This is a genomic window from Ruegeria sp. BJ5 (assembly GCF_056537865.1).
This window is the reverse complement of the sequence record NZ_JBQFSH010000007.1, coordinates 1-55,508: the sequence shown is the minus strand read 5'-3', so window position 1 is coordinate 55,508 and position 55,508 is coordinate 1. Positions and strand designations below refer to the sequence as shown.

The 55,508-nt window shown below is 60.0% G+C and carries 56 protein-coding genes and 2 tRNA genes (1 of these 58 running past the window's edge); 16 read left to right on the top strand and 42 right to left on the bottom strand.

The window, feature by feature from the left end; translation table 11 throughout:
• The 8 genes from ACR0NY_RS18575 to rpmH all read right to left on the bottom strand — a co-directional run.
• Positions 1-190 carry the 5' end (the start) of an MOSC domain-containing protein gene (locus ACR0NY_RS18575; protein ID WP_170342932.1) on the bottom strand. It extends 548 nt beyond the left edge of the window, so the window shows 190 of its 738 coding nt (coding positions 1-190); it begins with the start codon at positions 188-190; the stop codon falls past the left edge of the window.
• Entirely contained in the window at positions 187-2,013 is a 1,827-nt protein-coding gene (gene yidC, locus ACR0NY_RS18570; protein WP_170342930.1) for a membrane protein insertase YidC, read from the bottom strand. Before yidC ends, ACR0NY_RS18575 begins: the two co-directional genes overlap by 4 nt.
• Positions 2,014-2,129: 116 nt before the next feature.
• The gene (locus ACR0NY_RS18565) at positions 2,130-3,680 is read right to left on the bottom strand and encodes a putative bifunctional diguanylate cyclase/phosphodiesterase (protein WP_254433004.1); all 1,551 of its coding nucleotides are present in this window, start codon (positions 3,678-3,680) and stop codon (positions 2,130-2,132) included.
• 68 nt (positions 3,681-3,748) lie between these two features.
• Entirely contained in the window at positions 3,749-4,642 is an 894-nt protein-coding gene (ttcA, locus tag ACR0NY_RS18560; RefSeq protein ID WP_170370210.1) for a tRNA 2-thiocytidine(32) synthetase TtcA, read from the bottom strand.
• A gap of 42 nt (positions 4,643-4,684) precedes the next feature.
• The gene (locus tag ACR0NY_RS18555; protein ID WP_170370208.1) at positions 4,685-6,307 is read right to left on the bottom strand and encodes an acyl-CoA dehydrogenase family protein; all 1,623 of its coding nucleotides are present in this window, start codon (positions 6,305-6,307) and stop codon (positions 4,685-4,687) included.
• 78 nt (positions 6,308-6,385) lie between these two features.
• Positions 6,386-6,616: a membrane protein insertion efficiency factor YidD gene (gene yidD, locus ACR0NY_RS18550; protein ID WP_170370206.1), complete on the bottom strand. Its 231-nt coding sequence runs from the start codon at positions 6,614-6,616 to the stop codon at positions 6,386-6,388.
• On the bottom strand, positions 6,613-7,035 hold the full coding sequence (gene rnpA / locus ACR0NY_RS18545; protein ID WP_170370204.1) for a ribonuclease P protein component: 423 nt from the start codon (positions 7,033-7,035) through the stop codon (positions 6,613-6,615). The genes yidD and rnpA overlap by 4 nt, the downstream gene beginning before the upstream one ends.
• A gap of 26 nt (positions 7,036-7,061) precedes the next feature.
• A complete protein-coding gene (rpmH, locus tag ACR0NY_RS18540) occupies positions 7,062-7,196 on the bottom strand; it encodes a 50S ribosomal protein L34 (RefSeq protein ID WP_005980833.1) in 135 nt (44 codons plus the stop codon).
• A gap of 295 nt (positions 7,197-7,491) precedes the next feature.
• On the opposite strand from rpmH, the gene ACR0NY_RS18535 reads away from it, so the two are divergent.
• The 4 genes from ACR0NY_RS18535 to ACR0NY_RS18520 all read left to right on the top strand — a co-directional run bounded on the left by ACR0NY_RS18535 (position 7,492) and on the right by ACR0NY_RS18520 (position 11,187).
• On the top strand, positions 7,492-8,223 hold the full coding sequence (locus ACR0NY_RS18535; protein WP_170370202.1) for a TVP38/TMEM64 family protein: 732 nt from the start codon (positions 7,492-7,494) through the stop codon (positions 8,221-8,223).
• Between the two features lie 3 nt (positions 8,224-8,226).
• Positions 8,227-9,645, top strand: coding sequence for a dihydrolipoyl dehydrogenase family protein (locus ACR0NY_RS18530; RefSeq protein WP_170370200.1), 1,419 nt, complete (start codon positions 8,227-8,229; stop codon positions 9,643-9,645).
• An 18-nt stretch (positions 9,646-9,663) separates the two neighbouring features.
• On the top strand, positions 9,664-11,046 hold the full coding sequence (locus ACR0NY_RS18525; RefSeq protein ID WP_254433003.1) for a sensor histidine kinase: 1,383 nt from the start codon (positions 9,664-9,666) through the stop codon (positions 11,044-11,046).
• A 64-nt stretch (positions 11,047-11,110) separates the two neighbouring features.
• Positions 11,111-11,187, top strand: a tRNA-Arg gene (locus ACR0NY_RS18520).
• Between the two features lie 111 nt (positions 11,188-11,298).
• Here the strand turns inward: ACR0NY_RS18520 and ACR0NY_RS18515 are convergent.
• The 11 genes from ACR0NY_RS18515 to ACR0NY_RS18465 form a co-directional block, all read right to left on the bottom strand.
• Positions 11,299-11,676 carry a hypothetical protein gene (locus ACR0NY_RS18515; RefSeq protein ID WP_170342917.1) on the bottom strand — a complete coding sequence of 126 codons (378 nt, stop codon included), beginning with the start codon at positions 11,674-11,676 and terminating at the stop codon, positions 11,299-11,301.
• 495 nt (positions 11,677-12,171) lie between these two features.
• Entirely contained in the window at positions 12,172-13,326 is a 1,155-nt protein-coding gene (locus tag ACR0NY_RS18510; protein ID WP_170370197.1) for a Gfo/Idh/MocA family protein, read from the bottom strand.
• The gene (locus tag ACR0NY_RS18505; RefSeq protein ID WP_170370195.1) at positions 13,326-14,381 is read right to left on the bottom strand and encodes a sugar phosphate isomerase/epimerase family protein; all 1,056 of its coding nucleotides are present in this window, start codon (positions 14,379-14,381) and stop codon (positions 13,326-13,328) included. Before ACR0NY_RS18505 ends, ACR0NY_RS18510 begins: the two co-directional genes overlap by 1 nt.
• Positions 14,382-14,407: 26 nt before the next feature.
• On the bottom strand, positions 14,408-15,466 hold the full coding sequence (locus tag ACR0NY_RS18500) for a LacI family DNA-binding transcriptional regulator (protein WP_170343496.1): 1,059 nt from the start codon (positions 15,464-15,466) through the stop codon (positions 14,408-14,410).
• A gap of 7 nt (positions 15,467-15,473) precedes the next feature.
• A complete protein-coding gene (locus ACR0NY_RS18495; RefSeq protein WP_170370193.1) occupies positions 15,474-17,096 on the bottom strand; it encodes a dihydroxyacetone kinase subunit DhaK in 1,623 nt (540 codons plus the stop codon).
• A gap of 10 nt (positions 17,097-17,106) precedes the next feature.
• Positions 17,107-18,099 (bottom strand): ABC transporter ATP-binding protein, encoded by a 993-nt coding sequence (locus ACR0NY_RS18490; RefSeq protein ID WP_170342910.1) that lies wholly within the window; start codon positions 18,097-18,099, stop codon positions 17,107-17,109.
• Positions 18,092-19,189: an ABC transporter ATP-binding protein gene (locus ACR0NY_RS18485; protein ID WP_170370192.1), complete on the bottom strand. Its 1,098-nt coding sequence runs from the start codon at positions 19,187-19,189 to the stop codon at positions 18,092-18,094. The genes ACR0NY_RS18490 and ACR0NY_RS18485 overlap by 8 nt, the downstream gene beginning before the upstream one ends.
• A gap of 2 nt (positions 19,190-19,191) precedes the next feature.
• Positions 19,192-19,380 (bottom strand): hypothetical protein, encoded by a 189-nt coding sequence (locus tag ACR0NY_RS18480; RefSeq protein ID WP_093965435.1) that lies wholly within the window; start codon positions 19,378-19,380, stop codon positions 19,192-19,194.
• Positions 19,377-20,315 carry a carbohydrate ABC transporter permease gene (locus ACR0NY_RS18475; protein WP_010442361.1) on the bottom strand — a complete coding sequence of 313 codons (939 nt, stop codon included), beginning with the start codon at positions 20,313-20,315 and terminating at the stop codon, positions 19,377-19,379. Before ACR0NY_RS18475 ends, ACR0NY_RS18480 begins: the two co-directional genes overlap by 4 nt.
• Positions 20,312-21,259, bottom strand: coding sequence for a carbohydrate ABC transporter permease (locus ACR0NY_RS18470; protein ID WP_170342909.1), 948 nt, complete (start codon positions 21,257-21,259; stop codon positions 20,312-20,314). The genes ACR0NY_RS18475 and ACR0NY_RS18470 overlap by 4 nt, the downstream gene beginning before the upstream one ends.
• Positions 21,260-21,338: 79 nt before the next feature.
• Complete coding sequence (locus ACR0NY_RS18465) at positions 21,339-22,658, bottom strand: ABC transporter substrate-binding protein (RefSeq protein ID WP_093965439.1); 1,320 nt, start codon at positions 22,656-22,658, stop codon at positions 21,339-21,341.
• Between the two features lie 398 nt (positions 22,659-23,056).
• Here ACR0NY_RS18465 and ACR0NY_RS18460 point away from each other — a divergent pair, with 398 nt between their 5' ends.
• The gene (locus ACR0NY_RS18460; protein WP_170342908.1) at positions 23,057-23,836 is read left to right on the top strand and encodes an MOSC domain-containing protein; all 780 of its coding nucleotides are present in this window, start codon (positions 23,057-23,059) and stop codon (positions 23,834-23,836) included.
• A gap of 107 nt (positions 23,837-23,943) precedes the next feature.
• Here the strand turns inward: ACR0NY_RS18460 and ACR0NY_RS18455 are convergent, their stop codons facing one another.
• The 7 genes from ACR0NY_RS18455 to ACR0NY_RS18425 form a co-directional block, all read right to left on the bottom strand.
• On the bottom strand, positions 23,944-24,831 hold the full coding sequence (locus ACR0NY_RS18455; protein ID WP_170370190.1) for a sulfotransferase domain-containing protein: 888 nt from the start codon (positions 24,829-24,831) through the stop codon (positions 23,944-23,946).
• 345 nt (positions 24,832-25,176) lie between these two features.
• Positions 25,177-26,724 carry an arylsulfatase gene (locus ACR0NY_RS18450; protein WP_170370188.1) on the bottom strand — a complete coding sequence of 516 codons (1,548 nt, stop codon included), beginning with the start codon at positions 26,722-26,724 and terminating at the stop codon, positions 25,177-25,179.
• 571 nt (positions 26,725-27,295) lie between these two features.
• Positions 27,296-28,144 carry an enoyl-CoA hydratase/isomerase family protein gene (locus ACR0NY_RS18445; protein WP_170342903.1) on the bottom strand — a complete coding sequence of 283 codons (849 nt, stop codon included), beginning with the start codon at positions 28,142-28,144 and terminating at the stop codon, positions 27,296-27,298.
• A 78-nt stretch (positions 28,145-28,222) separates the two neighbouring features.
• Positions 28,223-29,011: an SDR family NAD(P)-dependent oxidoreductase gene (locus ACR0NY_RS18440; protein WP_170370186.1), complete on the bottom strand. Its 789-nt coding sequence runs from the start codon at positions 29,009-29,011 to the stop codon at positions 28,223-28,225.
• A 12-nt stretch (positions 29,012-29,023) separates the two neighbouring features.
• Positions 29,024-29,989 (bottom strand): LLM class oxidoreductase, encoded by a 966-nt coding sequence (locus ACR0NY_RS18435; RefSeq protein WP_170370184.1) that lies wholly within the window; start codon positions 29,987-29,989, stop codon positions 29,024-29,026.
• Positions 29,990-30,002: 13 nt separating this feature from the next.
• Positions 30,003-30,779 carry a CmcJ/NvfI family oxidoreductase gene (locus tag ACR0NY_RS18430; protein WP_170370182.1) on the bottom strand — a complete coding sequence of 259 codons (777 nt, stop codon included), beginning with the start codon at positions 30,777-30,779 and terminating at the stop codon, positions 30,003-30,005.
• Between the two features lie 54 nt (positions 30,780-30,833).
• Positions 30,834-31,529, bottom strand: coding sequence for an NAD(P)H-dependent oxidoreductase (locus ACR0NY_RS18425; RefSeq protein WP_170370180.1), 696 nt, complete (start codon positions 31,527-31,529; stop codon positions 30,834-30,836).
• Between the two features lie 110 nt (positions 31,530-31,639).
• Here ACR0NY_RS18425 and ACR0NY_RS18420 point away from each other — a divergent pair, with 110 nt between their 5' ends.
• Positions 31,640-32,554 (top strand): LysR family transcriptional regulator, encoded by a 915-nt coding sequence (locus ACR0NY_RS18420; protein WP_170370178.1) that lies wholly within the window; start codon positions 31,640-31,642, stop codon positions 32,552-32,554.
• Positions 32,555-32,598: 44 nt separating this feature from the next.
• Here the strand turns inward: ACR0NY_RS18420 and ACR0NY_RS18415 are convergent, their stop codons facing one another.
• The 6 genes from ACR0NY_RS18415 to ACR0NY_RS18390 all read right to left on the bottom strand — a co-directional run bounded on the left by ACR0NY_RS18415 (position 32,599) and on the right by ACR0NY_RS18390 (position 36,805).
• Positions 32,599-33,681, bottom strand: a complete 1,083-nt coding sequence (locus tag ACR0NY_RS18415; RefSeq protein WP_170343510.1) for an energy transducer TonB family protein — start codon at positions 33,679-33,681, stop codon at positions 32,599-32,601.
• Positions 33,678-34,055 carry an ExbD/TolR family protein gene (locus ACR0NY_RS18410; protein WP_170343511.1) on the bottom strand — a complete coding sequence of 126 codons (378 nt, stop codon included), beginning with the start codon at positions 34,053-34,055 and terminating at the stop codon, positions 33,678-33,680. Before ACR0NY_RS18410 ends, ACR0NY_RS18415 begins: the two co-directional genes overlap by 4 nt.
• Before the next feature lie 4 nt (positions 34,056-34,059).
• Entirely contained in the window at positions 34,060-34,386 is a 327-nt protein-coding gene (locus ACR0NY_RS18405) for an ExbD/TolR family protein (protein WP_170343537.1), read from the bottom strand.
• 31 nt (positions 34,387-34,417) lie between these two features.
• On the bottom strand, positions 34,418-35,083 hold the full coding sequence (locus ACR0NY_RS18400) for a MotA/TolQ/ExbB proton channel family protein (RefSeq protein WP_170370176.1): 666 nt from the start codon (positions 35,081-35,083) through the stop codon (positions 34,418-34,420).
• A complete protein-coding gene (locus ACR0NY_RS18395) occupies positions 35,080-35,421 on the bottom strand; it encodes a hypothetical protein (RefSeq protein WP_254430028.1) in 342 nt (113 codons plus the stop codon). The genes ACR0NY_RS18400 and ACR0NY_RS18395 overlap by 4 nt, the downstream gene beginning before the upstream one ends.
• Positions 35,422-35,680: 259 nt before the next feature.
• Positions 35,681-36,805, bottom strand: coding sequence for an ROK family transcriptional regulator (locus ACR0NY_RS18390; RefSeq protein WP_170370231.1), 1,125 nt, complete (start codon positions 36,803-36,805; stop codon positions 35,681-35,683).
• A 306-nt stretch (positions 36,806-37,111) separates the two neighbouring features.
• Between ACR0NY_RS18390 and ACR0NY_RS18385 the strand changes: the two genes are divergently transcribed.
• From ACR0NY_RS18385 to ACR0NY_RS18370, 4 genes are all read left to right on the top strand, one after another.
• A complete protein-coding gene (locus ACR0NY_RS18385; RefSeq protein WP_093965461.1) occupies positions 37,112-38,080 on the top strand; it encodes a sugar ABC transporter substrate-binding protein in 969 nt (322 codons plus the stop codon).
• A gap of 114 nt (positions 38,081-38,194) precedes the next feature.
• Positions 38,195-39,268, top strand: coding sequence for an ABC transporter permease (locus tag ACR0NY_RS18380; RefSeq protein ID WP_093965462.1), 1,074 nt, complete (start codon positions 38,195-38,197; stop codon positions 39,266-39,268).
• A complete protein-coding gene (locus tag ACR0NY_RS18375) occupies positions 39,268-40,044 on the top strand; it encodes an ATP-binding cassette domain-containing protein (protein WP_170370172.1) in 777 nt (258 codons plus the stop codon). Before ACR0NY_RS18380 ends, ACR0NY_RS18375 begins: the two co-directional genes overlap by 1 nt.
• Positions 40,041-40,679: an AAA family ATPase gene (locus ACR0NY_RS18370; RefSeq protein ID WP_170370170.1), complete on the top strand. Its 639-nt coding sequence runs from the start codon at positions 40,041-40,043 to the stop codon at positions 40,677-40,679. Before ACR0NY_RS18375 ends, ACR0NY_RS18370 begins: the two co-directional genes overlap by 4 nt.
• Here the strand turns inward: ACR0NY_RS18370 and ACR0NY_RS18365 are convergent.
• From ACR0NY_RS18365 to ACR0NY_RS18340, 6 genes are all read right to left on the bottom strand, one after another.
• A complete protein-coding gene (locus tag ACR0NY_RS18365; RefSeq protein ID WP_170342882.1) occupies positions 40,676-41,194 on the bottom strand; it encodes a GNAT family N-acetyltransferase in 519 nt (172 codons plus the stop codon). The genes ACR0NY_RS18370 and ACR0NY_RS18365 overlap by 4 nt on opposite strands.
• Entirely contained in the window at positions 41,191-41,745 is a 555-nt protein-coding gene (locus ACR0NY_RS18360) for a helix-turn-helix domain-containing protein (protein ID WP_170342880.1), read from the bottom strand. Before ACR0NY_RS18360 ends, ACR0NY_RS18365 begins: the two co-directional genes overlap by 4 nt.
• 108 nt (positions 41,746-41,853) lie before the next feature.
• Positions 41,854-42,867 carry a Fe(3+) ABC transporter substrate-binding protein gene (locus tag ACR0NY_RS18355; protein ID WP_170342878.1) on the bottom strand — a complete coding sequence of 338 codons (1,014 nt, stop codon included), beginning with the start codon at positions 42,865-42,867 and terminating at the stop codon, positions 41,854-41,856.
• A gap of 151 nt (positions 42,868-43,018) precedes the next feature.
• A complete protein-coding gene (locus tag ACR0NY_RS18350) occupies positions 43,019-44,182 on the bottom strand; it encodes a WD40/YVTN/BNR-like repeat-containing protein (protein WP_170370169.1) in 1,164 nt (387 codons plus the stop codon).
• 115 nt (positions 44,183-44,297) lie between these two features.
• Complete coding sequence (gene ykgO, locus ACR0NY_RS18345) at positions 44,298-44,423, bottom strand: type B 50S ribosomal protein L36 (RefSeq protein WP_005648635.1); 126 nt, start codon at positions 44,421-44,423, stop codon at positions 44,298-44,300.
• 93 nt (positions 44,424-44,516) lie between these two features.
• Positions 44,517-44,591 (bottom strand) — tRNA-Val (locus ACR0NY_RS18340).
• Positions 44,592-44,739: 148 nt separating this feature from the next.
• Here ACR0NY_RS18340 and ACR0NY_RS18335 point away from each other — a divergent pair.
• The gene (locus ACR0NY_RS18335) at positions 44,740-45,600 is read left to right on the top strand and encodes an N-formylglutamate amidohydrolase (protein WP_170370167.1); all 861 of its coding nucleotides are present in this window, start codon (positions 44,740-44,742) and stop codon (positions 45,598-45,600) included.
• 6 nt (positions 45,601-45,606) lie between these two features.
• Here the strand turns inward: ACR0NY_RS18335 and ACR0NY_RS18330 are convergent, their stop codons facing one another.
• A complete protein-coding gene (locus tag ACR0NY_RS18330; RefSeq protein ID WP_170370165.1) occupies positions 45,607-46,860 on the bottom strand; it encodes a DNA polymerase IV in 1,254 nt (417 codons plus the stop codon).
• A 373-nt stretch (positions 46,861-47,233) separates the two neighbouring features.
• Positions 47,234-47,950, bottom strand: coding sequence for an orotidine-5'-phosphate decarboxylase (gene pyrF / locus ACR0NY_RS18325; protein ID WP_170370163.1), 717 nt, complete (start codon positions 47,948-47,950; stop codon positions 47,234-47,236).
• A gap of 87 nt (positions 47,951-48,037) precedes the next feature.
• Here pyrF and ACR0NY_RS18320 point away from each other — a divergent pair, with 87 nt between their 5' ends.
• The 3 genes from ACR0NY_RS18320 to clpB all read left to right on the top strand — a co-directional run bounded on the left by ACR0NY_RS18320 (position 48,038) and on the right by clpB (position 52,453).
• On the top strand, positions 48,038-49,294 hold the full coding sequence (locus ACR0NY_RS18320) for a tetratricopeptide repeat protein (protein ID WP_170370161.1): 1,257 nt from the start codon (positions 48,038-48,040) through the stop codon (positions 49,292-49,294).
• A 100-nt stretch (positions 49,295-49,394) separates the two neighbouring features.
• Complete coding sequence (locus tag ACR0NY_RS18315; protein WP_093965477.1) at positions 49,395-49,709, top strand: hypothetical protein; 315 nt, start codon at positions 49,395-49,397, stop codon at positions 49,707-49,709.
• A gap of 125 nt (positions 49,710-49,834) precedes the next feature.
• Positions 49,835-52,453: an ATP-dependent chaperone ClpB gene (clpB, locus tag ACR0NY_RS18310; protein ID WP_170370159.1), complete on the top strand. Its 2,619-nt coding sequence runs from the start codon at positions 49,835-49,837 to the stop codon at positions 52,451-52,453.
• A 63-nt stretch (positions 52,454-52,516) separates the two neighbouring features.
• Here the strand turns inward: clpB and ACR0NY_RS18305 are convergent, their stop codons facing one another.
• Positions 52,517-53,500 carry a hypothetical protein gene (locus ACR0NY_RS18305; RefSeq protein ID WP_170370157.1) on the bottom strand — a complete coding sequence of 328 codons (984 nt, stop codon included), beginning with the start codon at positions 53,498-53,500 and terminating at the stop codon, positions 52,517-52,519.
• 224 nt (positions 53,501-53,724) lie between these two features.
• Here ACR0NY_RS18305 and msrP point away from each other — a divergent pair, with 224 nt between their 5' ends.
• A complete protein-coding gene (gene msrP / locus ACR0NY_RS18300; protein WP_170342862.1) occupies positions 53,725-54,627 on the top strand; it encodes a protein-methionine-sulfoxide reductase catalytic subunit MsrP in 903 nt (300 codons plus the stop codon).
• Positions 54,628-54,631: 4 nt separating this feature from the next.
• Entirely contained in the window at positions 54,632-55,246 is a 615-nt protein-coding gene (gene msrQ / locus ACR0NY_RS18295) for a protein-methionine-sulfoxide reductase heme-binding subunit MsrQ (protein WP_170370155.1), read from the top strand.
• A 55-nt stretch (positions 55,247-55,301) separates the two neighbouring features.
• Here the strand turns inward: msrQ and ACR0NY_RS18290 are convergent.
• A partial coding sequence (locus ACR0NY_RS18290) for a hypothetical protein (RefSeq protein WP_480656828.1) occupies positions 55,302-55,508 on the bottom strand: 207 nt, incomplete at its 5' end.

Below are 55,508 nucleotides of genomic sequence, written 5' to 3'. Positions count from 1 at the left end.
CCTTCGAGCCGCGGCTGAAATTGGCGCAAGGCGCCCACTCGGACCCGTCGGCCTTGGACATTTCATGCGCCACCGCCCAGACGCGATCCCCGGGCATGGTCTGCCCGGGGATAACGGTGACTTCCTGCAGGGGTTCCCTGCCATGGCTTTTGATCGGATGGCGCCAGATCTGCGTGACTTGTCCGGTCATTTCTTGTCCGTCTTGGGGGTTTTCTTGAACCCCGACTTGATGTTGCCAAACACATCCGGCGTATAGCCCTGGCTGCGCATGATCAGGTATTGCTGGGTGAACGTGATGGTGTTGTTCGCGATCCAGTAAACGACCAGCCCGCTGGCAAAGCTGCCTAGCATGAACATGAATACCCATGGCATCCAGGCAAAGATCATGGCCTGGGTCGCGTCGGTGGGCGCCGGGTTCAGCTTTTGCTGCAGCCACATCGAGATCCCCAGCAGGAGCGGCAGGATGCCGATGAAAATCGTTGCCATCAGCGTGCCGGGCTCAGGTCCGGCCCATGGCAGCCAGCCGAAGAAGTTTATGATCGAGGTCGGATCCGGCGCACTCAGGTCCCGGAAAGGACCGAACCAGGGGGCTTGCCGAAGTTCGATGGTGACGAAGATCACCTTGTAGAGAGAAAAGAAGATCGGGATCTGCATCAGGATCGGCAGACAGCCGGCGGCCGGGTTGACCTTTTCCTTTTTGTACAACTCCATCATGCCCTGCTGCATCTTCTGACGGTCGTCGCCAGCAGCTTCTTTCAGGGCTTCCATCTGTGGCTGCAGTTCCTTCATCTTCGCCATCGAGACGTAGGATTTGAACGCCAGCGGGAACAGGATTGCCTTGATGATCAGGGTCAGCCCGATGATCGACCAACCCATGTTGCCGATCAGGGCGTTGATGTTGTGCAGCAGCCAGAAAATCGGCTTGGTCAGGAAGAAGAACCAACCCCAGTCAATGCTGTCGATAAACTTCTGAACGCCCTGGGCCTGATATTCGCGGATGGTCTCCCATTCCTTGGCGCCGGCAAACAGTCGGGTGGTAACCTCGGCGGATTCGCCGGGGGCAACCGTCATCGTCGGCAATACCGTTTCGGCCTGGTAGATCTTCCGACGCGCGTCATATTTTGCGGCAGCCTTGAAAGCCGACCCCGGATCGGGGATCAGCGTGGTCATCCAATAGTGGTCGGTAAAGCCGATCCAGCCGTTTTCCTTGACCTGATAGACCTCGGCCTGCGCCCGTTCGTTGGGGTCGATGTCGAAATCGCGGACATCGCCATAGTCCACCTCGGACAGGGTCCCGTCGGACATGCCGATCACACCTTCATGCAGGATGAAGAAGTTCTTCAAACCCGGCAGATCGCCATCCTCGCCGATGCCGTGGCGGGCCAGAATGCCGTATGGGGCCATTCCGACCTCGGCTCCGGTGCCGTTTTCGACGGATTGGGTCACGGTGAACATGTAATCCGCATCCACACCGATCGTGCGGCGGAATGTCAGGCCCGCGCCATTCTCCCATTTCAGGGTTACTGGGCTGTCTACCGACAGGGTCTCACCCTGTTCCAGCGTCCAGATGGTATTTGGGCCCGGCACGTCCGAGCCAGCCAAACCGGCACCGGGTGCCCACCCGTAGAGGGCGTAATAGGCCGAATTGGACCCAACGGGCGACAGCAGTTCGACGATCGGCGCGCCCTCGTCGATCGAGACCTTGTAGTCTTTCAGATACAGTTCGTCGATCCGTCCACCCGAAAGCGACAGGCTGCCCGACAGACGCGGCGTGTCGATTTGGATCCGCGGCGCGGTGGCTTCCGGCAGGGTTTCCTCAGCGGTGGCGGTTGCCTCGCCGACAGACGTGCTTCCGGCGCTGGGCGTCTGAACCTCGTTCCCCTCCGACGCGCTGATCTCGGCCTGCTCAGGCGTTGTGGTCGGTTCCGGCGGAGGGAACAGCACAAACCAGACCAGGATCACAAGGAAACTAAGCGCGGTTGCAAGGATGAGATTCTTGTTCTGATCGTCCATCTGGGACAGCCACCTTGAGCAGTGAAAGACACCGCAGGGTTCAACAGAGTGCAGCCCAAAAGGTCAAGCGGAATCGCCCCGGAAATCGTGAGTGTAGGGCAATCCAGTCCCCGAAATCAGGATTTCCGGCCCATTTCGCGGCCAATCCGCGGTGCGCCTCCCAGTTTCGCGCGGCGGTCCTTGATCCAGTCTAGCGTATGCTCGACCGGCATCGGCTTGCCGATCCCAAACCCTTGGACATGGTGACACCCCAATTGCGCCATCAGCGCGTGCTCGCCGGGGGTTTCCACCCCCTCGGCCAGGGTTTCAAGGTTCAATCTCTCGGCCATCATCAGAATGGCGCTGACCATTTGCTGCTGGGACGGATCCCGATCCGCATTGGACACGAAAGACCGGTCGATTTTGATGCGGGAGACATCAAAGCGCTTGATCGACGAAAATGATGCGTGACCAGTGCCGAAATCGTCCAGATCGATGCAACAGCCGAGCTTGGACAACTGGGTCACGTTGCGGGTGATGACATCATCGGGTCGGCGCGAAAAAACGGTTTCGAGGATTTCCACGGCCAGCCGGTCCGGCGAAAGGTCGAACTGGTCCAACTCCCATCGCACCCGGTCAACAAGTGAGGGGTCCCGCAATTCGTCCGATGAAAAGTTGATGCCGATCCGAGGAATGACGGCGCCGGCGCAGTCCCAGTCGCGCATCGCGCGAAAGGCGTGGTGGCGGATCGTCTGGCCCAGCTTGTCCATCAGCTTGGCCTGTTCGGCAAAAGGCAGAAACACCTGCGGCCCTACAACTCCCTTGGAAGGGTGTTCCCATCGAGCAAGGGCCTCAAACCCGGTGATGTCGCCGGTGTCCGTTGAAACCTGTGGCTGAAACCAAGGGCGGATCTGACCGGTTTCCAGAGCAGTCTCCAACTCCTTGCGGAAATTGATATGGACGACTGATCTGCGCCGCGTGGCCTCGGAGTAGGCGCGGATCGTGGAAGGCCCGTTCCGCTGTGCTTCGGCAAGCGCGGCCCGAGCGGCCTCGATCCAGCCGTCCGGCTCTTCATCGGCAACGGCAGAGTGCAGGCAGAATCCGGCAGAGCAGGACAGATAGAGGCTGGCATTGTCCAGCGGGATCGGTTCCTCCACCGTGCTTTGTATGCGTCCCGAGGTTTGGATGCAGCTTTCCAAGTCCAGATGCCGTGAGGGGCGCAACCCGATCAGAAACGTGTTTCTCGACAGGCGTGTTGCAATATCCTCGCTCCGGATCACCGCCAAGATGCGGTCGCAGAAGCGCCCTGCCACATAGTCGGCTGCCGCGGTGCCGTGCAGCTCTTCGACATCGTCGAAATCATCTAGAGACACAACGATGCAGGCTGAATCCTCTCCGGTTGCCCGCGATGTGCTGTGCAGATACTCCATCTCGGCGCAGAAAACATCACGTGGTAACAGTCCCTTGGGCCGCATGTGCGTCGCCAAAGCAGGACCGGCGCCCGGTTGCAGCCGTTGGGCGGCCGAAAACAACAAGGGCAACCCCAGGGCGACAACGACCAACGCCGTGTCGCCGCCCAGCCAGAAAGCAGCCAGGCACAATGCAGGTACGAACGCCAAAACCTGCGGCATTGCCAGAACGGTCAGCAGAGCATTCCGAAAACTCTGGAGTGAGAACCTTTTCAGCATCGATTCCGGCCTTCCAATTGGGCGAACTGAGTCCAATCGGAGGCTAGGAAATCAATCTGAGTCAGACGTTAACGCTGAAGCGGAATTTCTTCCGGATTTTCGCCGTTTTTGTCGGGGTTCAGCGTCAGTCCGGCAAAATCGAACAGCTTCGAATCCAGAAGGTGCGAGGGCCGGGCATTGGTCAGTGCGCGGAACATCACCTGCCGCCGGCCAGGGCTGTTCTTTTCCCATTGGTCCAGAATCTGTTTGACCTGCTGGCGTTGCAGGCCGTCCTGACTGCCGCACAGATCACAGGGGATGATCGGATAGTTCATCGCTTTTGCGAATTTCTCGCAATCAGCCTCGGCCACATGGGCCAGCGGGCGATAGACGAACAGGTCGCTTTCTTCGTTCACCAGTTTCGGAGGCATGGTCGCCAGACGGCCGCCGTGGAACAGGTTCATGAAGAAGGTTTCCAGGATGTCATCGCGGTGATGCCCCAGAACCACGGCCGAGCACCCTTCCTCGCGCGCGATCCGGTACAGGTTACCGCGGCGCAGGCGCGAGCACAGCGCGCAATAGGTGCGGCCCTGCGGCACCTTGTCGACCACGATGGAATAGGTGTCCTGATACTCGATCCGGTGCGGCACGCCCATGCGTTCCAGAAACTCGGGCAGCACGGTGGCTGGAAAGCCCGGCTGCCCCTGATCCAGATTGCAGGCCAGCAGGTCCACGGGCAGCAGGCCGCGCCACTTCAGCTCGTACAGAACGGCCAGCAGGGTATAGCTGTCCTTGCCGCCCGACAGGCAGACCAGCCAGCGCGGCGGCTTGCCGTCCTTGTCGTGGGCCGACGGGTCAACCATGCCGTATTGCTCGATCGCTTCGCGCGTCTGGCGCACGATGCGTTTGCGCAGCTTCTTGAACTCGGTGGTCGAGGGCGCACCGGCAAACAGCGGATGGATATCGTCAGCTTCGTCGAACATGCGCAGCCCCTACCGCAGATGCGCCGACCGGGCAAGGCCCGCCTAGCCGGACAGCCGGCCCAGCAGGACGTCGGTGTCCAGCCCCGAGACCGATCCGGGTATGCGCCCGCTTTCGCCCAGAACCCGCGTGGCAATATATCCATCGGCCACCGCACCGGGCGCGTGGCGCAGCAGCAGCGCGGCGGTCAGCAGATGCGCGGTGGCCTCGGCGAACCAGCGGGCCTCGGCCTCGGGGGGCAGGGTGGGCCAGCGGTCGCGATGCGCCTTCAGGGCGGCGTCATAACGGCGGTCGGCTCCGGTTGCCGCGTCCAGTTCGGCCTGCAAGGTCTGGGCGGCCAGCGGGTCGCGCGCAAGGCTGCGCAGAATGTCCAGGCAGATCACGTTGCCCGACCCCTCCCAAATGCCGTTCAGGGGCGCTTCGCGATAGATCATCGGCATCGGCGTGTCTTCGACATAGCCCATGCCGCCCAGCACCTCCATCGCCTCGACCGCCACGACTGGGCAGCGTTTGTTCGACACGAACTTGGCCAGCGCCACCCCGATCCGGGCAAAGGCGCAGTCTTCGGCGGTGTCCCCGTCAAAGGCGCGGGCCACGCGCAGGCCCAAGGTCAGCGCGCCTTCCCAGTCCAGCACCAGATCGGCCAGAACGGCGCGCATCAGCGGCTGGTCAATCAGGCGGCGCTGAAAGGCGCTGCGGTGGCTGACCCAGTGATGCGCTTCGGACAGGGCTGCGCGCATCAGGCCGGCGGGGGCCATCGCGGTGTCGAGCCGGGTGTGATGAACCATCTCGATGATCGTGCGCACGCCGGCCCCCTCGTCGCCCAGCTGATAGGCCAGCGCGTCATGGAACTCGACTTCGGACGAGGCATTGGCGTGGTTGCCCAGCTTGTCCTTGAGGCGCATCAGGTGGATGGCGTTGCGCTCGCCTTCCAGCCAGCGGGGCAGCAGAAAGCAGGTCAGCCCGCCCGGAGCCTGCGCCAGCGTCAGGAACCCGTCGGACATCGGGGCCGAGCAGAACCATTTGTGGCCGCGCAGCCGCCAGGCATCGCCGTCACGGTTGGCGGTGGTGGTATTGGCACGCACGTCCGAGCCGCCCTGTTTCTCGGTCATCGCCATGCCCAAGGTCGCCGAGCGTTTTTCTCCGATCGGGCGGGGGGCCGGGTCATAAGTGTCGGCGGTCAGTTTCGGGCGCCAGATTTCGGCCAGTTCGGGGTTGGCGGCCAGCGCCGGCACGGCGGCATAGGTCATGGTCAGCGGGCAGCAATGGCCCGGCTCGACCTGGCTGGCCAGATAGACCATCGTGGCATGGGTGGCGTGACCGCCCGGCGCTCCGTCCCAGGCGAGCGCGGCATAGCCTGCCGATTGGCTCAGATCCATCATGTGATGATTGGCCGGGTGGAACCGCACCTCGTCCAGGCGGCGGCCACCCCGGTCGAAGAGGCAGAGTTCGGGCGGGTGCAGGTTGGCGTCGCGCCCGGCCTCGCGCGTTTCGGCCCGGCCCAAAGCGGCCCCGTAGGCGGCCAGCGGGGCCGCCCGTGCCCCGGCGCGCGTGGCGCAATCGCGCAGAACCAGATCAGAGGCCCACAGGTCAACGTCCCCTTGGTCGGGCGGTTGGTTCGTCACCTCATGCGTGGGCAGGGTCTTGCGGGCGTGGGATTTGGACATGGGCGCCTCGGATGGTTGTTGCTGAAACCGATGTTCAGCGGCGCAGCCCCCTTGGGTCAAGCGTGACGGGGTGTCAGATCAGGGCGTGTCGTCGGGCACCGGGTCATAGCCGTCGCCGCCCCAAGGGTGGCAGCGCCCGATACGGCGCGCGGCCAGCCAAGCGCCCTTGATCGGACCGTGCTTTTCTAGCGCTTCCAGCGCATAGGCCGAGCAGGTCGGCTGATAGCGGCAATTGAACCCCACCCACGGGCTGAAGATCAGCCGGTAGGCCCGGATTGGCAGCGCGAGGATATGGGCAAGAGGGGTCATTTGCGCGGGCTGTGGATCTTGCGCAGGGCCTGGCGCAGATCATCCAGCAGAGCGTCAAAGGTGCGGGCAGCGGTCACCTCGGCCCGTCCGATCAGGACGTAATCCCATCCGTCCCGGCCATGGTTCGGCAGAACGGCGCGCGCCGCCTCGCGCAGCCGGCGCTTGGCCCGGTTGCGGGCCACGGCATTGCCGACCTTCTTCGAGCAGGTGAATCCGACACGAATGCCCTCGGCCTCATCCGGGGCGCGCTTGCGGGCCTGCACCATCATGGAAGGCGTGCCCTGTCTGCGCGCCCGTGCGGCCCTGAGGAAATCGCTGCGCTTGCGCAGCACCGACAGGGCAGGCGCGCAAACGGACGCCGCCGGGGGCATATCCCCGGGGTGGTCAGTGCCATCCACAGGGGCCTCCGGCGGCGTCATGTTCAAAACCTGAAAGGTCGCGCGGTTTATGCGCTCAGCGACTTGCGGCCGCGGGCACGGCGTGCGTTCAGGATCTTGCGGCCGGCCTTGGTGGCCATGCGCGCGCGGAAACCGTGGCGGCGTTTGCGAACCAGGTTCGAAGGCTGATAGGTGCGTTTCATCGCTCCGTCTCCAATCTTTGGCGGTCGGGTGCGGCGCGGATTCGCCTGCCCGTGGTGTTCGAAGCCCGTCCTCTACTGGGAACCGGCGGGCAAGTCAAACCCCATCGCAACGGTTTTCGTGCCTTTTGCAACAATTCTGTCGGGCGACCGGGCAAAAGTTTCAGAATCAGCCCGAGGATGGCGGATTTCTCACATTGAACCGGTGCGTGTTCAACCCGGCGTGAGGACCCTGTTGCACAGAAGGCCAAGCGCGCATCTTGTGGGGCAGATGAAGCATTCGAACCCGGACGACAAGATGACCGAAACCACCCAGGTGCCGCGCAGCGGGCTGGCGCGACATATTCCTCTGATCGTGATCCTGACAGTTGCCGTCATTGGCTTCTTTGCGCTGGGCGACTACCTGACCTTTGAAACCCTGCGCGACAATCGCGAGGCGCTGTTGGCCTGGCGCGACGCCAACTACTGGTCGTTGGCGGGCGTTTTCATCCTGGTTTACGTCCTGATCGTCACCTTTTCTCTGCCCGGTGCGGCCGTGGCCTCGATGACGGGCGGGTTCCTGTTCGGACTGTTCGCGGGCACCGTGTTCAACGTCTTCTCTGCAACCGTGGGGGCCTCGGCGATCTTTCTGGCGGCCCGCTGGGGGTTGGGTGAGACGTTGACGGCGCGGCTGGAGGCCTCGGAAGGCACCGTCAAGCGAATCAAGGACGGGTTGCGCGAGAACGAGATCCCGGTGCTGTTCCTGATGCGGCTGGTGCCGGTGGTGCCGTTCTTCGTCGCCAACCTGGTGCCAGCGCTGGTGGGGGTGAAGTTCCGGAACTTTCTGCTGACCACGGCGCTGGGCATCATTCCGGGCGGCATCGTCTATACTTGGATCGGCGTCGGCCTGGGCGGCGTGTTCGACCGGGGCGAGACGCCGGACTTGTCGCTGCTGACCGAGCCCTTCGTGATCGGCCCGATCCTGGGGCTGTGCGCGCTGGCGGCTCTGCCGATTATCCTCAAATTCATGCGCGGCCGAAGGGGCCTTTGATCCATGCAAGAACTCAAGACCGACATCCTGGTGATCGGGGCTGGGTCGGGTGGCCTGTCGGTGGCCGCGGGGGCCAGCCAGATGGGCGCCGACGTGATCCTGCTGGAAGGGCACAAGATGGGTGGCGACTGCCTGAACTATGGCTGCGTGCCGTCCAAGGCTCTGCTGGCCAGCGCCAAGCTGGCCCATGCGCAGAGCCATGCCGCGCCGTTCGGCGTTGCCGACCACGCGCCGCAGGTGGACTATGCCGCCGCCAAGGATCATCTGCGGGACGTCATCGCTCAGATCGAGCCCATGGACAGCCAGGAACGGTTCGAGGGATTCGGCGTGCGCGTCATTCGCGACTGGGGGACTTTTCTGTCGCCCACGCAGGTGCAGGCCGGCGATTTCGTCATCACCCCCCGCCGCGTGGTGATCGCCACGGGCTCGTCGCCGCTGGTGCCGCCGATCCCGGGGCTGGACCAGGTGCCGTTTGAGACCAACGAGACCATCTTCGAGTTGCGCGACAAGCCCGACCACCTGCTGATCATTGGCGGGGGACCCATCGGCATGGAGATGGCGCAGGCGCATGTCCGGCTGGACTGCAAGGTGACGGTGATCGAAGGCGCGCGGGCGCTGGGCAAGGATGACCCCGAGGCAGCCGCAGTGGTATTGGAGGCCCTGCGCGCCGAAGGGGTCGAAGTACTGGAACATGCGATGGTGGCCCGGGTGCGCGGGAAGGCCGGCGCGGTCGAGGTCGTCACCGAGGATGGCGCGGTCCATGCAGGCTCGCACCTGCTGCTGGCGGTGGGACGCAAGGCCAACACCGACCGCCTGAACCTGCAGGCTGCGGGGATCGACCGGACGCACACGGGCATCAATGTGGATGACAGCCTGCGCACCACCAACCGGCGGGTCTATGCGATTGGCGACGTCGCGGGCGGGATGCAGTTCACCCATGTGGCTGGATATCATGCCGGGGTCATCATCCGTTCGGCCCTGTTCGGGCTGCGGTCCAAGGCCAAGACGGCGCATATCCCCTGGGCAACCTATACCGACCCCGAACTGGCCCAGGTCGGCCTGACCGAGGCGCAGGCGCGCGACCGCCACGGCGACAAGGTCGAGATCGCCCGGTTCGACTATGCCCACAACGATCGCGCCGTGGCTGAACGCAAAACGACCGGGTTCATCAAGGTCATGGTCGTCAAGGGGCGACCGGTGGGGGCCACAATCGTGGGGCATCAGGCCGGCGAACTGATCAACTTGTGGTCTCTGGCGCTGGCCAATAACCTGAAGATGAGCCAGATCGCGGCGATGGTGTCGCCCTATCCCACGATCGGAGAGCTTAACAAACGGGTGGCGGGCGCCTATTTCTCGCCAAGACTGTTTGAGAATCAGATGGTTGAACGAGTGGTCAGGCTGGTCCAGCGCTGGATCCCCTGATCGGGAAAGGAGCGCCACTTGAACTCGCTGTCGGGTCGTTTCCTGATCTTGACGACGGTCTTCGTGATGTTGGCCGAGGTGCTGATCTTCGTGCCGTCGATCGCGCGCTTCCGCGAGGATTTCCTTCTGAACCGGCTGGAACGCGCCCAGATCGCCTCGCTGGCGCTGCTGGCAGACGACATGCTGGCAGACGAACTTGAGGCCGAGCTTCTGGCCAATGCAGGGGTCTACAACGTGGTGCTGCGCCGGGACGAGGTGCGCCAGCTGATGCTGTCTTCCCCTATCCCAGACCAGGTCGCCAAGACCTATGATCTGCGAGGCGCCGGGCCTTGGGTTCTCATTCGGGACGCGATGATCCGTTTCTTCACGCCCGAGAACCAGGTCATTCGCGTCATCGGGCAGCCTGTGCGGGATGCGGGCCTGCTTATCGAAGTCACCATGGACAGCGCGCCCTTGCGTATGGCGATGATCGATTATGGCCTGCGCATCCTCGGTCTGTCCTTTGTCATCTCCATCATCACCGCGTTTTTTCTGTTTCTCGCGGTGCGGGTGGTTCTGGTGCGCCCGATCAAAAGCGTGGTGGGCTACATGCAGCGTTACGCCCGTGCACCCGAGGATGCGCGCGGCATCATCTCGCCCCAATCCAAGGTGACCGAACTGCGCGAGGCTGAAGAAGCCCTGCAGATGCTGCAGACCGACCTGACCCAGGCCCTGAAACAGCGCGAGAGGCTGGCACAATTGGGTGGCGCGGTGGCCAAGGTCAGCCACGATCTGCGCAACATCCTGACCTCGGCCCAGCTGTTCACTGACCGGATCGAAGCCAGCGACGACCCGCTGGTCCGACGGATGGCGCCCAAGCTGGTCAACTCGATCACCCGGGCGGTGTCCCTGTGCGAAAGTACGCTGGCCTTCGGGCGGGCCGAAGAGCCCGCGCCCACCCTGACCAAGGTGCGGTTGCGCGATATCGCTGCCGACGTAGCGTCCAGCGAGGCTCTGGCCGTAGACGGCGGCTGTATCGAAATCGCCAACGACGTTCCCGAAGACTTGGTCGTTCGGGCCGATCCGGAACAGATGTTCCGGGTCATCATGAACCTTGTGCGCAACGCACGCCAAGCACTGATGACATCCGGCCAACCAGGAAAAATCACGATTTCGGCCTGCGAAGATCAGGACGCATGGGTCATCGAGGTTCGAGATACCGGCCCCGGTTTGCCGCCACGAGCGCAGGAGAATCTGTTCACGCCGTTTCAGGGTGGTGTGCGCAAAGGTGGCTCGGGCTTGGGTCTGGCGATTTCGCAGGAACTGGTGCGCGGCCACGGGGGAGAATTGGTGCTGACCAGCACCGGCCCCGAGGGCACGGTCTTTGAAATAAGGCTCCCACGGGGAGAGATGGGTTTTTGAAATATTTTTGAAGAATCGGGTTGCACGTCCCGAACGCCGGGTCTAAATACCGCCTCACCAACGCGGACCGATAGCTCAGCTGGATAGAGTACTTGACTACGAATCAAGGGGTCGGGGGTTCGAATCCTCCTCGGTCCGCCACTGGTAACTCCCGAAAAACAGTGTTTTTGGCAGTTTGGCCCATGTGGTGAAACCGAGGTGTTTTGTCTCAAGACAACTTCGAGGCAACCGCGCTGGGTTTAATGGGGTGTTTCACCCCATTCCATATGGTCCGCCTTCCTGTAGTTCGCCGAATGCCGCCCAAACCTCGTGACAGGCGCGTTCAAACGCCACATCATCTTTTGGGATGCTGGCCTTGAAATTGGGGTAAGACATGTGGTTGCCCAAGTTCATCAGCACGGTCACGAGGTGGTTGCGCGGTATGAATGCCCGGTAACGGTAGTCGCCGCCCGGTGTCTCGATCACCTGACCGTCCATGCCATAGTCGCGCAGCAATTCGGCGTCCTGTGCGCGGCGAAACCGCAGGCAGACGCGGGATCCCATGTGCGGCCCGCTGGTGTTGCCGTCCTCATCCTTGGCAACGGCTGAGAAAAAGCCCGAACCCTCGGGCGTCGAGAATGCTACCCACATCTGCAGGTCCTCCTATTTTTGGGAAAGGGCGCGCTGTCTATCAGAAAAAATACAGGGTCGTCAAATCGAGGGGCTTGCGCGCTCGGTTGCTTGGCCTGGAGGCGCAAACCGAGACCTCAAAATCCGGCAGCGGATACGTGATGGTTGGAGGCTATTCGTACCCATCCAGTTTTGCCGTGATCGCCTTCCGTTGCGGCGATCTTTCTGAAAAGCGGTCGCTGATATCTTTGAGCTGCTGTGCTGGATTGACGCTCTTGCCGATGGTTCCTTTGTGGGCCGGTTCGGGCCATTTGTACTTGCTGGCCGCGTTGGCGGCTTCGTCCGCAGAGCGGCCATCGGTGGACGATGCGGCGAAGGATTGCTTCGCCGGCGGGCTGTGGTTTTGGCGGCCACATAGTTCCTATACTGCGGCGAACTGGTGGTCGGACGAGCCGAGTGGCAGGGAAGGGTTGTCTGGCTCAGTATCCGGTGCCTAGCCAATGCCCACAGCCAGACTTACTCCAACTTGACCCAAGCCGCGTTTCTGGACGAGCTTTGCACACAAGCGGCTACAAATTTAACACCGTCTAGCCCGTCATGCACGGTTGGGTAAACAACGCTCGCCTCAGGTGAAATCCCATTTCGGAAAGCCTGGATTGCCTTAGCAGCCTCTCCATATATATTGGCGAACCCTTCAAGATACCCCTCGGGATGGCCCGGAGGAACTCTGCTCAAGCGATTGGCAGCGTCACCAGCTCCAGCGCCATTGCGGGTGATCAGACGCTTTGGCTCGTTGTAGGGCGTAAACCAGAGATAGTTCGGGTCTTCCTGAGCCCACTCCAGCCCACCTTTTTCGCCGTAGACCCGCAACCGAAGTGCGTTTTCATTACCAGGAGCCACCTGAGAGGACCACAGCATACCCCGCGCGCCGCCCTCGAAGCGAAGCAAGACATGTGCGTTGTCATCGACTTTGCGCCCCGGCACAAAGGCCTGCAGATCCGCCGCAAGGCTTTCCGCCCTCAGCCCGGTCACAAAACAAGCGAGGTTGTAGGCATGGGTTCCGATGTCACCGGTTGACCCACCTGCGCCCGAGCGTTCGGGGTCAGTTCGCCACTCCGCCTGTTTGAAATCCTGCTGCTCGGTCAGCCAGTCCTGCGGGTACTCAACCTGGACGACGCGGATCTTGCCAATATCGCCGTTGGCAACCATTTCACGCGCCTGCCGAACCATCGGGTAGCCCGTGTAGTTGTGGGTCAAAATGAACAGGGCATTCGCGCTTTCCGCCGCGTTGACCAGCTTTTTTGCATCGGCAAGGGTCGAGGTGAGTGGCTTGTCACAAATGACGTGAATCCCGCGTTTCAGGAATTCACGCGCGGCGGCATAGTGGACGTGATTTGGCGTGACGATTGAGACCGCTTCAATCCCGGATTTGAGCCGGGCTTCCCGGATCGCCATTTGTTTGAAGTCTGCATAGACCCGTTCGAGACCCAATGCCCGGCCGCTTTCAATGGATTTTTCGGGCGTCGAAGACAAAGCGCCGGCAACCAGCTCGAACCTTTCGTCCAATCGCGCTGCTATGCGATGAACGCCGCCTATGAAGGCGTCATTTCCGCCGCCGACCATGCCAAGCCGAATGCGTCCCGAGGCTTCTTCACTGCGTCCTGTAACCATTATTCGATCCCCAGCATTTTGCGATTGGCGGCTTCGTCAGCACCACCGTCCGCGAAATCATCAAAGGCTTTCTCGGTCACACGGATGATGTGATCCGACACAAACTGAGCGCCCTCACGCGCTCCATCCTCGGGGTGTTTGAGGCAGCATTCCCATTCGACCACAGCCCAGCCATCAAAGTCGTTCGCCGCCATTTTTGAGAAGACCGCCCCGAAATCCACCTGGCCATCACCAAGCGACCGGAACCGGCCGGCACGATCGACCCAGCTTTGGTATCCTGAATAAACCCCTTGCCGCCCGGTCGGGTTGAACTCGGCATCTTTGACATGGAACATCCGGATTCGATCCTTGTAGATGTCGATATTGTCCAGATAGTCGAGGCATTGCAGCACGTAGTGCGATGGGTCGTACAACATGCATGCCCTTGGGTGATTGCCTGTCCGTTCGAGGAACATCTCGTAGGTCACGCCGTCGTGGAGGTCCTCTCCGGGGTGAATTTCGTAGCAGACATCGACGCCGCATTCTTCGGCGTGGTCAAGGATTGGCACCCAACGGCGGGCGAGTTCATCAAATGCCGTTTCGATCAAGCCGGCAGGGCGCTGCGGCCAGGGATAGACGTAGGGCCACGCCAACGCGCCCGAGAATGTCGCATGCGCCGAAATGCCCAGGTTCTTCGAAGCGGACAATGCTTTTTTGACCTGGTCTACGGCCCATTCTTGCCGGGCTTTCGGGTTTCCTCTGACGCTCTCGGCGGCAAAGCCATCAAAGGCGCTGTCATAGGCCGGGTGAACGGCCACAAGCTGACCCTGAAGGTGCGTTGACAGTTCAGTGACTTCGACGCCATTTTCCCTGGCTTTGCCTTTGAAGTCATCGCAATATCCGGTGCTGGACGCGGCCTGTTCTAGGTCGAACAACCGGCCATCCCAACTGGGAACCTGGGCGCCCTTGTATCCACAGTCAGCCGCCCATTTGGTAATTGCGTCCCACGAATTGAACGGTGCTTCGTCCCCTGCGAATTGTGCAAGAAATAATGCTGGACCTTTGATCGTTTTCATAAGTTTCCTCCCCAAAACCTCAGCCGCTATGGCGGTAAATTTTCCCTCAGATAGATGTCGATACGGATACGTTCCTGCGCTTTGTTGAATGGGACTTTGTCTGAAGTCGCGCGCAGAAGACGGACGGCTGAACGAACAATGTGCCCGGTGTCTTGCGAGATCAGGGCGTCAAACGTGCCAAGCCTCAGAGCCTCTCGACTAAGCGGAGTCAGTTCATGCGCTATGATCACCAGATCCTTGCTGAGCTTGTTTTCCGAAAGGAATTGAATAAGGCCGGCATTGCCCGCTGCTGACGAGTATATTCCGACCAGATCCGGGTAGGTTTCGAAGATTTCGGGCATCATCTTGTAAATCAGATCCGGGTCATCCCGGCCCTCAACAGACGCCACGACCTCGAGATGCGGAAACTCCTCGGCCACAACAAGATCAAAGCCCTGGCGACGCTCTAGGTGGTCACGCGCCAAACGAGAGCCAGTCAGAACCAGGACCTTGCCTTCCCGATGCACGAAACGCCCCATCAATTGACCGGCGGTTCGTCCTGCGGAAACGTTGTCAATTCCTACAAAGTGGTCTCGCTCGGAACTCGGCAGGTCAGACACCAAAGCAACCACCGGAACCCCTTTGTCCTTGAGCCGTCTCACGGCATCGCGAACAGAAGGCGTTTCGGGTCCGAAAACGGCAACTCCATCAACATCCAAACTATCGACAGCATCCAGAATGTTGACGATATCCTGCGGTTCAAACGGAGCGACCCTTTTGATCGTAATGCGTGTCCGCTCGATAAACTGGTCACGGGATTGCTCTGCGATCTGGTTGCTGATCGCTTCCACAAATTCATTGTCGGTGTCCGGCAAAACAAAAAGGAAATTGTAAACCCGGTTTCGTGCGAGGTTGGCCGCGGCGGTGTCGCGCACATACCCCAGTTCATCAATTGCCTTTTGTACTTTCTGAACGGTTACTGCGCGCACGCCGGGGCGCCTGTTCAAGACCCGGTCCACAGTCGCAAGACTGACACCCGCAACCCGCGCGATGTCATTGACGGTTGGCTTCTTCACCAATTCTAGTTTTTGTTTTTGGTCTGCCACGTGTTCCTCAGCCCTCAAGCTCCCGCGCCAAGCCCTCGAACAACAAGGCAACGGCCTCAGCGCCGGGATCGTTATGTCCAACTAGGTTTTCTTCGGGAACATAGGCTGCTCGGCCCGCCTTCGCACGGCGAATTTTGGCCGTTTTGTTCGCTCCTTCGCGGGCGGCACTTGCTGCATGGGCCAACCCCGACGGGAGAGCGGCAAGCGCCGGTGCCAAGGCGTCAATCATTGTTCTGTCGCCGACCTTGGCGCCTCCAACTTGGCTGACGCGTTTCAGGCCTTCTTCCAGGGATTTGGCTACGGTTGCCCCATTGGCACATGCGTCACCAGCTGCATTGAAGAAAATTGCTAGTATCACACCGGAGGAGCCACCCATGGTTTGGCTCAATTCATTGCCCAACGCCGGGAACAGCTGAGTCAAATCAGCGAGCGGCATGCGGTCAAGGCTGCCTTGCAGCGCTCTTGCGGCCGTCGCCAATGTGCTTCCTGTATCGCCATCACCGGATTTCGCGTCCAGTTCGTTCAGGTTCTTCTCAGCGTTGATGAGGAGTTCAGACAAGCGCGAGATCGTTTCCCTTGTGGTGGGATTGTTCGAAGGAATTGGATCGATCGGGGTCAGGCCGTCAGGCAATGGTGCCACTTTGACCGGGTCGATGGAATTGACTCCGGGCCACGCGGCCAGATCAACGGGTGCTTCAAGAGCTGACAAATCGTCCTGATCCACGGGCAGAATGGAAACAGAAAACCCGTGCATATCCAGCGATGTCATCATGGGGGCCGGGCCGATGATATGGTGGGCAATACCGGTTTCGGACAAGGCGTGCGTGAGGACAGCCATTTCCAGCGGAGTTGTGGAACCGAGGTTGTTCACCAAAGCTACACATTCCCCAGCCCCAAGTCGTTGCCTCAGTTTCTCCACCATTGTGGACATGGCCGATACGGCACTTGAGAACTCGACTTGCTGCACACCCGGCTCGCCATGGATGCCCAAACCAAGTTCCGCTTTGCCAGGTGCGATCCTGTCTTCTTTCGGAGATCCCGGAACAGTACAGGTGTCCAGGCTCATACCGATGCTGACAACCTTCTCGATGGTGCTTCTGGCTGCTTTGGCAACGGTGTCCAGATCAGCACCACTTTCAGCAAGTGCTCCGGCGATTTTGTGCACGAACAACGTGCCTGCCACGCCACGTGGCTGCGGCAGGTCGGGCAGGGCGATGTCGTCGTCGACGACCACCATTTCAACCTTGCGACCCAATGCACGGGCGCGTTCGGCGGCCAGCCCAAAGTTCAACCGGTCACCGGTATAATTCTTGACGATCAGCAAGCACCCTGCCTCACCCGTGACTGCAAGAATGCCCGCCAGAACCGCCTCGACCGACGGGGACGCAAACACTTCGCCGCAGACTGCGGCCGTCAGCATTCCGGCGCCAACAAAGCCTGCATGGGCGGGTTCGTGACCTGACCCTCCACCGGACACCAACGCCACCTTCGACTTGTCCCAATCCGACCTGTAGACAACTTTGATATGCGGGTAGCCGTCCAGCCGGGTAAGCCTCCCTCCAGAGGAGGCCAGAAGACCGTCTATGGCATCTGTTACCAGAGTTTCTTTTGTGTTGAGGAACTGGGCCATGCTTTGCTCCTTAATTCACCCGCGCGCCGGACGCGTCAAAATACAATGGGTTGTGGGGGCGGATTTTTATTATTTTTCCAGTTGGATAGTCCTGGTGGACATCTATCAACGTCACGACCGGGTGACCGTTTAGGTCCAGGTGCAGCCGTGTTTGATCGCCCAGGTGCTCGGCGCGTATCACGCGCGCCTCACGGCCTTCACCTTCAACGATGTTTTCCGGGCGAAGACCAATCTGCGGGCCTTTGTGGTCGCCTCCGAACAACTCGGACGGCAGGATGTTTATCCGTGGCAGACCCAACCTGCTGGCCACGTAAACGCTGCCGGGATTTTCGTAGATATCGCGGGGGGTACCGTATTGAACCAGCCTGCCGTTTTCCAACACGCCGATATGCGTGGCCATTGTCATGGCTTCCACCTGATCATGGGTCACATAAAGCAAGGTTGATCCCAGGTCGGCCTGAATTCTTTTCAGTTCGACCCGCAAATCCGCCCGAAGCTTGGCATCCAAAGAGCTGAGCGGTTCGTCCATCAGGAATATCTGGGGGTCGCGCACCAGCGCCCGTCCGATCGACACTCGCTGCATTTCGCCGCCGGACAATTCGGTGGCTTTGTTGTCCAGCTTGTGCGGGATCTGCAGGATCTCCGAGACTTCGTTGACCTTCCTGGCGATCTCATCCTCTGGTGTCTTCAGGATCGGCGACCGCAGAGGGAAAGACAGGTTTTCACGCACTGTCATATGCGGGTACAGCGAGTATTGCTGGAAGACCATCGCCACGTCGCGCTGGGCGGGTGTATCCATCCCGACGTCGCGCCCGGCAATGCGAACTGTGCCTGAATCCAGCTTCTCAAGCCCGGATATCAATCTCAGCGTTGTTGTTTTTCCCGCACCCGTCGGACCCAACAACACCACGAAGGCACCGTTGGGGATCGTCATTGAGATATCATCCACCGCTTTGATGTCGTCGAATGACTTCGAAATGTTTTCCAAAACGACTTCAGCCATTGCTCAGTACCTCGTCGTTCAGTGCGGACCTCAACGCGCGTCCGGTAGATTTTTCGAAAAGGGTCACTGCGGATGATCGGAATTCCAATCCGACCGTCTCGCCGGGATTGACGGTTTCGCGAGCATCAATCCGGGCTTTCAGCTCTCCGTTCGGGCTTTGCAGCGTCACGATCTGGGTGGTGCCAAGATATTCTGCGGCCAGGACTTTGGCTCGGTAGGCACTCGCATCCGACAGAAAAACATGTTCGGGGCGGACACCAAACACCAGATCACCTTCCGCCCCTTCCATCAGCTTGGGCACGGCTTCGTCATGACCATTCAGTCGTACCATTTCCGAGCCAGGCTCGACCTTTCCTTGAAACGGCAGGAAGTTCATCGAAGGTGAACCGATAAAATCTGCAACGAACATCGTGGCAGGTTTGTCGTAGATTTCCTGCGGCGTGCCGAATTGTTCGATCACGGCGTTGTTCATCACCACGATCTTGTCGCCCATTTGCATGGCTTCCAACTGATCGTGTGTGACGTAAACAGTGGTTGCGCCCATGCGATCATGAAGCGCACGCAATTCTTCGGCCATGTGCTCACGAAACTCGGCATCCAAAGCGCCAAGAGGTTCGTCCATCATGAACGCCTTGGGTTCGCGAACAATTGCGCGCCCCAGCGCCACGCGTTGCCTGTCGCCACCTGAAAGACCGCCTACCGGGCTATCGAGGATGTCCTTGATCCCTAGTATTCCCGCGACTTCCTCTACTTTGGCTTTGACAGCAGCGCGCGGCATGCCCTGCGATATCAGGGGGTAGCTGATGTTCTTGCGCACGTTCATGTGCGGATACAGCGCGAACATCTGGAACACGAAGGCAATGTCCCGCTCTGATGGCGGCCGCTGGCTGATCTCTTCGCCGTCCAGATAGATTTCGCCCGACGTTGGAAGCTCCAATCCCGCGATCATCCGCAGCGTCGTCGTTTTCCCGCAACCGGATGGCCCCAGCAGCATGAAAAACTCGCCGTCTTCAATCGTGAACGAACTTTCGCGGACAGCCGTGAAATCGCCGAACATCTTCTTTACGTTTTTGACTACGATCTGGGCCATTTCTACTCCGGGAAATGGCTGACGATGATGAACATGACGGTTCCGATCAGCGTGACGATGAAGGAATAAGTGAAGGCCCAAAGGACAAACGGCTGCATCAGCATGAAGACACCCAGTGCAATCAGGATGGTTGCCACCATCTCCCATGGGCCGCGGCGGAGCCGCATCAATCCGGAAAGAAACTCGCTCATTTGCGTACGGCTCCGAATGTAATCCCGCGCAGCAAGTGTTTGCGCATCAGGATGGTGAAAATCATGACCGGGATCAGGAAGATCGTCGCGCCGGCCGCCACCGCGGGCCAGTCCAGGCCGCCAATACCGATGATGGTCGGGATGAACGGCGGTGCGGTCTGTGCATTCGCAGATGTCAGCAGCACGGCAAACGCGTACTCATTCCAGGCGAAGATCAGGCAGAAGATCGCAGTTGACGCGATGCCCGTGGCGGCTTGCGGCAGCACCACTTTGTAGAAAGCCTGAAACCTCGTGTAGCCATCGATAAGGGCGGCTTCCTCGTACTCTCTTGGGATTTCGTCGATGAACCCTTTCAGCAACCAAACCGCCAGAGAGATATTTACCCCTGTATAGAGCAGGATCATTCCCAGATGCGTGTCGCTCAGCCCAAGGTTTCTGAACATCAGGAAGATCGGGATGGCGACAGCGACCGGGGGCATCATCCTTGTACTCAGGATGAAGAACAGAAGGTCGTCCTTGAGCGGGACCTTAAATCGGCTGAACGCATAGGCGGCCAGCGTGCCGAGGAAGATACTCAAGAACGTCGAGCCAAATCCGATGATGACCGAATTCATGAAACGCTCGCCGAACTTGGAGGGCCCAACGATCACCATGTCGTATTGGCGGACGATCTCATCGGCCCAGTTCTGCGGCGGGTTGGCTTCCAGAAACTCCTGCGTTTGCCTGGTGCGCGTGGTGAAAAGATTGACGTAACCTTCGAGCGTTGGGTCAAAGACCACTTTAGGCGGGTAGCTGATCGCGTCGGCGGGGGATTTGAACCCGGTCAGCAATATCCAAACCAGCGGGATCATCGTGATCAGCGCATAAGTGATGACCAGGAAGCCTGCGATCCATTTGGACCGGTTCGAAGGTTCAGTGACGGAAAAACTGCTCATCTCTGTTTCACCTTGTTCAGGGCTTTGACGTAGATCGACGCAAGGCCGAACACGGTGACGAACAAGATGATCGCATAGGCCGAGGCGTAGCCCGTCCGCCACTTCTCAAACGCCTCTCGCTTGAGATTGATTGAGGTGAGTTCCGTTACGGATCCCGGTCCACCTCCGGTCAGCTGAACAACCAGGTCGAACATTTTGAAGTTCTCGATCCCTCGAAACAGCACCGCGAGCATCAGGAACGGCAGCACCATCGGAATGGTGATTGTAAAGAACTGCCGCAGCTTGCTGGCCCTGTCGATCTCAGCCGCCTCGTAGATGTAGTCGGGGATGCTGCGCAGCCCGGCCAGACAGATCAGCATCACGAAGGGGGTCCACATCCAGGTGTCAACAATCACGATCGCCCAAGGGGCCAAAGTAACCGAACCCAGCATTTCAAAGCTTGAGGGTTCCTTGCCCGTGAACCATGACACGATGTAGTTGAACAGGCCGATTTGAGGCTGATACAGGAATTTCCAGAAGTTCCCGACAACGGCCGGGGACAGCATCATCGGCAAGACGATGATCGTGGTCCATAGATCGTTACCCTTGAATTTCTTGTTGATCAGCCAAGCCAGCGTGAACCCGATCAGGACTTGGAAAAAGATCGTCCAGAACAGGAAATGCGCCGTCGCCTGCATGTTCAGCCAGGTATCCGAGTCTGTCAGGATACGCTCGTAATTCCTGAGACCGACATCTTTGACTTCACGCCCGATCCGGTTGGCCTTGTAGTTGGTAAAGCTCAGTTGGATGGTCCAGATCAACGGAAAGATGTTGATCGCCAGCAATAGAAAAATCGTTGGGGAGATGAATATCCAGGCGATCGCGCGGTCGGATAATCCTCGGATTTTTCGCGCAACTCGCTCGGGCGTTGCCTCCGCAACGCGATCTACGGTCCTGTCAGACATCTCTTTGCCAGCTCTTGTTGGTTTAGGACTCACGGGTGAAGGTGGAGCGGGATTTCACCCGCTCCTGCCTGTGTCCGGACTACAGCTTGCCTTCGTCTTCGAAGACTTCGGTCCAGTCTTGGATCAGAAGATCAAGCGCTTCTTGAGCGGTGCCCTGGTCCGCAACCACGTAGTCGTGGATGCGTTTCTGCATCGCCAGCAGCAGTTCCGCATAAGCAGGCTCCTGCCAGAAATCCTGCACCCCGGCCATTGCTTCCAGGAAGTCACCGGCAAACGGCTGGCTGTCAACGAAACCCGGATCTTCCAGTACGGAGTTATGGGCCGAGTAGCCGCCAAGCTCCCACCATTTGGCCTGGACGTCCGGCTGTGCGAACCACTTGATGTACTCAAGTGCGGCGTCCTGTTTGTCAGAGTAGCTGACAACCGAGATACCTTGTCCGCCCAGTGTCGAACCTGCCTGATTTTGTGGTGGGTTCACGAAGAAGTCGATCTTGTCACCGCCGGTATTGGGATCGGCGTAAAGACCCGGGAAGAACGCAAACCAGTTCATCGCCATGGCGACCTGACCGGACTTAAATGCGTCCAGACTCTCACCCATGTAAGAGTTGGTGTATCCCGGAGGCGTCGCCGTTTCGTAGAATTCCTTGTAGAATTCCAGAGCTTCGACCGCTTCGGGCGAGTTCACGGCGCCTTCCATGTCATAGGAACCCGGCGTGTTTTCGTATTTGAAACCCCAAGGATACAGCGCTCCTGTCACGCCCATGGTGATCCCTTCCGAGCCGCGCTCGGTAAAGATGGCTGCGCCATAGACAGTCTTGCCGTCGATCTCACGACCTTGGAAGAACTGCGCGATCTGCAGGAGTTCTTTTTGCGATTGAGGCTCGCGAAGATCCTGACCCGTCGCCTCTTTGTAAGCGGCTTGGATGTCGGGGTTTTCGAACCAGTCCTTGCGGTAGAACCAGCCATTCGCATCGCCCATCGCTGGCAACGCATAGTAGTTTGGCGTGCCCTTGGGCCAGGTCGAGTAGGCATAGACGGTGGCCGGCGCGAAATCGTCCATGCTGATGCCTTCAGCATCGAAGAAGTCGTTCAGTTTGACATAGTGGCCATTCTCGGCGCCCCCGCCGATCCACTGGCTGTCGCCGATCAACAAGTCGCAGAGCTTGCCCCCGGAGTTCAGCTCGTTCAACATCCGATCCGCGAAATTCGGCCAGGGAACAAACTCGAAGTTCATCGTGTGACCGGATTCGGCTTCGAATTCCTTTGAAAGCTCAACAAGCGCGTTGGCCGGGTCCCATGCAGCCCAACAAAGCGTCAGATCTTCAGCATTCGCCTTGGTGGAAAGAGTAGTAGCGGCAAGGACTATTGCGCTGGCCGAGGCCAGTTTTGTGTAAGTCATCCATTCCTCCCTTTTTGCGCCGTCAATCGAGGATGTGCGAATCGCGGCATACCTCCAAGGCTATTTGAGGTACGCACATCAAGTCTAGATATTTTTGAGGTTCGTACCTCAAGGCGGCGGCAATTGACGGGGAATAATCCTTTTAGTAATTGATTTTAATTAATTTTATTACTTTTCGTCGTTGCGCAAGTATTTTCAGCAGTGAGGCATTTAATGGCCGTACCCGCCAAGATCGGCGCAGCTCACAATCACGGCCCTCGTGCGGCCAACCGGTTTTTGGCACCCGCTTGTGAAGCTCTAGCGGATTATTCGGTCGATACCTTTGAGGATTGGAGATAGCGTCAAACGGCACGGGTCACTCTGGATCGTGCATAACTCGGTTGGACAGGTGCAGACGTATGAACACGCTCTCTATCGTCAGATTGAACCGGTACCCAATCAAAGGCTTGAGTGCCGAGCCGATGCAAACCGTGACGCTGCGGGCAGGGGAGGGGATCCCGGGTGATCGCCTGTTCGGATTTGCGCGCTACAACTCCGGGTTCGACGCGCAGAACCCTCAGCCACTGCCGAAAGATCGCTTTGTTGTTCTGTTGAATGAGGCTGCGTTGGCAGGCGTAGAGACGAGTTTTGATATTGAGACTCAAGATCTTGAGATCAAAGCGAACGGCAAAACACAAAGCTTCAATATGCGAACACCAGAAGACCGGATGAATGCGGCGAGTTTCTTGTCTTCGGAGATCGACTTGAAAGATCCCGAATTGCCGGAATTCGTCTCGTCTGCTCCTCATCGGTTTACGGATGTGTCCGTCGTCTCACCAAAAATGATGAACGCGATATCCGTTCTTAATCGCGCGTCGGTGCGAGAGTTGGGTGAAAAACTGAACTCAGAGATCCAGCCAGCGCGCTTCCGCGCGAATATCGAGATAGACGGCTTGCCTTCGTTTTCCGAGTTGGACGCAGTTGGATCGGTTCTGAGATTTGGCGATGTTGAGTTGAAGATACTATCGCGAACGAAAAGGTGTGCGGCCACTGAAGTGAACCCGGATACGGCCGAGCGTGACTTGAAAATACCCTATCTTATCAGGCAGTTGATGGGGCACATGGATATAGGGGTTTATGTCGAGGTAGCCAAAGGCGGAACCCTAAGTGTTGGCCAAGCTGGGGAAATGCTTGCCTGAATGCCGCCCCTTCAGATTAGCAACCCCGGGAAACCTCTGTTCTATATTCCATTGCGAACCGGGTTTACTATTTTCGGTATTCGCTGGTTCGATCGGTATAGCAATATCTAGGCAGCGTCGTTTCCCCGAGAGCCATATTCCAACCATTCTCGGTCTTTGGGATCCAGGTGTGCGTCCATCATTGCGTCGTAGCCTGCCAGTTCTTCCGCCGTCAGTTTCCCGTGCCATTTGCCACTCGTTCCGCTGTGGAAAAACTCGGCATCCGACCTGAAGAACCCCTTGCCACCTGAGGGGGCATAGCGTTCTGCTTTGTCCTTCATGTTGTCGAAGGTCGCAGCTTGAACCAATTGATCCATGACCACCTCTGAATGGGTCGTGCCCAAGATGTCAGCCAGTCGGAAGAACGTCCCTCTCAAGTCCCGGGTCATGTCGGCGTAGTGAAAAAGCGATACGTTCGGCCGGTCGGAAAGTGCCGCAGCTGCTTTGTAATGCCGAATGATATGTGCCAGTGGCATCGCATCGGTATCGAACCCTTCCGCCCCACCGTCCAGAAAACGACGGAATGTGATGCCTTCTTCATCGTTCTCGGGATACCAGGTGTCAAACCAGGTCATTGGAATGTTTCTGATGTGTTTGCGAAACGAGAAATGCGCATCGAGGGGATGACGAAAAACACAGATGTACTGTGCTTGATCATCCAGCGGTAACCCATCCATCGGTGTGTGGCTTTTCATGCTGCGCCGATGCTGCATGGCTTCGAGCCGTTCTGCGACTTCAGGCATCTCTCGGATTCGGATGTCTACCCAAGGCATCTTCACTGACAACTCCGTTTCAACTTCGGGATCACCAGAAAACAACAGCGATACGATGGTTTGCATCCAGGTCGTGCCGCATTTCGGAGGTGTCACTACGAACACATCATCGGGGCGGATGCGAACCATATCCCACCGTCTATTGTCGGTCAGGGGGCCAAGGTAGAGCTTTCGGTTTTTCACGTCTGACAACTCCTCCGTGCGAATTGGTTCAGGAAAAGTGGAATGAATGTGAAAGGCGACTGATTCTCATGGCAGAAAGCCCAAAAAGCCTGTTGCTGCCTTGTTGAGTTAGGCCGGCAACAGAATGACAGCGGAGCAGCATCTATACGTTATTCCAACGACCGCTCAGGGGTCTGTCCAGAAAGCAGCGCTCAATGCCCGCAAAACGGAACCAAGTCGCCGTTCATCCTTTCCCTTGGACTGCGCCGGTCTTCAGTCCAAGGGGATGACTTACCAGTCTGAATTCGACAAACAGTTGTCCGTGAATTCAGACTGGCGAACACAGCTCACGGCGTCCGGTTGGTGCTATTGGTTCCCGGCACGGCTCGTGAGTTCCTCCATAACGTTGTCGAGGTTGAAACTGCCAGGTTTTTGCCTTGGCGGAAATTCCTCGAAGCTTTGCAGCCATTGCCCAACGTAGGCGGCGGCTGGCGCTATCGCGAACATATGCTCGAGGAACCAGCGTTGGTATCCCATAGCGTTCTCTTCCTCGGCTCGCTCGAACGGATCGCTGCGGAGGTTTGCCAGCATCGGTGCGCGCAAGACTTCAAACGGTGAGAGCCATACATCAAGCCCATGAGCATTCTGCTTCAGGAATGTTACCTTGTACTGTTCGTATCGCAAGGCGGCGACGCTGCCATCATCCGTCCAATAGATGAACTCACTGCGCGGCCACTCATCAGTTTCACCCGAGAGCGACGGCAGAAGATTGTAGCCGTCCAGATGGGCCTTGTATTGGCGGCCGATGGCTTCAACGCCACCATCGAGCAACCGTTCTTTGATGTCTGGCTCACCGACCGCAGCCAGAATGGTAGGCAACATATCCGTATGCGATACTACGCCATTGACCTTCGAACCCGGTTCGATGACGCCCGGCCACTTGATGACCGTCGGGACGCGATAGCCACCTTCCCACTGCGTGTTTTTCTCACCGCGGAAGGGTGTCGTGCCGCCATCCGGCCACGTGAACGTCTCCGCTCCGTTGTCGGTTGAATACATTACGACGGTGTTGTCGGCGATTCCGAGCTCATCAAGTTTATCAAGCAGTACGCCGACATGCCCATCATGCTCGACCATGCCGTCGGGATAAACTCCAAGTCCCGTCACTCCATCGGACTCTTCCTTCAGATGCGTGAAAATGTGCATGCGGGTGGAGTTCCACCAAAGGAAGAAAGGTTTGTCCTGTTCAACGGCTCTATCCATGAAATCCAACGCGCTGGCCGTGACTTCTTCGTCAACGGTTTCCATGCGCTTTTTCGTGAGCGGCCCGGTATCCTCGATCGAGCCATCAGCGGTCGACTTGATCACCCCGCGCGGGCCGAAGTTTTCCCTGAAGGCTTCATCCTTGGGATAGTCAGGGTTTTCCGGCTCTTCTTCTGCGTTGAGATGGTAGAGATTTCCGAAAAACTCATCGAAACCATGGTTTGTGGGTAGGTGCTCGTCACGGTCACCCAGATGGTTTTTGCCGAACTGGCCAGTCATGTAACCATGGTTTTTGAGCAGCCCTGCGATGGTTGGGTCTTCGACGGGCATGCCCTCGGGTGCGCCGGGCAGGCCTACCTTGGTCAAACCCGTGCGGATGGGAGATTGTCCTGTGATAAAGGCCGCTCGTCCCGCGGTGCAGGACTGCTCTCCGTACCAATCAGTAAATAGCGCGCCTTCTTTGGCTATGCGGTCGATGTTGGGTGTCTGATACCCCATCATGCCATGGTTGTAGGCACTGATATTCCAAAATCCAATGTCATCTCCCCAAATAATCAGGAAGTTCAAGGGGGGATCATCTTGTGCGGAAACGGCTGTGGCAGCTGCAGCAAATAAGGCCGCCATTATGGTTGATCTTGTTTTGTTTTTCATTTTTGTCCTCCCAAAATTTTTTGTTAATACCGAGTAACCTACCACAAAATCGGCGGTTTTGTCGGGGTACTTGCGGTTTTCAATATTTCTGGCGGAAACGCGCAAGTGATCCAAGACACCCAATCGACTTTGTTGGCTTTGCTTTATGAGCCGGCCGAAACTTTTCCCCGCGCTTCAAGGCGTGGTTGATAAAGACGAGTTGCGTCGAAACTCGGATTCACGCCAATACGGTTTCTGGAGCACGTCTTCTGCTTTGGGCGCAAAGAAGGCACCTGCTAAACGTTGTTTGGGTGTGTGTTTAGTAAGTCTGCCGGTCGTTCCGGCACATTCGATCCCGTGCGTTGGCGACCGAAAAGCGCCGCGCACCGTTGATCAGCCCGGCCGCCTCGGACGTCGGTGCTGCTGCCGTCTATCCTTTGGCTTACCGCCGGCTTCGGAACATGGGCGTTTGGGTTCCTTGACAGACGCAGTATGGCGACCTGCGTGCCTCGGCCCCCTTGCCGTCGGAACGCCCATGCCTGCTGCGGGATATGATCCGCTGAAACCGATTTCAGCGGATCAAGCGCAGTCGTCAGTTGGCGATCTCTTGCACCTTCATGACCAGTTCGTTCCAGTTTCGCTGGTTCTCTATATCATGCTCGAGCCCTTGTTCATCGGCAATTCGAAAGCGCTTGACCGCCGGCGTCTTGCTTGTCGCCTGGTACAGCCAATAGGCCTCGGCCCTCAACGCTTCGGAAATAGGTTTGTCGATGGATTCGTAGACCATCTGCTTGCACGCGTTGATGGATTCGGCGGGGAATTGGGCAATGCGCCTGGCCAGAGCATCGACATAGGGACCGATCTCGTCGGGATCCAGCGCCTTGTTGATGGTGCCCATGCGCTCGGCATCGTCGGCATCGTAATCCTGCGCACTCAGGATGATTTCCAATGCCCGGCCAAGCCCGGTTTGGCGCGCCATGCGAGAAGCGCCGCCGCCGCAGGGCAGGATGCCCATGCCAACTTCCATCTGCATGAACTTGAACTTCCCGCGTGCCGCAAAACGCATGTCCAGCGCGAGTGCGAGTTCGTGTCCGCCGCCACGGGCGAAGCCTTCGAGCTTCGCGATTGTTGCCTGCGGGACCTTGCTCAGCCGTTCGCAAACGGACTGCAGGTCCAGCAGCTGGGCGTCTTCACGCGAGACGGCTTCGGTCGAAAGATCCTTGAGCAACTCGGTATCGTAGTGACAGACCCAGATTTCGGGGTTCGCCGACTGGAAGATCACCACTTTGGTTTCCCGGTCCCGCTCCAGCCGCATCGCAAGGCTGTTGAGGTCGGCCAGCATCTCTTGGCCCTGAACATTGACCGCTCCGAAGTTGAACGTCACGGTGGCGATTGCATTCTCGACCGCGACGTCAAAGGTCTGGAAGTTTTCGTATTTCATTGGACAGTCCTCTCCTGTCCTCGTCATCAAAGATGCGAGGGTTCGCGTGAATTGGCAGGGCGCGGGAATGCGCCCGGCTTAGCCGTATTGACGGATAGTGTCTTGAATGGCCTCCATGACGTCGGCTGCGTGTTCGGATTTCAGCGCCGCGGGGTGCGGGTCTGCAAATGTACCGCCGTCATTGTCGAAATAGGCGCCCGACGCCTGCGCGAACCGATCGCTAAGCGCGGCGTCGATCAGGATGTCGGCGCCGATGTTGAGGTCGTTGCCGGCGACTCCGAAACCGTCCTTGACCATTTTGGACGCCAGCAATGAACCCGGATTAACCGCAATCAACACGGGTCCAGCGGGCAGGGCTCGGGCCTGTTCGCGCGTCCATATCGTGATTGCCAACTTGCTTTGCGCATATGCGCCCATATCGGCCAACCGCGTTTTTCCGGTCAACGCATCCAGATCCACAGGGGCCTGTGCGGCCGAGGACAGGTTCACGACGCGGCCAGTCTTGGGAATGATCGGAAGCAGAAGTTCGGTCAGCAGATAAGGCGCGAGCGTGTTGACGACGAAGCGGATATCGAGACCGTTTTCGAGAGTGGTCTGCGGAGCCTTCAGGACGCCGGCGTTGTTGATCAGCACATCCAGTCGGTCGTGATTGGACCGGATGGCCTCCGCCAACGACCTCACGGCTGATAGGTCGGACAGATCGGCGCTGTAGGTTTCCGGCTGCCCTCCAACCTTCTGGGCGGCTGCTTCCAGCTTTGCAGTGTTCCGTCCGTGCAACAGAATACGGTGACCGTCAGCCGCCAGTTTCTTGGCGGTGAGGAGTCCGATACCATCGGTTGCTCCAGTGATCAGAATGGTTTTGGTCATGCGATCCGTTCCTTATGAAAATTCCGGCAAGATCGTATCCGCCAGGCGTTTGAGTGTCGGTTCGATGGCGGCCTGGTTGAAACGCAGATTCAGGGCGACGTGATTCATCCCGATCTCACGTATTTCAGCCAAGTAGCGGCGCAGGAAATTCGAACCCGACTGGAACCCCAGATGTATGGGACGTGCGGGGGCATTTGGGTCTTCCAGCAAGTCGACATAGAGCGACTGCATCACCGGTTTGTCCGGTTGCCCCAGTGCTTTCAGACGGTTCCGGTAATCGGCCACCGCGCGCCCCTGTGATGCCGCGTCGCGCGGATAGGTCATCCATCCATCGCCGTTTTCAGCCACCCAATCCGGGGATTGTCGACTGCCGCCCGTGATCAACAGCGGCAGGCGCGATCCCGAGGGTTTTGGCAGAAGGTCAATGTCGCCGGGCAGATGTCCCTGCAGGCTTTCATGCTTTGGGTAGGGTGTTGCCGTCGCACGGATATAGTTGACGCTGTCGCGGAACCGTTCACCGCGATCGGGGAAGGATTGACGCATTGCCGGATACTCTTCCGGTCGATCACCGGACGCCACACCCAAAAGCAGACGGCCATCGGACAATACATCCGCCGATGCGGCTGCCTTTGCCACATGGGCCGGATGGCGCAACGGCAAAACGATGCTGGCGGTCCCCAGGGCAATGCGATCCGTCGCGGTCGCCAGTGCACCCAGATAGACGAACGGGTCAAAGATCTGGCCGGGGTCCCCGAAACTTGGAACATTGAACGGCACGTCGCGCAGCCAAAGCGCGGCAAAGCCCAGAGACTCGGCCAATTGCGCGGCCTTCATGTGGCCCTTCATCGTGGGCTCGGATCCCACCGGGTAGGCCTCGAGCGGCAATACCAGCCCTAGCGTCAGCTGATCTGGCCGAAAAACCTGACCGTAGGCCTTGTTGATCGGGGCAAAGGACAGGTTTTGGTTTTTGTCCAACATGATGGTTCCTTGCTCAGTACCGCACCAAAGTGCGGGTCTCGATGCTCTTCCGGATGGTGTTGACGGTCGGGTCCTCGACCATATCGAGCGCGCTGTGAGCGACGGAAGGCAACCCCCGATTGTCGTAGATGTTGAAAATAGCGATTTCATCCGGGCTCATTCGAGACAGATAGACCCAGTCATGGCTTGCATTCCCGACAAGCCCCATGATCTGCCCTTTGCGGTCAGGATAGATCAGGTCAAGCAGGATCCAGTCTTTGGGGTCGACGGACGAAGGACGGACGAACCCCAGCGGCGCGCTGTTGATCGGGTGATGGACTGGCCGCCAGAGATTGACAAAGGCATAGTGCCCTTTGCTCCACTCGGCCGCCCGCTCGGCGCCAAGCAAATCCTCCAGCCGTTGCCGAGCGCCGTCCGCGCTGTAATCGCTGTGGACATTGCGCGCGGGCTTGCGCGTCGCCTTTGGGTCGTCCACGCGCAAGGTATGGTCAAAGATCACGACCTCGCGAACGTTGATCTCTGCGGTCAGCAGTTGAGCCAGCTCGTTTTCGTAGGTCCGTTTCCACTGATCCCCGGAAAAACCGCGGATGGCACTGGGCGCATTCAGAAACTCGACGCCGTCGGGGTCAAAGCGCAGGGGCCGCCCGGATGTCCGCATATCCGTCAGATTCACCTGTGTCGGCAACAGTTCGGGCGAAATCAGGTTGCCGACAATGCCGCCGGCGTCCAGTTGGAACGCCTGCCGTTCAGGTTTGTGAACGTGATAGTTTACGATACCGGTTCGTTGCATCTGAACCCTCACTGAATTGCGGATGACGCAGCCCCTGGCTTTATCGAAGTCGGCTCAGAACCAGTTCACGGTTTCGGCCATCGGGCGGCGGGTCTTGGGGAATTGCGGATCGCTGGCGCGATACCCAAAGGCGAACATCACCGCGGGTTTCCATTTCGAGGTATCCACCCCGAAATGCTCGGCCAGAGTCTGGGTGGTGAGTTGCATGTCAAACCCTTCGATGGGGCAGGAATCGATACCCATCAAAGCAGCGGTCGTCATCATGTTGGCCAGAACGATATAGGCCTGTTTGCCGGACCAGTCGGTGATCTCGCGTTCAGTGGTGATGCGATGGTCGGTTGACTGGAATTTGCCATACGCGCCGTTGAACAATTCGATGACGTCCTCGGGCAGTTGTTTGACCTTGCGATAGTGGTCCTGCAGATAATCAGACCCAGCGGTCATGGTTGCCGCAGTGCTGGCCAGAATGATGCCAAAGTGGCTGGCTGTCCCCAGCTGGCCGGAGCTGCCGTTCATCATGCCATTGGCGCCCCAGGAAAACTCGCGCAAAAGCTCCCGTTTGTCGGGCGATTGGATGACAAGAATCTTGAATGGCTCGTGCCCGAAAGAGGTGGGCGACAGGCGGCCAGCTTCAAGAATGGTTTCGAAATCGGCGTTGCTGATCTTGCGGTCGGGATCAAAGACCTTTGTCGCGTGCCGGAAATTGAAGGCTTCGAGGATCTGAGACTGAACGTTCGGGCGAACGGACATTTGTGGCTCCATTTGGTTTGTCTTCCGTGGAGCCAGAAATATCACTTGCAGAATCCGATGAAACGGCGGATATCAGGTTTCAGTTTTCGGATTTTGCGTATAATAAGCTAATGGACACACAAGCGCTTCGGCTTTTCGTGCTTGCAGCGGACAAGCTGAACATATCGGCCGCCGGGCGCGAACTGGGGTTGGTGCCCGCAGTCTCGAGCGCCCGACTTGCCAAGCTGGAGCATCAGTTGGGTGTCGAGTTGCTGCACCGCTCGACCCGGAAAGTATCGCTGTCTCTGGAGGGCGCCGAGTTTCTACCTTATGCGCGCGAAATTCTGGCGCAGGAGAATGCGGCCTTGGCCGCTTTGGGGCAGGGGTCGGCCCAAGCCACCGGCACTTTGCGGTTTACTGCGCCCAGCACATTTGCCCAGCTCTACATTGCTCCAATCCTTGCAAAGTTTCAGGAACAGCATCCGGGTGTGACCCTGGACCTGCGTCTGTCGGATGCTCAGTTTGATCTGATCGAAGGCAGCTATGATCTTGCTTTGCGGAACGCACCGCTGATCGATACCAGCCTCAAGGGGCGCAAGCTGGCGGATGACAAACGCATCCTCTGCTCGGCACCAGATTACCTGTCGGCCCACGGAGAGCCCGAGACGCCGGATGATCTGGCGCATCATCGGCTGATTGCATTTCGCCACACCCGGGCCCGGGCGCTGAAAACTGCCCGGGGAGCTGTCGCAAGTTTCGATCCCGGAGCCACGAAATGTCCATTGATCATGGATGACGGTCTCAGCCAGAAGCTGGCCACCGTGGCAGGGGCGGGGATCTCGATGAACTCACTGTGGAGCGTTCAGGAGGAGCTTGCCTCGGGCAAGTTGCGTCATGTCCTTCCCGAATATGAGGCGGCGGAAGACAACGTGCTTTGGCTGATCTATCCCAAGTCGAACGTATTGTCGCCAAAGGTGCGGGTCTTCATGGATTTTCTGATCACCGAGATCGGCGTGAAGCCTCCGTGGGAAAGATCATTGGACTGACTGATTGCGTCCAGTTGCTTCGGGCCAGCGCAGCAAAGGCCCGATTAGCCGTTCTGAAAGTAGAACGACAGCTTCCGGCTGACCCCGCCCGGAGGTTTCGGGAAGGGCGATGCGCGGCGGACCTGTTCCTTGGCGGCCCTGTCGACCTCGGTCGAGCCAGAACTGTCGATAATATCGACCCAGGCCAGTGTTCCGTCCGGGTTGATTTCAAAGAAAACTTTGGCAAAGCCGCGAACCGAGACATAGACCGGCGGAGTTCTGTTGAGGTGGACAAGAACCTGCCCGGCGTAATTGGTGACATTCGAGTTTCCCGGGCCTCGACCGCCGGACTGATTGGAGTTGCCTCCTCGGCTGAAGGAATCGACCCCCTGTCGGCGATAGGTCGTCAGCGGCGAGTCGATCTGCTTGTTGGGAAATCGCAGGTTGTCAAAACTGTCCAGCCGGCTGGCCCTTTGGTCGGGTACAGGGGCCGGAGCAGGGGGCCGGTCCGGAAGGCGCGGGCGGATCGATGTTGCAACCGCCAGATCCGAGACGCCGTCTTCGGTGTCGCTTTCGACCGGTTGCTGCTCCTCCGCCGGCACTGAGGGGTCCGGGATCGGCGAGGGGGCCGGCAGGGCTGCCAGTTGCTCTGGTTCCGAAACCGGGTCCTCTATGGGTTCGACCGGTGCTTCGGGCGCCGCTGCGGACTGCGTTTCGGCTTGGACGGGGGGTGTTTCATCCACCTCATCGGCGGCCTGCCGATCACTTTCGGCCGAGTCCGCCGGCTCAACTATTTCCGGAACGGGCTGATCAGGCTGCACCGGGTTGGTTTGTCCGATATCAGGCGAGTTGACCTTTTGCGGGTCCGACGAGGCGACCAGTGTTTCGCTGACGGGTATTTCGGCCCGGTCCGGCTCTGTCGGCTGTTCGACATCGGGCTCGGGCTCTTCTGCGGGGGTTGGCGGCTCGGGCGGGGTCGCGGTTTCCGCCAGATCCTCGAACGCGTTGCCCAAGGCAACCGTGTCCGGTTGCGAACCGGCCGTCGCAGGTTCCGCAGAATCCCGCGCGGCTGGCAGCAGCAGGAAAAGGTGGAGCAGCACCGAAAGCACAACGGCCAGCGCCGCGACAAACAGAGATTCCCGGATCATTCGAGCGCCCGTTCGGTCACCGCAAAGACTGCGGTGGCGCCGAGACGGCGCAAGGCGCCGGTGACTTCGATCAGGCGTGCCCCGGAAACGTTCCGGTCAGGCACGATCCGCACGGGTTCTTCCCCCCGGCCGGTCATGTAGGTCTGCGGATCCGTCGGAGTCCCGCGAAAGCTGAGCGTCCCGTCAGCGTGAAGAACCAGTGCATCGGGTGGTTCGCGGCCATCCAGATCGGATGTGTTGACCAGTTCCAAGTCCGGGTCCAACGGTTGAGCAACGGTTCCGGCGATCAAAAAGAAGATCAGCATCAGAAAGACCACGTTGATCAACGGGATGGTCGAGTCGCGCTTGCGGCTTGGGCGGTCGTGGCGGATCATGGGGTCACTCCAGAACCGTTACCGACAGACCGTCGAGGCCGCGCAATTTCACCAGAAAGTCAACAAGCCGTTGGGCGTTGACGTCGCCGTCAAGACTGACGAGCACCTGCCCGGGCTGCAGTGCCTGTGCCAATTCATCCAGCGAGAGCGGTGCTCCGTTCAGCACCACGCGGTTCGCCCCCAATTGCACAAATGCGCGATCCGACGGGGCGCTGGGCTCTGATGGGCCCGCGGCTGCGCTGCTGAGTTGAATTTCTCCGAATGTCGAAAAGGTCGACGTTAGCATGAAGAACAGCAAAAGCAGAAAAATCACGTCGATGAGCGGTGTCATCGACATGGCGCGCCGAACAAATGGGGCCGCGTTACGCATGTCCCGGCGCGGCGACAAACGCGGTGCTTGTCGTTGCTGTAGGCAGCGCCTGGGTCGGTACGAGAATCGTGCGCAAGGCCTTGTCTGCGAACACCCGCTCGCGCGCGGTGCGGCTTTCGAACCAGGACAGGACCATGGATGTGGGCATCGCAACCGCCAGACCCACCGCCGTCGTAACCAGCGCAACCCAGATCCCACCAGCCAGCAAAGATGGATCCACTCCGGCCCCGGCCGTCTGCAGGCTTTGGAACGCTTCGATCATGCCCAGAACCGTGCCGAACAACCCCAGCAAGGGGGCCAACTGCGCGACTGTATCCAAAAGCCGGAACCCACGCTCGAGCCTGGCCAACGCCAGGCCGGCTTCGGCGTCCAGCCGTTCGTCCAGCCCAGCAGTATCCGGGGCGCTCATTGCCGCACCCACGATCGGGGCAAGGTAGCTGCTGCTGGCGGCCAGACGCTCGCGCGCAGTGTCGTGGTCTCCGGCATCCCAGGCCGCCAATGCCTGGGACAACACCCTATGGCGGCCGACGCCACAGGCCGCAAACTGCCAGAGCTTGTAGATCGAAACCGCCACGGTCAGGATCGACATCACAAGAAGGATCGCCACTACTGGCCCGCCCAATGCAAGGATCTGGCCAAGCGCGTTGAAGATGTTCATCCCAAAAGCTCCATTTCCAAGCGGCTGGTCACCGACAGGGCCGAATTGCAAAGATCACTCTCGGAACCGCCGGTTACGCAGGAACTGGCTCCGTTTATCAGAACGCGCCCGACCGTTGCGCATGGTCTGTCAGGCAGGTCGAACTGGCGCACACGCGGGCGGTCCTGCGGCAAATCCCGAAAATCGAACAATGACAGTTTGATCACCGAACCCTGCGTGTCGAAGATCACGGTTTCGAAAACGGCTTTGTCGATCGCCTGTCTGGTTTCGTTGGTGATCAGAAATGACAGCCGACAGGCCTGCCCCACATCCTGCGCCGCGTTGAGTTCCAGTGACAACCCTGCGCCATCGGCGTCAGATGATTGCGCACTGGCCGCAAAGGGGAGGGCTGACCATGCGATAAGGGCGGGTAAAAGGTGACGCAGTTTCAATGATAGAACCTCATTCTGAACACGTGGTACCTGCCGCCCGCCAAGCAGTGCTGGCGCCGTGCCTGTAATATCTTAGACCGGCTGTACGGGGAAGGGTTGGCGGGGGCTTTGTGATCGTTCGTCAGGCGAAACCTCGCCAATACTTTTGTAGGTCCGCGGCTGTCGCTCAGGTTTCGACAAGATATCTGTCCGACAGAGGCAAGCTGGCTGCCCCCAGGGCGCGGGCGTCCGGACCCACCGACCCGGCCAGAACCGAGGGCTGCTCGAGCCCGGTGAAGTTGAGCTGGGAGAGATGCGTCTCAACACGTTCGATCAAGTGCGCGGTAACGCTCTCGGGCATCCAGCCATCGATTTTCACCGTTTCAAAGTCGATCAGGCTGCAGGAAGACAAGATTGCATAGGCCAGACCTTTCGCGGCCTCGTCCATCCATGCCTCGAGAAGCGTGTCCGGCATGTCCCAATGGTCCGGGGTCTCCCACATGTGGAAGGGATCCAGCCCTGCGGCGACAAGCTTCTGCTCAAGCACGCACAGGCTGGCGACATCGATCAGGGGTTTGACTTCGCCCGAGCCGACGGGAACCGGCAACGGACCCAAGGCGCCTGCATTCCCGCGCCCGGAAAAAATGACGCCGTTCAGGACGACTCCCCCGCCAATGAAGTACCCCATGTAAAAATACAGAAAGTTCCGCGGTCTTTCGGATGGTCCGAACACCAACTCTGCCCCGCAAGCCGCGGTGGCATCATTCTGCAAATAGACGGGGATGTTTCGCGCTTGGGAAAGACTGGCCTGCAGATCGGCCGAGCGCCATGGATCCATCCTTTCTTGTGGGACATTCAGGGTCTGCGCCCAGTCCCAGAGATAGAAGGGCATCGCAATGCCCAACCCGGCAACCCGGTCACGCGATGCTGCCGGCATCTGGTGTATCATCCTGTCCAATGTGCCCGTGGCGAAATCCAATGTCGCATCGGGGGTGGGATAATCATAGGTCTCGCGCGCGCGATCCCGTACTTTGCCCAGGAAATCGGTCAATACAAGCTCGGTGCTGCGGCGGCCGACCTTCAGCCCCAGAAAATAGGCCCCATCCGGATTCAGGCGCATTGGCACTGAGGGTTGCCCAACCTTGCCACGTTGTGGCTCACCCCGCAGCAGCAACCCATCGCTTTCCAGTTGGCGCATGATCACCGAGACAGTCTGCGCCGACAATCCGGTCATGCGGGCCAGCTCCGATTTGGCGAGCGCCTGGTGCCGGCGAACCAGCGACAACACCAGTCGTTCGTTGTGGGCGCGCATGCCACTTTGGTTCGTCCCGCGCACGGTCGAAACGCGCTCGGGCGGATTGCTCTGCGCTGATTGTTCCTCGGGCACGGGCCGCTCCTCCTACGATCAAGAATGTGGATGCGCCTACTCAGTGTCAATAATAAATAAGAGTGATTTATTTATTGACAGAACCCGAGAATCACCGGATGGTTTTTCATATGGGAGCCGGAAGAAATCCGTCCGGCCTCCTTAGATGCCCATCGGGTATCGGAGATATTGGGAGGAAAAGCCTTGAAGATTTCAGCATTTGCCGGCGCGACCGCGCTGGCCTTTACAGCCATGGCAGGCGCTGCCGCCGCGCAGGACACGGTCTGCCTGATCACCAAAACCGACACCAACCCCTTCTTCGTGAAGATGAAAGAGGGTGCCACCGCCAAGGCCGAAGAGCTGGGCATGACGCTCAAGGCGTTCGCCGGCAAGATCGACGGTGACCATGAAACTCAGGTGCAGGCGATCGAGACCTGCATTCTGGACGGTGCCAAGGGTATCCTGTTGACCGCATCCGATACATCGTCGATCGTTCCGGCCGTCCAGCAGGCGCGCGACGCCGGTGTGCTGGTCATCGCGCTGGATACACCGCTCGAACCGATCGACTCGGCGGATGCGACTTTTGCAACCGACAACTTTCTGGCGGGCGAGCTGATCGGCAAATGGGCCGCTGCCACGCTGGGAGACGAAGCCCAGAACGCGAAGATCGCCATGCTGGATCTGGCAGTCAGCCAGCCTTCGGTCGGGGTGCTGCGCGACCAGGGATTCCTGCAGGGCTTCGGCATTGACTTGGGCGACCCGAACAAATGGGGCGACGAGACCGACCCGCGCATCGTAGGCCATGACGTCACCGCCGGGAACGAAGAGGGTGGCCGCAAGGCCATGGAGAACCTTCTGGCCAAGGATCCGATGGTCAACGTGGTCTATACGATCAACGAACCGGCTGCCGCCGGTGCGTATGAGGCGCTCAAGGCCATCGGCCGCGAAAACGATGTGCTGATCGTTTCGGTCGACGGCGGCTGCCCCGGTGTGCAGAACGTGGCCGACGGTGTGATCGGCGCAACCTCGCAGCAATACCCGCTGCTGATGGCGTCGCTTGGCGTCGAGGCGGTCAAGAAATGGGCCGACGAGGGCGTGAAGCCCGAGAACACGCCCGGCAAGGACTTCTATGACACCGGTGTTGCGCTGGTGACGGACAAGCCGGCCGATGGCGTCGAGTCGATCTCGGTCAAAGAGGGCATGGACCTCTGCTGGGGCTGATCTGATCCCTTCAGGGGCCGCAGCGCGCGGCCCCTGAATTGAACCACGACCTCACCCGAGATTTTGCTAGAGTCGCCCCAAGACGGGAGCTTGACGCATGGGGGAACCTCACTGATGTCCGACACATCGAGACAGTCCGACGACTTCGAAGCCGCAGCCAAAGGCAGCCCGGAACAAGTTGCCGAATTCGAAGATCACCACCGCGGTTTCATGGGGACGGTCCAACACTTTCTGCATGTGAACCCGTCGCTGGTGCCGCTGATCGTTCTGGTCGCGGCGATCCTGATTTTCGGCGCCTTGCTGGGCGCCAAGTTCTTTTCGCCATTCGCACTGACCCTGATCCTGCAGCAGGTACAGATCGTCGGCATCGTCGCCGCCGCCCAGAGTCTTGTGATCCTGACCGCCGGGATCGATCTGAGCGTGGGCGCGATCATGGTCATGTCCTCGGTGGTGATGGGCCAGTTCACCTTCCGCTATGGGCTGCCGCCCACGGTGGCGATCCTGTGCGGTCTGGCCATCGGGACCGCCATCGGCGCGGTGAATGGGTTCCTGGTCAGCCGGGTCAAGCTGCCGCCCTTCATCGTGACGCTGGGCATGTGGCAGATCGTTCTGGCCGCCAACTTCCTGTATTCACAGAACGAAACCATCCGGTCGCAGGAAATCGAGGCCAACGCCCCGATCCTTCAGCTGTTCGGCGCCAAGTTCAATGTCGGCGGGGCGGTATTCACGGTCGGGGTGATCTTCATGCTGGTGCTGATCCTGGTGCTGGCCTATGCGCTGCGGCATACCGCGTGGGGGCGCCATGTCTATGCCGTGGGCGACGACCCCGAGGCCGCCGAGCTGTCGGGCGTGAACGTGCATCGCACGTTGATGTCGGTCTACATGCTGTCGGGGTTGATCTGCGCCTTTGCCGGCTGGGCGCTGATCGGGCGCATAGGCTCGGTCTCGCCCACCTCGGGGCAGTTGGCCAACATCGAAAGCATCACCGCCGTCGTGATCGGAGGCATTTCTCTGTTCGGGGGGCGCGGATCGATCCTGGGTTCGTTGTTCGGGGCGCTGATCGTTGGCGTGTTTACCCTCGGACTGCGGTTGTTGGGCGCGGATGCGCAGTGGACTTTCCTTCTTATCGGTATGCTGATCATCGCCGCCGTGGCCGTGGACCAGTGGATCAGAAAGGTAGCAGCGTGATGGAACCCATTCTCAAAGGGCGCAATCTGGTCAAACGGTATGGCAAGGTCACGGCGCTGGATCATTGCGATTTCGACCTGATGCCGGGCGAAATCCTGGCCGTGATCGGTGACAACGGCGCGGGCAAATCGACCTTGATCAAGGCGGTTTCCGGTGCCGTTGCCCCGGATGAGGGCCAGATATGGCTGGAAGGCCGCAAAGTCGATTTCCACTCGCCCATCGACGCTCGTGAAGCCGGGATTGAAACGGTCTATCAGACGCTGGCCATGTCGCCCGCCTTGTCGATCACCGACAACATGTTCATGGGGCGCGAGATCCGGCGCAAGGGACCGTTGGGTTCGGTGTTCCGGATGCTCGACCGTCCGGCTATGGAGAAGTTCGCCCGCGACAAGCTGAACGAACTGGGGCTGATGACGATCCAGAACATCAACCAAGCGGTCGAGACCCTGTCGGGTGGACAACGTCAGGGTGTGGCCGTGGCCCGGGCCGCGGCGTTCGGGTCCAAAGTCATCATCCTTGATGAACCCACCGCGGCGCTTGGCGTCAAGGAAAGCCGGCGGGTTCTGGAACTGATCCAGGACGTGAAATCGCGTGGCATTCCGATCATTCTGATCAGCCACAACATGCCCCATGTGTTCGAAGTGGCCGACCGCATCCATGTGCATCGGTTGGGCAAGAGGCTCTGCGTGATCGACCCTAAGGACTACACCATGTCCGATGCCGTGGCCTTCATGACGGGTGCCAAAGAGCCCCCGGAACAGGATCGCGCGGCATGACGGCCGAAGGGTCATCGCCACAGGCGCTGGCCGAGCGGATCGCCGACGCCGCAGCCGGGCTGGCGAGCGGCGAAGCGCGCCAGCTTGTCGCCGTGGCCGGGCCGCCGGGCGCGGGGAAATCCACGGTGGCCGCGCTTGCCCAACAGGCGCTGCAGGGGCGCGGCATTCCGACCGGGCTGCTGTCGATGGATGGTTTCCACTATGACAACCAGATCCTTACGGCACGCGATCTGCTGCCGCGCAAGGGCGCGCCCGAGACATTCGACCTGCCGGGCTTTCACGCCTTGTTGCGCCGCCTTCAGGCCGAAGACGAGGTCGCCGTGCCCGAGTTCGACCGCGTGCTCGACAAGTCAATCGCCGCCTGTTCGTTCGTGACCCGCGACCAGAAGGTGGTGATCGTCGAGGGAAATTATCTCCTGCTGGACGAACCGGGGTGGCGCGATCTGCGCGATCTGTGGGCGCTGACCGTGTTTTTGGACGTGCCGTTGCCCACGCTCGAGGCGCGGTTGCTGGACCGTTGGATAGGGCTGGGCTTGCCGCGCGACGAAGCCGAGCGCCGAGCCTTCGCCAATGACATTCCCAACGCCCGGCGCGTGGTGCAGAACTCGGGCGCGGCCGACCTGGTGCTGCGTTAGCCCAGCGCCTTGTACATGTAGGTGGTGGGTTCGAACACGGGTTCGAACGGGTTGCGGCAATAGCCGGGAATCTCTCCGGCGGTTTCGAATCCCAAGCTTTGGTACAGGATGCGCGACGGGTCTGTGCTGCGCGTGTCCAGCACCAACAGGGTTCGGCCAAGTTCGACGGCGCGCTCCTGCAGGGCGCCCATCAAGGCACGGCCCAGCCCGCGCCGCCGTGCGTCGGGATGCACCAGCAGCTTGGCCACATCGGCGCGGTGTGGCTGGTTGGGCATCGCGGCCGGAATCAGCTGAACCGTCCCTTGGATGCGTCCGTCGCCATAGGCCACGAAAAGATCCAGCTCTCCGGCTGACAGCCCCGGGCGCACGCGCTCCTGCCAATAGGCGCGCGCGGCGTCGCGGGAAAACGGCAGAATGAACCCTATGCTGGCGCCGGTATGCACGCAGCCATGTAGGATATCCGCCAGATCCTCCACCGCCTGGTCAAAAGTCGTTTCGGTCAGGCGTGTAATCATATCAGCACCAGAATGTAGCGGGCGCCGCGGGACGCCTCGGTTTCAAAGCGGGTCGCGCCTGACAGATGATAACGCAGGCAATCACCCCCGTTCAGCGCATGGGAGGTTCCATCAACGGTCAGGGTCAATGCGCCATCCAGCACGATCAAGTGATGTTCCTGCCCGGGACGAGGCGGTGCGTCATAGGTGATCGTTGTGCCGGGTGGGAGGTGACATTCCAGAACCTCGCCCGTCAGCCCCGCCGAGGGGGGCGACACCGACCGGCGCGTGAACCCGGTTTCGGGGTCGCGCCATTCGATCTGCCGTTCGTAAGGAACCTTGGGGTCGAAGCTGTCCTCGACCATCATCAACAGGCGCGACATCGGCAGTCCGTAGGCTGCGCACAATCGGCCAAGATTCTCGGCCGTCGGGCTGACCTCGGCCTTCTCCATGCGCGACAGGGTGGCCCGGCTGACCCCGCTGGCCTGAGCGAGTTGTTCAAGCGACCAGCCCCGGCTGCGGCGCAGGTCGCTCAGGTGGCGGGCGAGGCGGCTGGACAGGTTGTCTAGCATGTCTCATATCCGAGAAACAGTTTCATTAATGAGAGATATAGCAGAAATAAATAAAATAAAAAGGGGCGCCTGTGCTGCGCCCCTTCAACTGCTCGATATGATGGCGGCTTACTTCCAGCCAACCTCGTTGAAGATCTTCTGGGCCTCGGGGATGTTCTTGGCGACTTCAGACAGGTTCACTTCATCGGCCTTGAATTCACCCAGAGCGGCCACGTTCTCGGCCAGATCGACACCGTGGACGGCCGGGAATTCATCGTTGCCGTTCGAGAAGTAGACCTGTGCCTGATCGCTGGCGAGGTATTCCAGGAACTTGACCGCATTGTCCTTGTTCGGGGCATGGGCCGCGACGCCCGCACCCGACAGGTTCATGTGTGCGCCTTCGGCATCCTGCGCGGGGAATTGAATTCCGATCATGTCGACGCTGTCCGACAGGCCCTTGACGTCTTTGCGCAGGGCACGTGCAAAGTAGTACGAGTTCGACACGGCGATTTCGCATTCACCGGACACGATTCCACGCAGCTGATCGGTGTCGCCGCCCTGAGGTTCACGCGCCATGTTGGCCACGACGCCCTCGGCCCATTCGTTGGCCTTTTTGGCACCATGATGGGTGATGATCGAGGCCAGCAGGGTCTGGTTGTAGGTGTTGCTGGACGACCGGATGCAAACCAGCCCTTTGTATTCAGGGTCGGCCAGATCCAGGTAGGTGGCCGGCGGGTTGGTCACGTCATTCTTGTCGTAGAAGATGATGCGCGCGCGCTGCGAGAAGCCGAACCACTGGTTGTCTTCGTCCTGCAGGTTGGCGGGGATGCGCTCTTCCAGAACGTCGCTGTCGACCGCCTGCAGCAGGCCGGCGTTCTTGGCCCGCGCCAGGCGCGAGGTGTCCACGGTCAGCAGGATGTCGGCGGGCGAGTTCGCGCCTTCGGCTTCCATCCGCGCGATCAGCTCGTCGGCCTTGCCTTCGATGCGGTTGATCTTGATGCCAGTGGCTTCTTCGAAATCGGTGTAGAGACGCTCGTCGGTGTCGTAATGGCGCGAGGAGTACAGGTTCAGCTCGCCTTCAGCGGCGGCCGATCCGGCGATCAGGGCCGACAGTGCGGCGGCGATAAAGCTCGTGGTTTTCATCTGTGGATGTCCCGGTTGTCGAATCTCATGAGCGGGGTATTTCCCGACTGATTTGCTCAATTAAACGATTCCGGGTGGGATGCAAGAAAATCCGACAAAATTACTTGGTCTAATTTGCCGCAGCGTGTTTAAGTGCGCCGGACAGGCATGGCTAGCGCACGCGTTGAATTGTCTCGACCGACAAAATGGTCGGCAAATGCCTGGCGATCTCGGTCCAGGTTTCGCCTTCGTCGGCGCTTGCAAACACCGAGCCGCTGTTGGTTCCGAAATAGACACCCGCAGGGTCGCAACAATCTCCTGCCATCGCCTGGCGCAGAACAGTGAAAAAGCAGCTGGTCTGCGGCAGCCCTTCGCGACAAGCGGTCCAGCTTTGACCACCATCGGTCGACTTCCAGACCGCCGCCGCCGCATTTGGCGGGTATCGTCCGATGCTGTCTCCATTCAGGGGGAAGGTCCAGATCGTATTGGGATCGTGGGGATGGACGTGGATTGGGAATCCAAAGGTCGACGGCAACCCGCCCGAAATATCGTCCCAGCTGCGCCCGCCATCGGACGAACGCCAGACACCATGATGGTTCTGTTGATACAGCAGCCCTTTGCTGCCGGGCGCCCGGACCATGTTGTGCACGCAATGACCGATTTGACCGTCCCGCGGCGCGGCCGGATGGTCGTGTTGGCCGCAACTCTCGGCGTTCGACAGCCGGTTGCGCCGCTCCCACGTAGTGCCGCCGTCTTCCGAGGCGAATACTCCGGCCGCCGATATGCCCACCCAAAGCTTTTCCGCATCGTCTGGATCGGAAACGATCGTGTGCAGCACCAAGCCTGCGGCCCCCGGTGACCATTCTTCGGCCGAGGGGTGATCGGTCAGGCCATTGACCGTTTCCCAGGTCTGCCCAGCATCCGAACTGACCAACAGCCGCGCCGATTTTGTTCCCGCGTACAATGCGCCGCCTGAACAATGCAGCGACCAGATCTGCGAGAACTCGTCGCCGAACGGTGCTGCTTCACCGGTCCAACCGATCAACTCGGCAAAGTCGGGATCGTTTGCGGCCCACTCGTCCTGCTGCCCCTGTGTGAGCTTGGTGACCTCCCAGCTCTGGCCCCCATCCTCGGAGCGCCAGACTCCGGCTCCGTGCCAGTCGCCGCCGCCGCCGGCCCAGAGTGTCCCGGTTTCGTCATCTCCGACGACGTGGTTGATGGGCCAGCCGCCGCAATGCGGACCCGTAACGCGCCAAGATGCGCGATCCGAGTCTCCGATGATCACGAAGGCACCCTTGGTGGTGCCCACCAGTATGTCGATGCAAGAGTGTTTCATTCGTTTCGCGCTCCCGGCTGTTTTGGACAGCCTAACACGAACGGTCCGTCTCAGCGCGCGGCACAAAAAAACCGCGCCCGGAGGCGCGGTTCTTTGAAACAGCGATTTGCCGTTCTCAGCCCTGACGAGCTTTGAACTTGCGCTGCGTCTTGTTGATCACATAGACGCGGCCTTTGCGACGCACAACCCGGCAGTCGCGGTGCCGGTTCTTGAGCGAGCGGAGCGAGTTCTTGACCTTCATGGTCTCTCTCCAATTCTGCGGCGCCTTCATCAAGGACGTGGCCAGCGCCTGGGTTAGCGGGTGCCCCGGGTCAGACCCGAAACAGTGAAACGATGGTGGGCGGTACAAGGATCGAACTTGTGACCCCTTCGATGTCAACGAAGTGCTCTACCGCTGAGCTAACCGCCCACTTTCCCTTTGCGTATCCTGCCCCATAACGAAACGGGGCGCGGATCTCCGCGCCGGTGGAGGGGTCTATAAAAGGAGTCGCGAAGGGGTTCAAGGGGTTTGGTCCAACAATTTTCCGGTCTATGTTATCGGCAAAGAAGGAGAGGCCATGCACAGTGCCGCATACGCTTTGGAAATGCCCGCAGAACGCACGTCGAGCGTTGTTTTTTCTTCGCCACATAGCGGCCGGAACTATTTGCCGGGCTTTCTGGATCGTTCGGTTCTGAACCGCAATGTGATTCGCTCTTCCGAAGACGCCTTTGTCGATCAACTGTTCGCTTCGGCCTCGATCCATGGCGCACCGTTGATTGCGGCGCAGATGCCGCGCGCGTTCCTTGACCTCAACCGCAGCGCCGAGGAACTGGATCCTGCGTTGATTCTCGGCGCGCGCCGTCAGGGACACAACCCGCGCGTGGTGTCGGGGTTGGGTGTGATCCCCCGTGTCGTGTCCAACGGTCGCGCAATCTACAGCGGCAAGCTTACGATGGACGAAGCGCGCCTGCGCATCGACACTTATTGGCGCCCCTATCACGCCCGCTTGAAGTCTCTTTTGGCCGAATCGATCGACATGTTCGGACAGGCCATTTTGATCGACTGCCACTCGATGCCGCACGAGGCCGTTGCCATGGCTGGGAACCCCAAGGGGCGCCGTCCCGAGATCGTGCTGGGGGATCGGTTTGGTGCCTCGGCATCGGGCGTCATTGTTGATCAGATCGAAGCGGCCTTTTCGTCCGCCGGTCTGACAGTGGCCCGGAACACGCCCTTTGCAGGGGCGTACGTGACCCAGACCTACGGGCGGCCCGCCCGTCATCAGCATGCGATTCAGATCGAGATCGACCGGGCGCTCTACATGAATGAGAACACGATCGAGCCCAACGCCAATTTCCTGGCGTTCAGGGATATTCTGGAAGAAGTCATCGCGGATATCGCCCGAATTGGTTCTCAGCCGGCACGGCTGGCCGCAGAATAGGAAGAGTCACCGCAGCGCTCGGCCCTTCACGATTGCATCAGTTCCATATTTTCGCCGGATCTCGTCGGTCGCACGCTCTGCTTTCGAGCGTTGCGTGGCCCCGGGGTCCAGCAGGTCGCCGGATATGTCGGCCTGATCTTCGGCGCACAGATCTGCCAATCCGCAGCCCAGCAGACGATAGGGGCCCTGATCGCCGACCTGATCGAACAGCCCGCGGGCGGTGCGGTAGATGCGGTCGGCCATCTGTGTCGCATCCCGCAACGAGACCCGGCGGGTCAGCAGTTTGTGGTTGGCCTTCTTGAGCTTCAGCGTCACGACCCGCCCGGCCAGCCCCTTGGCCTTCGCACGGTCGGCCACCTTTTCGGCCATGCGCCAAAGGTGACCGTCCAGAATGTCGGGGTTGGCGGTGTCTTCGAAAAAAGTTGTTTCATTGCTGATCGACTTCATCGGCTCGTGGGCCGAAACCCGCCGCTTGTCCTGCCCTCTGGCCAGGTGCCACAGCCGATAGCCCATCGAGCCGAAGCGCGCCGTGAGGGCCTCTTGATCCCATCGCAGCAAGTCCGAGAATGTGCGTATGCCGGCCCGCTCCAGTGACTCCTGCGCAGCCGGTCCGATGCCCCAGATCAACCGCACCGGCTTGTCGTTCAGAAACTCGGCGGTTTCCGCCTTGCCGATCACGGAAAACCCGCGCGGCTTGTCCAGGTCGGACGCCACCTTGGCCAGAAACTTGTTGTGCGACAGCCCTATCGAGCCGGTCAGGCCCAGTTCGTCTTTCATGCGTTTGACCAGCCGTGCCAGCATCACCGCGGGCGGCGCGCCATGCAGCCGCCGGGTGCCTGACAGGTCCATGAATGCCTCGTCCAGTGACAGGGGTTCGATATCCGGTGTCAGTTCGTCCATCATCGCGCGGATCTGTCGTGAGACTTCGACATAGACGGACATGCGCGGTTTGATCACCACTGCATCGGGGCATAGTTTCAGCGCCTGAAACATTGGCATCGCCGAGCGCACGCCGCGAATACGCGCCACATAGCAGGCCGTTGACACCACGCCACGCCGTCCCCCGCCAATGATCACGGGCTTGTCCGCAAGTTCGGGGTTGTCGCGCTTTTCGACCGAGGCATAGAACGCGTCGCAATCCATATGGGCGATGGTCAGGTCGAACAGCTCTGGATGTCGCAGTACCCGCGGGCTGCCGCAGGAGGGGCAGCGCCGTTCGTCGTGAAGACTGGCAAGGCAATCGCGACAGAGAGCGGGCATCATTTCCTTTCCACGGGCACCGCGAATGAGCGGTCTGGCCGAGGTGCCAAAAGTACAACACCGCACGCTGCAGCGCAAAGCGATTGAACGAAAAGGTGGGGCCGACAAGAAGACCCCCCGCAGTTTCGCGGGGGGAGGTAACGGGCCTCAGGAAGACGCAGCCCGTTGGGGAGTGTCTCTTGATCAGAATCGCCCAAAAATGTCGATTTCGATAGGCTTACGAAGCAGGTCCCAAAACTCGTGTTTTTCATGTGTGTTTTGGGGCACAGAGGCAATTTGGCGCGGCCACGGCTAAAAGTGACGCAAGGTCAACCGCTTGCGCGCCAAATCGTGCTTCCGGAACGGGGATTTGCCGCGACTTGTCCTCGAAAGGTTACACCGAACGCAACTCGGCCAGAACGGCATCGGCTGCAGCTTTGGGGTCGGCGGCCTGATAAATCGGCCGCCCGACCACGATGTGATCGGCCCCGTCATTGATTGCGGCGGCGGGTGTCGCCACGCGTTTCTGATCGCCAAGGTCCGACCCGGACGGCCGCACGCCGGGGGTGACGATAAGCCGGCCGTTGGCCTGGGGCAGGGCGCGGATCAGGGTCGCCTCTTGCGGGCTGGCGATCACGCCGTCGGCGCCGGCCTCGAATGCGCGGGTCGCGCGTTCCAGAACCATGTCCTGCATGTCGCCGGACTTCATCAAACCTGCATCCAGATCGTCACGGTTCAGCGAGGTCAGGATGGTCACCGCGAGGATCTTCAGATCCTTGCCTGCTGCGCCTTCCTTGGCAGCACGCACCACATGTGGGTCTCCGTGCACGGTGAGGAAATCCAGATCGAACTGCGCCAGCCCCCGCACCGCGTTTTCCACCGTGTTGCCGATGTCGAACAGCTTCATGTCCAGAAAGATGCGCTTGCCGTGCTCCTGCTTCAACTCGTTTGCCAAGGCCAACCCGCCACCGGTCAGCATGCCCAGACCGATCTTGTAGAACGATACCGCGTCGCCCAGCGTCTCGGCCATTTTCAGCCCCTCCAGCGCGTTGGGCACGTCGAGGGCGACGATCAGGCGGTCATCTGCGGTTTGGGGCGGGGTTTCGGGCATTGTTTCGACCTTTCAGGCTTGACGGGATCGGCGCTTCTGTAGAGCGTGTGGCGCAATCAGACAAGAAAAGACGCAGGGAACTACAGGATGATACGGTTGGGTGTGGTGGCTTCGGCAGCTGTTTTGGCCGGGGCGGGCGCTGTCTGGGCCGGTGAAACGGATTGCGGCGAGGCCCGACTGGTCTGGGCGGACGTCAAGGACAGCGGGTCGGCGGCAGCCATCCAAAGCTTTGCCGAGGTCTACGCGGAGTGCCCGATCTACTCGCAACTTGCACGCGAGCAACTGGCCGAATTCAATGAAGGCGCTCCTGAACTGGAGGAGGTCAGCGCCCCCAAAGAAGAGACGCGACGCCTGCTTGTCACCGACCTGCGAACCCGGCCGGAACCGGACCCCGACGATCCGCCATACGAGCCCGACTATTCGGACGGAGAATATGAGTGCCTGATGGCCGCTGCTGCTCCGGGCCAGTCGCCCTATTTCGACGGGGTGGAATGGGCGAATGTGGACGCCGAGAATGCGATGGCGATCTGTGCCGATCTACTGCTGAAAGACCAGAATGTCGACGCCGAGGTCGTCGCCGCGTTCGGCCGGGCGCTGATGAAAGGCGGCAAGCTGGAAATGGCGCTCGAGTTTTCGGAGCTGGCGGCAATGGAAGGCAGCGGGCTGGCGATGAACACGCTCGCTTCGATCTATAACGAGGGTGAGATCGTTCCCGAAAACGATGAAACGGCGTTCGGGTGGTACATGGCGGCCGCCGATGCCGGCCTGTCCATGGGGATGCACAACGTGGCATACGGCTATGAGCACGGGGATGGTGTCGCGCCCGACATCGACATGGCGCTCGAGTATTATGAGCGGGCTGCGTTCTTTGGGTATGGTCCCTCAATGGTCCGCCTGGGCGTCTTTCATCGCGACGGCACGCATGTCGCACAGGATATGGACCGCGCGGTCGACTATCTGGAGCGGGCCGCCGATCACGGGAACGTCGATGCCGCGGTGCATTTGGGCTTGATCTACGAAACCGGCCAGAACGGATATCCCAAGGATATCGAAAAGGCGGTGGAGTATTATTTCCAGGCCGCCGAAGAGGATGACGTCGTGGCGCTGCATAATCTGGGGTCGCTGACCTATCACGGGCGGGACGGCGTGCCCCACGACACGCAGGCGGCGTTTGTCCTCTGGGGCAGGGCGGCCGAGCTTGGCCATATGGCCTCGCAGCGCAAGTTTGGCCGGCTGCTGCACGAGGCGGGCGAGATCGAAGGCGCGTTGAAGTATTACCGTCTTGCGGCCGAGCAGGGCGACGACGTTGCAAAAAAGCTGATCCGGGAAATCGAAGGCGATTGACCCCCACGGCTGGGCGGGGAGACCCTCGTTTCCCCGCTGTGGTCTAACTGTGCTATGGTGCCGCCATTCAGAAACAAAAATTGCACCAAAGGGACAGAACATGAAGCACCTATTTCCGCTGGCCGCCGTGGCCGCGCTCGCCGCTTGTGACGACACCCCTCCACAGCCCGAGACGGGCGCTGCACCGCCGCCCACCAACGACGATTTGTACCTGGTCGGCGGCTATCGGTCGGAAGATGACTGGTGCCAGTTGACCGGCGAAACCGCCTTTACCGTCAATTTCCTTGACCACACGGCCGACCTTGTCTCGTGCCCCACCGGCAGCGCTGCCGCGCAGTCGCTTGTCGAGATGCAGAATGCTCAGCAGGTGGCCGAAACCGGCGGCTATACCGTCTATACGATTCCCCGCGGCTGAGCGTTTTTCACCCGCTACCCTCTTGAAGCAGCGGGGACATTTCCCAAATTGATCCATGAGGCCCGGACCACTGCGTGCTGCCAAGCAGGCGCAAATCTAACGGGCGCTTGGAAAAGGAGAATGCCATGGACTTGAACAAGTTCACCGAGCGTGCACGAGGTTTCGTGCAGGCGGCGCAAAGCATTGCGCTGCGCGAGGGACACCAGAGATTGGCTCCCGAACATATTCTGAAAGCACTGATGGATGATGACCAGGGGCTGGCCAGCAACCTGATCAAACGTGCGGGCGGCGCGCCCGAGCGCGTGGTCGAGGCGCTGGATGTTGCCCTGGCCAAGATCCCGAAGGTCAGCGGCGACGCGGGCCAGGTCTATCTGGACGGTCAGACCGCCAAGGTTCTGGACGAGGCCGAGAAGATCGCCAAAAAGGCTGGCGACAGCTTCGTACCGGTCGAGCGCGTGCTGATGGCGCTGTGCATCGTCAAATCCAAGGCCAAGGAGGCCCTGGAAGCCGGTGCCGTGTCCGCCCAGAAGCTGAACGAGGCGATCAATGACATCCGCAAGGGCCGTACGGCCGACAGCGCCAATGCCGAAGAGGGCTATGACGCGCTGAAGAAATATGCCCGCGACCTGACCGAGGCCGCCCGAGAGGGCAAGATTGACCCGATCATCGGCCGCGACGAGGAAATCCGCCGCGCCATGCAGGTGCTGTCGCGCCGGACCAAGAACAACCCGGTTCTGATCGGTGAGCCCGGTGTGGGTAAGACCGCCATCGCCGAAGGTCTGGCTCTGCGCATCGTGAACGGCGACGTGCCGGAATCGCTGAAGGACAAGAAGCTGCTGGCGCTGGACATGGGTGCCCTGATCGCCGGTGCGAAATACCGCGGTGAGTTCGAGGAACGCCTGAAAGCCGTTCTGAACGAAGTCACCGCGGCCGCCGGCGAGATCGTTCTGTTCATCGACGAGATGCACACGCTGGTCGGGGCCGGCAAATCCGACGGTGCGATGGATGCGGCCAACCTGATCAAGCCCGCGCTGGCGCGGGGCGAGCTGCACTGCATCGGCGCCACCACGCTGGACGAGTACCGCAAATACGTCGAGAAGGACGCGGCCCTTGCCCGCCGGTTCCAGCCCGTCTTCGTGCAGGAACCCACGGTCGAGGACACGATCAGCATCCTGCGCGGCATCAAGGAAAAATACGAGCTGCACCACGGTGTGCGCATCTCGGATTCGGCGCTGGTGTCGGCCGCGACCCTGTCGCACCGCTACATCACCGACCGTTTCCTGCCCGACAAGGCGATCGACCTCGTGGACGAGGCCGCCTCGCGTCTGCGCATGGAAGTGGACAGCAAGCCCGAAGAGCTGGACCAACTGGATCGCCAGATCCTGCAGCTCCAGATCGAGGAAGAAGCGCTGAAGCTTGAAGATGACGCGGCTTCGAAAGACCGGCTTGAGGCCTTGCAGAAGGAACTGGCCGAGCTCAAGGAGAAATCCGCTGAGATGACCGCCCAGTGGCAGGCCGAGCGTGACAAGCTGGCCAGCGCCCGCGAGCTGAAGGAACAGCTGGACAAGGCGCGCGCCGAGCTGGAGATCGCCAAGCGCGAGGGCAACCTGGCCAAGGCCGGTGAGCTGTCCTATGGCGTGATCCCCGAGCTGGAGCGCAAGCTGGCCGAGGCCGAAAGCCAGGAAAGCAACGCGGTCATGGCCAAGGAAACGGTGCGTCCCGAACAGATCGCGGCCGTGGTCGAGCGCTGGACGGGTATCCCGACCTCGAAGATGCTGGAAGGCGAGCGCGAAAAGCTGCTGCGCATGGAAGAAGCGCTGCATGCCCGCGTGGTCGGCCAGGACGAGGCCGTGCGCGCCGTGGCCAACGCCGTTCGCCGGGCCCGGGCCGGTCTGAACGACGAGAACCGCCCACTGGGCTCGTTCCTGTTCCTCGGCCCAACTGGTGTGGGTAAGACCGAGCTGACCAAGGCCGTCGCCGAATACCTGTTCGACGACGAACACGCGATGGTGCGGATCGACATGTCCGAGTTCATGGAGAAACACGCCGTCGCCCGCCTGATCGGTGCTCCGCCGGGCTATGTCGGCTATGAGGAAGGCGGCGTTCTGACCGAAGCCGTCCGTCGCCGGCCGTACCAGGTGGTTCTGTTCGACGAGGTCGAAAAGGCGCATCCGGACGTGTTCAACGTGCTGTTGCAGGTGCTGGATGACGGTGTCCTGACCGATGGCCAGGGCCGCACGGTCGACTTCAAGCAGACGCTGATCGTGCTCACCTCGAACCTTGGGTCGCAGGCGCTGAGCCAGTTGCCCGAAGGGGCCGACACGGCGCAGGCCAAGCGCGACGTGATGGACGCGGTCCGGGCACATTTCCGGCCCGAGTTCCTGAACCGCCTGGATGAGACCATCATCTTCGACCGGCTTCAGCGGTCGGACATGGATGCAATCGTCGACATCCAGCTGTCCCGCCTGCGGAAGAGGCTTGTCGGGCGCAAGATCGATCTTGTGCTGGACGATGCTGCCAAGGAGTGGCTGGCCAACGAAGGCTACGATCCGGTCTTCGGGGCCCGTCCGCTCAAGCGCGTGATCCAGCGTGCCCTGCAGAACCCGCTGGCCGAGGCTTTGCTGGCCGGCGACATCCGAGATGGCGACACCGTGCCGGTAACTGCCGGACCCGATGGTCTGATCATCGGCGACCGGTTGGGTACCAGCGACCGCCCACGCCCGGACGAAGCCGTGGTCCACTAAGCTGCGGCTTGGCTGAAACAGGAAAGGCCCGCCAGAGATGGCGGGCCTTTTTCATGTGCACCATCAGTCGTGGTTCTGACGGCTTTTGCGCAATGCGCGCAAGTCGTCTGCACTCAGGCGCGGACCGGACTCGGGCGATGGCGGCGGTGCCAGCGGAGCCATGCGCTGGGCCGGATCCACCATATGGCGGCTGGGGCGCCCGTCCTGCAGTTTCAGATAGGCCAATACCGCGCCCGCGGATTGCAGGCTCAGCCCCCAAAGCCCGACCAGGATAAAGCTGAGAAACAAGGCCACAGCAGGCCAGATCGGGTTTTCGATGGCCCCACCGCGGAACAGGCCTTCGATTTCGGTGACGGACGTTGCCAACGTCGGTAGCCCCGCCAGGAATGCCACGGCCAGAAAGGCGAGGACGTAAAGCACCATCATTGATACATAGCTGATGGCCACCAAAGCAAACAGCGGCCAAAAGGAGGCACCCAGATTGCGGAATGGCGTATAGGGTCGGTCGTCAGGGTCGCTGCCCAAGGCTGCCGCAGCCAGGGGAACCAGCAGACTGGCCCGCGCAGCCGAGGCTACCGTGAATACCGCAACCGTGACGACGAGGCCCGCCACCGAAACCGACGCGCCGGCAGAGGTCAGCCAGTCCAGGGCCGGTGTTTCGGGGGTCTTGGTCAGATCAACCAGATTCGGCGCGACCTGAACGAAGGCCAACCCGACCACTGGCGCAAGGATCAGGCCGATCGCAAGAGACTCCGCCACGCCATAGGTAATGGCGGGAACGATCAGCTTGCGATAGCCCACACCGGGTCGGATCAGTTTCGACTGGAACCCGAACCGGGCGCCGACCATGATCGGGATCACGCCGGATGAGGCGCTGATCAGGAAGGTTGCGATGAACAGTGTTCCGGGCAGGATCAACCCGATGACGAACCCGATCACGCCACCCAACGCACCGTACAGAAAAAGGCCGATGAGCAGGATCGGGAACGTCACCGCAAAGCGCCACAGGATCGAAAGGGACAAAGGAATGGTTTTGGTCAGTAACACGGGGCGGCCTTCACACAGTCTCTGGTTGTTTCGGCGATACCTTATCGGGTGTGCAGCTTCCATCCCGTTGATGCCGTTCCAAACAGGTGTTCGTTTGTGCGCGACGGGAATGCAACGCAGGCTTCGTTACAGTCCCGTCTCTCAATCGTGACGCAAGTTGCGTTGGTCCGGTGCTAAAACGGGGCTAATTCAAGGCTGAATTTTGTAAATGAACGGAGAACGGAATGGCGCACCGCTGGATCAACACCCTGACACATGCCGATACGACCCCGCGGGCGGCGTTCCTGAACCGCCGACAGATCATGGCAGGACTCGCCGGATCGGGACTGGCGATGATCGCGGGCCGTGCAGGTGCGGAAGATGCGCTGGAGCAGAACACGTGGGAAGAGATCACGTCCTACAACAACTACTATGAGTTCGGGACCCGCAAGGACGACCCTGCGAAATACGCCCATACCCTCAAGACCGAACCATGGAGCGTCACGATCGACGGGTTGGTTGACCGCCCCGGAGAGTACGATTTCCAGGACATCCTGTCCGAAATGACGATCGAAGAACGCATTTACCGATTCCGCTGTGTCGAGGCCTGGTCGATGGTCGTGCCTTGGAACGGGTTCGAACTGGCCGATCTGCTGAACATGGCCGGTGTGCAGGCGGGGGCGAAATACGTGGCCTTCGAAACCGCGCTGCGCCCCGACGAGATGCCGGGCGTTGCCTACCCGGTTCTGGACTGGCCCTATCGCGAGGGCCTGCGGCTGGACGAGGCCTTGCACCCGCTGACGATCATGGCGACGGGTATCTATGGCCGCCCGATCCCCAATCAGAACGGCGCGCCGCTGCGGCTGGTGGTGCCGTGGAAATATGGCTTCAAGTCGATCAAATCGATTGTACGCATCACCCTGACCGAAGAAGAGCCGCCAACCAGCTGGAACATGGCCAACCCGCGTGAATACGGGTTCTACAGCAACGTGAACCCGACCGTGGATCATCCGCGGTGGTCTCAGGCCTCGGAACGCCGCATCGGCGGCGGGTTGTTTGCCAAGCGACAACCAACACTGATGTTCAACGGTTACGAAGAAGAGGTCGCAGGGCTTTATAACGGTATGGATCTCAGGGAATACTACTGATGCCATGCACAAGCTGAACCAAATACTGCGCCGCGTTCCTGTCTGGGCGGTCTACATCGCCGGATTGGTTCCGGTGCCCTGGTTGTTCTACCAAGGCATGACCGGAGGCCTCGGGGTCGAACCGATCGAGGCTTTGGAACATGAATATGGAGAACTGGCGCTTCAGTTGTTGATCCTGGGCTTGGCGGTCACGCCGCTGAGGCGGCTTACCGGCTTGAACCTTATGAAGTTCAGGCGGGCCTTCGGCATTTTAACCCTGTCCTATGTGGCGTGCCACCTTTTGGTTTGGCTGGTTCTGGACGTGCAAGACCCAAGTCAAATCTGGGCAGACATCATAAAGCGACCCTACATCACAGTTGGCATGGCGGCATTCGTTCTGATGCTGCCGCTTGGGATCACGTCGAACAATGCCTCGGTCCGGTGGCTGGGGGCGGCTTGGCGGCGCCTGCACAAGCTGGTCTACCCGGCAGCCATTCTTGCAGGGCTGCACTACGTCATGCTGGCGAAGGGCTTTCAGATCGAACCCCTGATCTACCTGTTTGTGATTCTTGCCCTGTTGCTGCTGCGCCTGCCCAAACCGGCATTCAACTCGGCGTCCCGGCGCGCCGATTCCGCGTGACTCGGGTGCTGGCCTGTGGGTAACCATGTGGGCAAGTCAGGCAGTGAGTGGTTTCTCACTGCGAGGCCCCAGAGAAAACTGAGTTCTGGGGAGATGCGGCGGCTTCAATATGCTGAAAGTAAACAAATATTTTTGTTTTCGCGATTTTTTCCCAATTCCTGTCATTTTCTGCTTGCGGTGATTTGTAGTTATCCTTAGAACGCCCTTCACCGGCGCTGCTGAGGCGGTGTTGGTTGGTCGGATGGACGGCCTGACGGACTGG

Coding starts and splice junctions, on each gene's coding strand:
- ACR0NY_RS18400 (WP_170370176.1), bottom strand. CDS start 35,083: ATGAACATCTTCAACGCGCTTGGCCAGATCCTTGCATTGGGCGGGCCA.
- rnpA (WP_170370204.1), bottom strand. CDS start 7,035: ATGACGCCGCCGGAGGCCCCTGTGGATGGCACTGACCACCCCGGGGAT.
- ACR0NY_RS18535 (WP_170370202.1), top strand. CDS start 7,492: ATGACCGAAACCACCCAGGTGCCGCGCAGCGGGCTGGCGCGACATATT.
- clpB (WP_170370159.1), top strand. CDS start 49,835: ATGGACTTGAACAAGTTCACCGAGCGTGCACGAGGTTTCGTGCAGGCG.
- ACR0NY_RS18470 (WP_170342909.1), bottom strand. CDS start 21,259: ATGTCTGACAGGACCGTAGATCGCGTTGCGGAGGCAACGCCCGAGCGA.
- ACR0NY_RS18565 (WP_254433004.1), bottom strand. CDS start 3,680: ATGCTGAAAAGGTTCTCACTCCAGAGTTTTCGGAATGCTCTGCTGACC.
- ACR0NY_RS18415 (WP_170343510.1), bottom strand. CDS start 33,681: ATGATCCGGGAATCTCTGTTTGTCGCGGCGCTGGCCGTTGTGCTTTCG.
- pyrF (WP_170370163.1), bottom strand. CDS start 47,950: ATGCCCGAAACCCCGCCCCAAACCGCAGATGACCGCCTGATCGTCGCC.
- ACR0NY_RS18440 (WP_170370186.1), bottom strand. CDS start 29,011: ATGACCAAAACCATTCTGATCACTGGAGCAACCGATGGTATCGGACTC.
- ACR0NY_RS18380 (WP_093965462.1), top strand. CDS start 38,195: ATGTCCGACACATCGAGACAGTCCGACGACTTCGAAGCCGCAGCCAAA.
- yidD (WP_170370206.1), bottom strand. CDS start 6,616: ATGACCCCTCTTGCCCATATCCTCGCGCTGCCAATCCGGGCCTACCGG.
- ACR0NY_RS18360 (WP_170342880.1), bottom strand. CDS start 41,745: ATGCTAGACAACCTGTCCAGCCGCCTCGCCCGCCACCTGAGCGACCTG.
- msrQ (WP_170370155.1), top strand. CDS start 54,632: ATGCACAAGCTGAACCAAATACTGCGCCGCGTTCCTGTCTGGGCGGTC.
- ACR0NY_RS18350 (WP_170370169.1), bottom strand. CDS start 44,182: ATGAAACACTCTTGCATCGACATACTGGTGGGCACCACCAAGGGTGCC.
- ACR0NY_RS18430 (WP_170370182.1), bottom strand. CDS start 30,779: ATGCAACGAACCGGTATCGTAAACTATCACGTTCACAAACCTGAACGG.
- ACR0NY_RS18420 (WP_170370178.1), top strand. CDS start 31,640: ATGGACACACAAGCGCTTCGGCTTTTCGTGCTTGCAGCGGACAAGCTG.
- ACR0NY_RS18335 (WP_170370167.1), top strand. CDS start 44,740: ATGCACAGTGCCGCATACGCTTTGGAAATGCCCGCAGAACGCACGTCG.
- ACR0NY_RS18445 (WP_170342903.1), bottom strand. CDS start 28,144: ATGAAATACGAAAACTTCCAGACCTTTGACGTCGCGGTCGAGAATGCA.
- msrP (WP_170342862.1), top strand. CDS start 53,725: ATGGCGCACCGCTGGATCAACACCCTGACACATGCCGATACGACCCCG.
- ACR0NY_RS18510 (WP_170370197.1), bottom strand. CDS start 13,326: ATGGTTACAGGACGCAGTGAAGAAGCCTCGGGACGCATTCGGCTTGGC.
- ACR0NY_RS18530 (WP_170370200.1), top strand. CDS start 8,227: ATGCAAGAACTCAAGACCGACATCCTGGTGATCGGGGCTGGGTCGGGT.
- ACR0NY_RS18480 (WP_093965435.1), bottom strand. CDS start 19,380: ATGAGCGAGTTTCTTTCCGGATTGATGCGGCTCCGCCGCGGCCCATGG.
- ACR0NY_RS18460 (WP_170342908.1), top strand. CDS start 23,057: ATGAACACGCTCTCTATCGTCAGATTGAACCGGTACCCAATCAAAGGC.
- ACR0NY_RS18515 (WP_170342917.1), bottom strand. CDS start 11,676: ATGTGGGTAGCATTCTCGACGCCCGAGGGTTCGGGCTTTTTCTCAGCC.
- ACR0NY_RS18405 (WP_170343537.1), bottom strand. CDS start 34,386: ATGACACCGCTCATCGACGTGATTTTTCTGCTTTTGCTGTTCTTCATG.
- ACR0NY_RS18490 (WP_170342910.1), bottom strand. CDS start 18,099: ATGGCTGAAGTCGTTTTGGAAAACATTTCGAAGTCATTCGACGACATC.
- ACR0NY_RS18365 (WP_170342882.1), bottom strand. CDS start 41,194: ATGATTACACGCCTGACCGAAACGACTTTTGACCAGGCGGTGGAGGAT.
- ACR0NY_RS18465 (WP_093965439.1), bottom strand. CDS start 22,658: ATGACTTACACAAAACTGGCCTCGGCCAGCGCAATAGTCCTTGCCGCT.
- ACR0NY_RS18485 (WP_170370192.1), bottom strand. CDS start 19,189: ATGGCCCAGATCGTAGTCAAAAACGTAAAGAAGATGTTCGGCGATTTC.
- ACR0NY_RS18355 (WP_170342878.1), bottom strand. CDS start 42,867: ATGAAAACCACGAGCTTTATCGCCGCCGCACTGTCGGCCCTGATCGCC.
- rpmH (WP_005980833.1), bottom strand. CDS start 7,196: ATGAAACGCACCTATCAGCCTTCGAACCTGGTTCGCAAACGCCGCCAC.
- ACR0NY_RS18505 (WP_170370195.1), bottom strand. CDS start 14,381: ATGAAAACGATCAAAGGTCCAGCATTATTTCTTGCACAATTCGCAGGG.
- ACR0NY_RS18410 (WP_170343511.1), bottom strand. CDS start 34,055: ATGATCCGCCACGACCGCCCAAGCCGCAAGCGCGACTCGACCATCCCG.
- ACR0NY_RS18425 (WP_170370180.1), bottom strand. CDS start 31,529: ATGTCCGTTCGCCCGAACGTTCAGTCTCAGATCCTCGAAGCCTTCAAT.
- ACR0NY_RS18435 (WP_170370184.1), bottom strand. CDS start 29,989: ATGTTGGACAAAAACCAAAACCTGTCCTTTGCCCCGATCAACAAGGCC.
- ACR0NY_RS18475 (WP_010442361.1), bottom strand. CDS start 20,315: ATGAGCAGTTTTTCCGTCACTGAACCTTCGAACCGGTCCAAATGGATC.
- ACR0NY_RS18320 (WP_170370161.1), top strand. CDS start 48,038: ATGATACGGTTGGGTGTGGTGGCTTCGGCAGCTGTTTTGGCCGGGGCG.
- ykgO (WP_005648635.1), bottom strand. CDS start 44,423: ATGAAGGTCAAGAACTCGCTCCGCTCGCTCAAGAACCGGCACCGCGAC.
- ttcA (WP_170370210.1), bottom strand. CDS start 4,642: ATGTTCGACGAAGCTGACGATATCCATCCGCTGTTTGCCGGTGCGCCC.
- ACR0NY_RS18450 (WP_170370188.1), bottom strand. CDS start 26,724: ATGAAAAACAAAACAAGATCAACCATAATGGCGGCCTTATTTGCTGCA.
- ACR0NY_RS18330 (WP_170370165.1), bottom strand. CDS start 46,860: ATGCCCGCTCTCTGTCGCGATTGCCTTGCCAGTCTTCACGACGAACGG.
- ACR0NY_RS18315 (WP_093965477.1), top strand. CDS start 49,395: ATGAAGCACCTATTTCCGCTGGCCGCCGTGGCCGCGCTCGCCGCTTGT.
- ACR0NY_RS18495 (WP_170370193.1), bottom strand. CDS start 17,096: ATGGCCCAGTTCCTCAACACAAAAGAAACTCTGGTAACAGATGCCATA.
- yidC (WP_170342930.1), bottom strand. CDS start 2,013: ATGGACGATCAGAACAAGAATCTCATCCTTGCAACCGCGCTTAGTTTC.
- ACR0NY_RS18375 (WP_170370172.1), top strand. CDS start 39,268: ATGGAACCCATTCTCAAAGGGCGCAATCTGGTCAAACGGTATGGCAAG.
- ACR0NY_RS18385 (WP_093965461.1), top strand. CDS start 37,112: ATGGCAGGCGCTGCCGCCGCGCAGGACACGGTCTGCCTGATCACCAAA.
- ACR0NY_RS18390 (WP_170370231.1), bottom strand. CDS start 36,805: ATGCGCGCCCACAACGAACGACTGGTGTTGTCGCTGGTTCGCCGGCAC.
- ACR0NY_RS18555 (WP_170370208.1), bottom strand. CDS start 6,307: ATGTCCAAATCCCACGCCCGCAAGACCCTGCCCACGCATGAGGTGACG.
- ACR0NY_RS18370 (WP_170370170.1), top strand. CDS start 40,041: ATGACGGCCGAAGGGTCATCGCCACAGGCGCTGGCCGAGCGGATCGCC.